The organism is Pseudomonas sp. LjRoot277, assembly GCF_964253845.1.
Lineage (GTDB): Bacteria > Pseudomonadota > Gammaproteobacteria > Pseudomonadales > Pseudomonadaceae > Aquipseudomonas.
Genome location: NZ_CAXURI020000001.1, coordinates 772501 through 828750, shown reverse-complemented (window position 1 = coordinate 828750; position 56250 = coordinate 772501). Strand labels below are relative to the sequence as shown.

Annotated in this window: 62 protein-coding genes, 4 tRNA genes and 2 rRNA genes (2 of these 68 cut by a window edge); 11 read left to right on the top strand and 57 right to left on the bottom strand. The window is 55.8% G+C overall.

Annotated elements, in window-relative coordinates:
- From ACSQ87_RS03970 to ACSQ87_RS03960, 3 genes are all read right to left on the bottom strand, one after another.
- A protein-coding gene (locus ACSQ87_RS03970) for an alpha/beta hydrolase family protein (protein ID WP_436273387.1) crosses the window boundary here: on the bottom strand, positions 1 to 695 show its 5' portion. 64 nt of this gene lie to the left of the window's left edge; the window shows 695 of its 759 coding nt (coding positions 1–695); the start codon lies at positions 693 to 695; the stop codon falls past the left edge of the window.
- Positions 685 to 1794, bottom strand: coding sequence for a DUF3182 family protein (locus ACSQ87_RS03965; RefSeq protein ID WP_436273386.1), 1110 nt, complete (start codon positions 1792 to 1794; stop codon positions 685 to 687). The genes ACSQ87_RS03970 and ACSQ87_RS03965 overlap by 11 nt, the downstream gene beginning before the upstream one ends.
- Positions 1795 to 2097: 303 nt before the next feature.
- Complete coding sequence (locus tag ACSQ87_RS03960; protein WP_436273385.1) at positions 2098 to 3090, bottom strand: GlxA family transcriptional regulator; 993 nt, start codon at positions 3088 to 3090, stop codon at positions 2098 to 2100.
- Positions 3091 to 3191: 101 nt separating this feature from the next.
- On the opposite strand from ACSQ87_RS03960, the gene ACSQ87_RS03955 reads away from it, so the two are divergent.
- From ACSQ87_RS03955 to ACSQ87_RS03910, 10 genes are all read left to right on the top strand, one after another.
- Positions 3192 to 3746, top strand: a complete 555-nt coding sequence (locus ACSQ87_RS03955; RefSeq protein ID WP_436273384.1) for a cysteine hydrolase family protein — start codon at positions 3192 to 3194, stop codon at positions 3744 to 3746.
- Between the two features lie 160 nt (positions 3747 to 3906).
- A complete protein-coding gene (locus ACSQ87_RS03950; RefSeq protein WP_150658326.1) occupies positions 3907 to 4596 on the top strand; it encodes a YjfI family protein in 690 nt (229 codons plus the stop codon).
- A gap of 24 nt (positions 4597 to 4620) precedes the next feature.
- Complete coding sequence (locus ACSQ87_RS03945; protein ID WP_436273383.1) at positions 4621 to 5319, top strand: PspA/IM30 family protein; 699 nt, start codon at positions 4621 to 4623, stop codon at positions 5317 to 5319.
- A gap of 195 nt (positions 5320 to 5514) precedes the next feature.
- Positions 5515 to 6078, top strand: a complete 564-nt coding sequence (locus ACSQ87_RS03940; RefSeq protein WP_436273382.1) for a rhomboid family intramembrane serine protease — start codon at positions 5515 to 5517, stop codon at positions 6076 to 6078.
- 73 nt (positions 6079 to 6151) lie between these two features.
- Positions 6152 to 7186 carry an ion channel gene (locus tag ACSQ87_RS03935; RefSeq protein ID WP_436273381.1) on the top strand — a complete coding sequence of 345 codons (1035 nt, stop codon included), beginning with the start codon at positions 6152 to 6154 and terminating at the stop codon, positions 7184 to 7186.
- Positions 7173 to 7847, top strand: a complete 675-nt coding sequence (locus tag ACSQ87_RS03930; protein ID WP_436273380.1) for a DUF2491 family protein — start codon at positions 7173 to 7175, stop codon at positions 7845 to 7847. Before ACSQ87_RS03935 ends, ACSQ87_RS03930 begins: the two co-directional genes overlap by 14 nt.
- A 15-nt stretch (positions 7848 to 7862) precedes the next feature.
- Positions 7863 to 8291, top strand: coding sequence for a DUF350 domain-containing protein (locus ACSQ87_RS03925; protein ID WP_223432836.1), 429 nt, complete (start codon positions 7863 to 7865; stop codon positions 8289 to 8291).
- Between the two features lie 19 nt (positions 8292 to 8310).
- A complete protein-coding gene (locus ACSQ87_RS03920) occupies positions 8311 to 9036 on the top strand; it encodes a DUF1190 domain-containing protein (RefSeq protein ID WP_223432835.1) in 726 nt (241 codons plus the stop codon).
- A 12-nt stretch (positions 9037 to 9048) separates the two neighbouring features.
- A complete protein-coding gene (locus ACSQ87_RS03915; RefSeq protein WP_436273379.1) occupies positions 9049 to 10206 on the top strand; it encodes a glutathionylspermidine synthase family protein in 1158 nt (385 codons plus the stop codon).
- Positions 10207 to 10313: 107 nt separating this feature from the next.
- Complete coding sequence (locus ACSQ87_RS03910) at positions 10314 to 12518, top strand: OsmC domain/YcaO domain-containing protein (protein WP_436273378.1); 2205 nt, start codon at positions 10314 to 10316, stop codon at positions 12516 to 12518.
- Positions 12519 to 12583: 65 nt separating this feature from the next.
- Here the strand turns inward: ACSQ87_RS03910 and ACSQ87_RS03905 are convergent, their stop codons facing one another.
- Positions 12584 to 13111, bottom strand: a complete 528-nt coding sequence (locus ACSQ87_RS03905; RefSeq protein WP_056743429.1) for a single-stranded DNA-binding protein — start codon at positions 13109 to 13111, stop codon at positions 12584 to 12586.
- Positions 13112 to 13120: 9 nt separating this feature from the next.
- Positions 13121 to 14518 carry an MFS transporter gene (locus ACSQ87_RS03900; RefSeq protein WP_223432832.1) on the bottom strand — a complete coding sequence of 466 codons (1398 nt, stop codon included), beginning with the start codon at positions 14516 to 14518 and terminating at the stop codon, positions 13121 to 13123.
- A gap of 191 nt (positions 14519 to 14709) precedes the next feature.
- Here ACSQ87_RS03900 and uvrA point away from each other — a divergent pair, with 191 nt between their 5' ends.
- The gene (uvrA, locus tag ACSQ87_RS03895; protein ID WP_436273377.1) at positions 14710 to 17544 is read left to right on the top strand and encodes an excinuclease ABC subunit UvrA; all 2835 of its coding nucleotides are present in this window, start codon (positions 14710 to 14712) and stop codon (positions 17542 to 17544) included.
- A gap of 65 nt (positions 17545 to 17609) precedes the next feature.
- Here the strand turns inward: uvrA and bfr are convergent, their stop codons facing one another.
- The 52 genes from bfr to ACSQ87_RS03635 all read right to left on the bottom strand — a co-directional run.
- Positions 17610 to 18074, bottom strand: a complete 465-nt coding sequence (gene bfr, locus ACSQ87_RS03890) for a bacterioferritin (RefSeq protein WP_436273376.1) — start codon at positions 18072 to 18074, stop codon at positions 17610 to 17612.
- A gap of 149 nt (positions 18075 to 18223) precedes the next feature.
- A complete protein-coding gene (locus ACSQ87_RS03885) occupies positions 18224 to 19678 on the bottom strand; it encodes a catalase (RefSeq protein WP_436273375.1) in 1455 nt (484 codons plus the stop codon).
- A gap of 209 nt (positions 19679 to 19887) precedes the next feature.
- Positions 19888 to 20274: a 50S ribosomal protein L17 gene (rplQ, locus tag ACSQ87_RS03880; protein ID WP_008145500.1), complete on the bottom strand. Its 387-nt coding sequence runs from the start codon at positions 20272 to 20274 to the stop codon at positions 19888 to 19890.
- A gap of 42 nt (positions 20275 to 20316) precedes the next feature.
- Entirely contained in the window at positions 20317 to 21318 is a 1002-nt protein-coding gene (locus ACSQ87_RS03875) for a DNA-directed RNA polymerase subunit alpha (RefSeq protein ID WP_003186012.1), read from the bottom strand.
- 22 nt (positions 21319 to 21340) lie between these two features.
- On the bottom strand, positions 21341 to 21961 hold the full coding sequence (gene rpsD, locus ACSQ87_RS03870; protein ID WP_003210056.1) for a 30S ribosomal protein S4: 621 nt from the start codon (positions 21959 to 21961) through the stop codon (positions 21341 to 21343).
- Between the two features lie 18 nt (positions 21962 to 21979).
- Complete coding sequence (rpsK, locus tag ACSQ87_RS03865; protein ID WP_002555466.1) at positions 21980 to 22369, bottom strand: 30S ribosomal protein S11; 390 nt, start codon at positions 22367 to 22369, stop codon at positions 21980 to 21982.
- A 30-nt stretch (positions 22370 to 22399) separates the two neighbouring features.
- The gene (gene rpsM, locus ACSQ87_RS03860; RefSeq protein WP_003186020.1) at positions 22400 to 22756 is read right to left on the bottom strand and encodes a 30S ribosomal protein S13; all 357 of its coding nucleotides are present in this window, start codon (positions 22754 to 22756) and stop codon (positions 22400 to 22402) included.
- Positions 22757 to 22886: 130 nt separating this feature from the next.
- Entirely contained in the window at positions 22887 to 23003 is a 117-nt protein-coding gene (gene rpmJ, locus ACSQ87_RS03855) for a 50S ribosomal protein L36 (RefSeq protein ID WP_002555468.1), read from the bottom strand.
- Between the two features lie 27 nt (positions 23004 to 23030).
- Positions 23031 to 24359, bottom strand: coding sequence for a preprotein translocase subunit SecY (secY, locus tag ACSQ87_RS03850; RefSeq protein WP_003228718.1), 1329 nt, complete (start codon positions 24357 to 24359; stop codon positions 23031 to 23033).
- Positions 24360 to 24797 (bottom strand): 50S ribosomal protein L15, encoded by a 438-nt coding sequence (gene rplO, locus ACSQ87_RS03845; RefSeq protein WP_007896782.1) that lies wholly within the window; start codon positions 24795 to 24797, stop codon positions 24360 to 24362.
- A gap of 3 nt (positions 24798 to 24800) precedes the next feature.
- Positions 24801 to 24977: a 50S ribosomal protein L30 gene (gene rpmD, locus ACSQ87_RS03840; RefSeq protein ID WP_003186033.1), complete on the bottom strand. Its 177-nt coding sequence runs from the start codon at positions 24975 to 24977 to the stop codon at positions 24801 to 24803.
- 2 nt (positions 24978 to 24979) lie between these two features.
- On the bottom strand, positions 24980 to 25480 hold the full coding sequence (gene rpsE / locus ACSQ87_RS03835; protein WP_007943782.1) for a 30S ribosomal protein S5: 501 nt from the start codon (positions 25478 to 25480) through the stop codon (positions 24980 to 24982).
- Between the two features lie 3 nt (positions 25481 to 25483).
- Positions 25484 to 25834, bottom strand: a complete 351-nt coding sequence (rplR, locus tag ACSQ87_RS03830; RefSeq protein WP_003186037.1) for a 50S ribosomal protein L18 — start codon at positions 25832 to 25834, stop codon at positions 25484 to 25486.
- A gap of 10 nt (positions 25835 to 25844) precedes the next feature.
- On the bottom strand, positions 25845 to 26378 hold the full coding sequence (gene rplF, locus ACSQ87_RS03825; protein ID WP_003176412.1) for a 50S ribosomal protein L6: 534 nt from the start codon (positions 26376 to 26378) through the stop codon (positions 25845 to 25847).
- 12 nt (positions 26379 to 26390) lie between these two features.
- The gene (gene rpsH / locus ACSQ87_RS03820; RefSeq protein WP_003186040.1) at positions 26391 to 26783 is read right to left on the bottom strand and encodes a 30S ribosomal protein S8; all 393 of its coding nucleotides are present in this window, start codon (positions 26781 to 26783) and stop codon (positions 26391 to 26393) included.
- 209 nt (positions 26784 to 26992) lie between these two features.
- The gene (gene rpsN, locus ACSQ87_RS03815; RefSeq protein WP_003176414.1) at positions 26993 to 27298 is read right to left on the bottom strand and encodes a 30S ribosomal protein S14; all 306 of its coding nucleotides are present in this window, start codon (positions 27296 to 27298) and stop codon (positions 26993 to 26995) included.
- Between the two features lie 13 nt (positions 27299 to 27311).
- Positions 27312 to 27851, bottom strand: coding sequence for a 50S ribosomal protein L5 (gene rplE, locus ACSQ87_RS03810; protein ID WP_003176415.1), 540 nt, complete (start codon positions 27849 to 27851; stop codon positions 27312 to 27314).
- 20 nt (positions 27852 to 27871) lie between these two features.
- Positions 27872 to 28186, bottom strand: coding sequence for a 50S ribosomal protein L24 (gene rplX, locus ACSQ87_RS03805; RefSeq protein ID WP_008145498.1), 315 nt, complete (start codon positions 28184 to 28186; stop codon positions 27872 to 27874).
- An 11-nt stretch (positions 28187 to 28197) separates the two neighbouring features.
- On the bottom strand, positions 28198 to 28566 hold the full coding sequence (gene rplN / locus ACSQ87_RS03800) for a 50S ribosomal protein L14 (protein WP_002555479.1): 369 nt from the start codon (positions 28564 to 28566) through the stop codon (positions 28198 to 28200).
- A 23-nt stretch (positions 28567 to 28589) separates the two neighbouring features.
- Positions 28590 to 28856, bottom strand: coding sequence for a 30S ribosomal protein S17 (gene rpsQ, locus ACSQ87_RS03795; RefSeq protein WP_003176419.1), 267 nt, complete (start codon positions 28854 to 28856; stop codon positions 28590 to 28592).
- 2 nt (positions 28857 to 28858) lie between these two features.
- Positions 28859 to 29050, bottom strand: a complete 192-nt coding sequence (gene rpmC, locus ACSQ87_RS03790) for a 50S ribosomal protein L29 (RefSeq protein WP_008030901.1) — start codon at positions 29048 to 29050, stop codon at positions 28859 to 28861.
- Positions 29050 to 29463, bottom strand: a complete 414-nt coding sequence (rplP, locus tag ACSQ87_RS03785; RefSeq protein ID WP_008145497.1) for a 50S ribosomal protein L16 — start codon at positions 29461 to 29463, stop codon at positions 29050 to 29052. Before rplP ends, rpmC begins: the two co-directional genes overlap by 1 nt.
- A 12-nt stretch (positions 29464 to 29475) precedes the next feature.
- Positions 29476 to 30162: a 30S ribosomal protein S3 gene (gene rpsC, locus ACSQ87_RS03780; protein WP_003176422.1), complete on the bottom strand. Its 687-nt coding sequence runs from the start codon at positions 30160 to 30162 to the stop codon at positions 29476 to 29478.
- Positions 30163 to 30175: 13 nt separating this feature from the next.
- Positions 30176 to 30508 carry a 50S ribosomal protein L22 gene (rplV, locus tag ACSQ87_RS03775; protein WP_003103908.1) on the bottom strand — a complete coding sequence of 111 codons (333 nt, stop codon included), beginning with the start codon at positions 30506 to 30508 and terminating at the stop codon, positions 30176 to 30178.
- Between the two features lie 13 nt (positions 30509 to 30521).
- Positions 30522 to 30797, bottom strand: a complete 276-nt coding sequence (gene rpsS, locus ACSQ87_RS03770; protein ID WP_002555486.1) for a 30S ribosomal protein S19 — start codon at positions 30795 to 30797, stop codon at positions 30522 to 30524.
- A 16-nt stretch (positions 30798 to 30813) separates the two neighbouring features.
- Positions 30814 to 31638 (bottom strand): 50S ribosomal protein L2, encoded by an 825-nt coding sequence (rplB, locus tag ACSQ87_RS03765; RefSeq protein WP_003176423.1) that lies wholly within the window; start codon positions 31636 to 31638, stop codon positions 30814 to 30816.
- 14 nt (positions 31639 to 31652) lie between these two features.
- Positions 31653 to 31952: a 50S ribosomal protein L23 gene (gene rplW / locus ACSQ87_RS03760; RefSeq protein WP_002555488.1), complete on the bottom strand. Its 300-nt coding sequence runs from the start codon at positions 31950 to 31952 to the stop codon at positions 31653 to 31655.
- Positions 31949 to 32551, bottom strand: a complete 603-nt coding sequence (gene rplD, locus ACSQ87_RS03755; protein WP_007896707.1) for a 50S ribosomal protein L4 — start codon at positions 32549 to 32551, stop codon at positions 31949 to 31951. The genes rplW and rplD overlap by 4 nt, the downstream gene beginning before the upstream one ends.
- Before the next feature lie 12 nt (positions 32552 to 32563).
- Positions 32564 to 33199 carry a 50S ribosomal protein L3 gene (gene rplC / locus ACSQ87_RS03750; RefSeq protein ID WP_003186059.1) on the bottom strand — a complete coding sequence of 212 codons (636 nt, stop codon included), beginning with the start codon at positions 33197 to 33199 and terminating at the stop codon, positions 32564 to 32566.
- An 80-nt stretch (positions 33200 to 33279) separates the two neighbouring features.
- Positions 33280 to 33591: a 30S ribosomal protein S10 gene (gene rpsJ, locus ACSQ87_RS03745; protein ID WP_003186070.1), complete on the bottom strand. Its 312-nt coding sequence runs from the start codon at positions 33589 to 33591 to the stop codon at positions 33280 to 33282.
- A gap of 141 nt (positions 33592 to 33732) precedes the next feature.
- A complete protein-coding gene (gene tuf / locus ACSQ87_RS03740; protein WP_046047317.1) occupies positions 33733 to 34926 on the bottom strand; it encodes an elongation factor Tu in 1194 nt (397 codons plus the stop codon).
- A gap of 31 nt (positions 34927 to 34957) precedes the next feature.
- Positions 34958 to 37063, bottom strand: coding sequence for an elongation factor G (fusA, locus tag ACSQ87_RS03735; protein WP_046047316.1), 2106 nt, complete (start codon positions 37061 to 37063; stop codon positions 34958 to 34960).
- 30 nt (positions 37064 to 37093) lie between these two features.
- Positions 37094 to 37564, bottom strand: a complete 471-nt coding sequence (rpsG, locus tag ACSQ87_RS03730) for a 30S ribosomal protein S7 (RefSeq protein WP_002555493.1) — start codon at positions 37562 to 37564, stop codon at positions 37094 to 37096.
- Positions 37565 to 37682: 118 nt separating this feature from the next.
- Positions 37683 to 38054, bottom strand: a complete 372-nt coding sequence (gene rpsL / locus ACSQ87_RS03725; protein WP_002555494.1) for a 30S ribosomal protein S12 — start codon at positions 38052 to 38054, stop codon at positions 37683 to 37685.
- Between the two features lie 216 nt (positions 38055 to 38270).
- A complete protein-coding gene (gene rpoC / locus ACSQ87_RS03720) occupies positions 38271 to 42470 on the bottom strand; it encodes a DNA-directed RNA polymerase subunit beta' (RefSeq protein WP_046047315.1) in 4200 nt (1399 codons plus the stop codon).
- A gap of 64 nt (positions 42471 to 42534) precedes the next feature.
- Positions 42535 to 46608: a DNA-directed RNA polymerase subunit beta gene (gene rpoB, locus ACSQ87_RS03715; RefSeq protein ID WP_008145491.1), complete on the bottom strand. Its 4074-nt coding sequence runs from the start codon at positions 46606 to 46608 to the stop codon at positions 42535 to 42537.
- Between the two features lie 220 nt (positions 46609 to 46828).
- On the bottom strand, positions 46829 to 47194 hold the full coding sequence (gene rplL, locus ACSQ87_RS03710; protein WP_008145490.1) for a 50S ribosomal protein L7/L12: 366 nt from the start codon (positions 47192 to 47194) through the stop codon (positions 46829 to 46831).
- Positions 47195 to 47274: 80 nt separating this feature from the next.
- Positions 47275 to 47775, bottom strand: a complete 501-nt coding sequence (gene rplJ / locus ACSQ87_RS03705; RefSeq protein WP_008145489.1) for a 50S ribosomal protein L10 — start codon at positions 47773 to 47775, stop codon at positions 47275 to 47277.
- A 198-nt stretch (positions 47776 to 47973) separates the two neighbouring features.
- Positions 47974 to 48669 carry a 50S ribosomal protein L1 gene (gene rplA / locus ACSQ87_RS03700; protein ID WP_007896626.1) on the bottom strand — a complete coding sequence of 232 codons (696 nt, stop codon included), beginning with the start codon at positions 48667 to 48669 and terminating at the stop codon, positions 47974 to 47976.
- Positions 48669 to 49100, bottom strand: coding sequence for a 50S ribosomal protein L11 (rplK, locus tag ACSQ87_RS03695; RefSeq protein WP_003210097.1), 432 nt, complete (start codon positions 49098 to 49100; stop codon positions 48669 to 48671). Before rplK ends, rplA begins: the two co-directional genes overlap by 1 nt.
- 117 nt (positions 49101 to 49217) lie before the next feature.
- Positions 49218 to 49751 (bottom strand): transcription termination/antitermination protein NusG, encoded by a 534-nt coding sequence (nusG, locus tag ACSQ87_RS03690; protein ID WP_007896622.1) that lies wholly within the window; start codon positions 49749 to 49751, stop codon positions 49218 to 49220.
- Between the two features lie 9 nt (positions 49752 to 49760).
- Positions 49761 to 50129 (bottom strand): preprotein translocase subunit SecE, encoded by a 369-nt coding sequence (gene secE / locus ACSQ87_RS03685; protein WP_008145488.1) that lies wholly within the window; start codon positions 50127 to 50129, stop codon positions 49761 to 49763.
- A gap of 45 nt (positions 50130 to 50174) precedes the next feature.
- Positions 50175 to 50250, bottom strand: a tRNA-Trp gene (locus ACSQ87_RS03680).
- A gap of 53 nt (positions 50251 to 50303) precedes the next feature.
- A complete protein-coding gene (gene tuf, locus ACSQ87_RS03675; RefSeq protein ID WP_007896619.1) occupies positions 50304 to 51497 on the bottom strand; it encodes an elongation factor Tu in 1194 nt (397 codons plus the stop codon).
- A gap of 84 nt (positions 51498 to 51581) precedes the next feature.
- Positions 51582 to 51657 (bottom strand) — tRNA-Thr (locus ACSQ87_RS03670).
- A 26-nt stretch (positions 51658 to 51683) separates the two neighbouring features.
- Positions 51684 to 51757: transfer RNA gene (locus ACSQ87_RS03665), tRNA-Gly, on the bottom strand.
- A gap of 23 nt (positions 51758 to 51780) precedes the next feature.
- A tRNA-Tyr gene (locus tag ACSQ87_RS03660) sits at positions 51781 to 51865 on the bottom strand.
- 142 nt (positions 51866 to 52007) lie between these two features.
- Positions 52008 to 52448 carry a hypothetical protein gene (locus ACSQ87_RS03655; RefSeq protein ID WP_095131481.1) on the bottom strand — a complete coding sequence of 147 codons (441 nt, stop codon included), beginning with the start codon at positions 52446 to 52448 and terminating at the stop codon, positions 52008 to 52010.
- A gap of 7 nt (positions 52449 to 52455) precedes the next feature.
- Positions 52456 to 53205, bottom strand: coding sequence for a pantothenate kinase (locus ACSQ87_RS03650; protein WP_223432830.1), 750 nt, complete (start codon positions 53203 to 53205; stop codon positions 52456 to 52458).
- Complete coding sequence (gene birA / locus ACSQ87_RS03645) at positions 53195 to 54154, bottom strand: bifunctional biotin--[acetyl-CoA-carboxylase] ligase/biotin operon repressor BirA (protein ID WP_223432829.1); 960 nt, start codon at positions 54152 to 54154, stop codon at positions 53195 to 53197. The genes ACSQ87_RS03650 and birA overlap by 11 nt, the downstream gene beginning before the upstream one ends.
- Positions 54155 to 54289: 135 nt before the next feature.
- Positions 54290 to 54405, bottom strand: a 5S ribosomal RNA gene (rrf, locus tag ACSQ87_RS03640).
- Positions 54406 to 54552: 147 nt separating this feature from the next.
- A 23S ribosomal RNA gene (locus tag ACSQ87_RS03635) occupies positions 54553 to 56250 on the bottom strand (it continues 1194 nt past the right edge of the window).

Here is a 56250-nt window from a genome sequence, read left to right as displayed (position 1 = left end):
ATCGAGGTGTACGCCTGTTGCGAAACAGGCTCGCTCAAGGCGTGATCGGCGCCGTCGATAATCCGGTGGGTCAGCGAGTGAGTCTGCTGACACGCAGCGCGGTAACTCATGATGGTTGAGTGAGGCACATAGTCGTCAGTCTCTGATTCGACCAGCAGCACGTCCCCGGTAAATTGCGAACAGGCATGCAGCGCACGATTGCTGTCGGCGCGGACTAACGTGCTGCGGTAATCACGTAAATCGATCTTGTCCAGGTCACGTTTGGGCGTGTGCCATTGATCATCGCGATACAGCGCCGGCACCCGTAGCGCCAGCCAGCGCACCGGACGCAATGACGTCAGGATCGAGGCCAGATAACCGCCATAACTGGTGCCGACCACGGCAATCGCCGATGTATCTAGCGCCGGGTGCGCGAGCAAGCGGTCATACGCCGCCAGCAGGTCGCGCAGGTTGTCTTCGCGCGTCACTCGACTCAGCGCAATACCCCTGCCGCCGGTATGCCCGCGCAAGTCGAACGTCAGGCACACGCAACCCAGACCGGCGATGCCTTTGGCCCGTTCCAGGTCTCGCTCCTGACTGCCGCCCCAACCGTGCACAAAGAGCACGCCGGGAACTTTCGATTTGGGACTGAGAAAAGTCCCGATCATCTGTTCATCGTCGATGTCGATCTGAATGGTTTCGCTTCTAGCCGTCATAGGATTTAACCGTTACGTACTTGAGGAGAAAGTCACTGTTTTGCGCCGGCCCGCGATACACCTCGATGGCGTCCGCCGGCAGCGGCTGGTCGATGTAGGTCTCGACCGACGACACGCGAATCGCGCGCATCCCGGGGTCGTTGACGAAGCTCTGCAAGGCGGCGACTTCGGCGCTGCTGGCACCGCCCATCCGCCAGGATTGCTCGAGCACGCCGCTACGCTGTTTGCCATTACTGTCCACGCCTTGGGCGATGTCGTAGTTGCGCCGCGAAGCGTAGAAACCGGGATAAGCCTCATCCGCGGCACGGTCGAACACTTGTGCCTGGCGGATCGCCAGCTGAACATCGTCCGGCAGTTCCAGTTCGAGCAGATCATCGTAGTGACCCCGCACTACCAGCAGGTTGGACCCTCCATAAACCTGCTCGCCCTGACCGTCTTCGGTCAAGTATTGATCACCGCAATAACTCAGCACCGTGTCGCCGATAAAACTCTGACCGACGCTGTGGGTGATCACGTGGTCCAGGTCCTGCTCCAGCACCACACCTTCGGTGAACAACGTTTTGGCATCGGGTCTGGCGAGGATGGCATCGAACTGGTCGAGACTTTTGATCACTTCCTGACCGCGTCCGGCGCAGGCATGAATCGGCTTGATGCGGATCGGGCCGCTATAGAGCAGATGCTCCGCCGCAGGACGCGCATCATCCATGGAAAAAACACTGAGACCGTCGAGCACCACTCTGCGCACGCGTTCGAAAAACAACGGTGACCAACCTTCCGGAGCGTGAGCATCTTTGTTGCGTAATCCGTGGCTGATGGCTTTGGTGCAGATGAAATCATGATCGACATAACCGCCCCACAAATCCTCCGGCCCCTTGACGCCCAATCGCCGGGCAGCAGCGACGCCCACAAGCGTCTGGGTCGGCAACAGATACAGGTCTCGACCGTTGTGCCGTTCGGGGTCGTAACTGCCGCCGTATTTAAGCCCCAGGATCTGTGCCAGCCAACGGGCCAGCGCACGATTGGTTTCTACTTCATGCAATGGAGCCTCGGGGCGCACGGAGTGAGCGAGCACCAGTTTCTTGCGATTTGCTGGGGTCATGCGTCCCCCTTCAATCTGCGCTTGTTGAATGTAGTTGAAAGGGTGCAGAGATCAGGCCAAGGGGGGCCGAAGACAAACGTTTTTCAAATCAGCCAGTTGCGAAAAACATGATGGCACCGTGCCTGTTTGATTCTGCACGACAGCCTTCAAGATTCCGGCATTTTGCACGACCGAAGGCTTACACAGATCCAATGTGGGAGCGGGCTTGCTCGCGAATGCAATCTTTCAGTCGACATTAGTGCTGAATGACACACCGTATTCGCGAGCAAGCCCGCTCCCACATTTTGATCTGTTGCGATCTGGCTACCGAGTCACAGCTGAGGGTGTTACCCCAAACCGTGTCCGGTAATCACTTGGCGCCAATCCGGTAATCTTCTTGAACGTCGCCCGAAAGGCACTCGGATCCTGATAACCCACCGTCCAGGCAATGTGATCGATGGTGCCGTTGGTGAACTCGAGCATTTCCCGGGCCTTGCCGACCCGCAGGTGCTGGCAGTACTCGGTGGGTTTAAGCCCGGTTGCGGCGCGAAATCGACGCAGGAACGTGCGTTCTTCCAGCCCTGCCCGCTCGGCCATCGTTGCCAGCGACACATCGGTCGCTCCGGTGCTTTGCAGCCAATGCTGGACCTTGAGAATCGAGGCATCGCCATGGCTGAGTATCGGTGAAAAGTTGCTGCCGCATTCACTCGCGCTGTCGCTGTGTTCCACCACCAGAAACCGCGCGGTGCTGGTGGCGATGCTCGGCCCCAGTAGACGGTTGACCAGACGCAAGCCCAGTTCGGACCAGGCCATCAGCCCGGCAGTGGTGATCAGGTCGCCGTCGTCAACGATGGGTGTGTCGGCCTTGAGCTTGATCGCCGGGTAACGCTCGGCGAAGGTTTTGGCCGAGGTCCAGTGGGTGGTGGCGCTACGACCGTCGAGCAGGCCGCTCTCGGCCAACAGAATCGAGCCCACGCAAACCCCGCCGAGTGTCGCGCCATTGGCGTGTTGCTGACGCAGCCAGCGAAACAGCGCCTGCGGTGCCTGGCCTTCGGAAAAACCGGCAATCGACGGCGGGATCAACACCGCCACCAACGCGCCGTCCGCAGCGGGATGACTGTCATAGACCCGCCCGGGCGCCTGATCGCCATCAACCTGCCAATGGCTGACCCGCAACAACGGCAACTGCGCCGCCTGATGCTCGGCGGCAATCCGGTTCGCCACCCCGAACAAGTCCGTCAATCCATGCACCGCCGCCATCTGCGCACCGGGATAGATCAGCACGCCCAGTTCGGCGATTGCCCTTTCTGCGTCCATAGTCAGTTTTCCCCCTTCTATTGTCGGTGCGGCCAATCCTCGGACGGCCTGCCAGACCCAATACTTCATTCCACACCAACAAGCACTTCGAGGAAACAGTCATGGCCAAGCAAGCACTCATCGTAGTCGATATCCAAAACGACTACTTCCCTCAAGGCAAGTGGCCGCTGGTCGGCGCCGATGCCGCGGCGGACAATGCCGTTCGTCTGCTCAAAGCCTTCCGCGATGCGGGTGATTCGGTGGTACACATCCGCCACGAATTCACCTCCGACGAAGCGCCCTTTTTCACCCCGGGTTCGGAAGGCGCGAAGCTGCACCCCAAAGTCCTGAATCGCGCCGATGAGCCTGTGGTGCTCAAGCATTTCGTCAACTCGTTCCGTGAAACACAACTGAAATCGATCCTCGACGAGCAAGGCATCAAGGAACTGGTCGTCGTTGGCAGCATGAGCCACATGTGTGTCGACGGCATCACCCGCGCCGCCGCCGATCTTGGCTACAGCGTCACGGTGATTCATGACGCCTGCGCTACCCGTGATCTGGAGTTCAACGGCGTCACCGTTCCGGCAGCCCACGTTCATGCCGCCTTCATGTCGGCCCTGGGTTTTGCCTACGCCAGCGTGGTGTCCACCGACGAATTTCTCGCGGCCAGCCGCTAACGCCCCCTGAACAACTCGATAAACAAAAGGCCCGCCGCGCTTTCGCGTTGCGGGCCTTTGCGTTTCCGGTCGCTAAAAATCTCACGCGTGAGCTATTGAGTGGTGTAAAAAATCACTGTAGTGTTTCTCACGCGTGAGATTTCACAACGGAGTCACCAGTATGAAAAGCCGCTCTCCATCAGGTCCGCCTGCCGAGCCTGATACCGATACCGCAAGCAGCAAGGGAGAGCGCTCGAAACCGTCCGCGAAAAAACCGTCGAGCTTCTACATGAAGCAGATGCGCGCGGGTCTGGGTGCCGCCGGTTATGTGAAACACGAGACTTGGGTGCTTCCCGAAAACCGAAGCCTGCTCAAGCAGATGGAGAAACAGCTACGCCAACCGATCCTGGCTGGCTCATTCATGTCGGAGAATTACATGAGCGCAGGTAACAACTGGAACATCGATCGCCTCTACAGTGCCCTTCAGGCCCTCGACGAAGTGGTTTCGAACGACATCACCCTCTCCCTCGTTCAAGGCTCCGAGTCCAGCATCAAGCTGGAAATGAACGATTTCGGTGGCTTGCCGATTTACATCGCCGTGGTTGGCGATCAGGTCATCGTGGATACCGTTCTGGTTGATGTCGAGTCCATCAACGACGTACCGGCATTCAACGATGCCGTTCTGCGCAGCCGGGAAATGTTCCCGCTGTCCTCGATCGGTATCGAGTCCATGCCCAACGGGCAGATCGTTTACAACATGTTCGGCGCACTGAGCTCCGACTCCAGCCTGACCAACGTCGTGACCGAGGTCAAAACCCTCGTCGACAACGTCCAGCGCGCCAGCGAAGCCTTTGAACGTTTCTTCATCTAATTTTTCGGGAACAGGAAATATCCAATGACTCAGTCCATCTGGAGCAAATTGTTCACCGCGCTGCGTGGCGGTGCCAATGAAGTCGGCGAATCAATCGTCGACCAACAGGCCCTGCGCATCCTCGACCAGGAAATCCGCGACGCTGACAGCGCCCTGGCCAATGCCAAGCGTGAGTTGGTCACCATCATGGCCAAGCACAAGCTGTCGGCTGATCGTGTGGCCGAGTACAACGCCAAGATCAAGGACCTCGAATCCAAGGCCATGGCCGCGATTCAGGCCAACCGCGAAGACTTGGCGCTGGAAGTGGCCGAAGCCATTTCGACCCTGACCAATGAGCTTGATGTCGAGCAAAAGCAGGCCACCGAATTCGGCGGTTACGCGGACAACATGCGCAAAGACATCACCAAGGCCGAAAGCCGCATCAAAAGCCTGCGTCAGCAAGTGGACATGGCCAAGGCCCGCGAAAGCGTACAGAAAGCCCAGGTCAGCGCTTCGATCGCCAGTGGCGGCGCCAACGGCAAGCTGGAAACCGCCGTCGGTACACTGAACCGCCTGCAAGCCAAGCAGCAGCAACGCGCCGCGGAACTGGATGCCCAGGATCAACTGGCCGATGCATCGACCGGCACTGATCTGGAACGCAAACTCCGCGAAGCCGGCATTACGCCGAACGAAGGCAGCGCCAATGCGATTCTGGAACGCCTGAAGAAAAAATCGGCTGAGTAAGCGACACAGCAGCAGGAAGGGCATTCATTGCCCTGATGCCGAGCTGCGGAACCTGTGGGAGCGGGCTTGCTCGCGAAGAGGGAGTGTCAGTCGACATCAATGTTGCCTGACACACTGCCTTCGCGAGCAAGCCCGCTCCCACATGGGTTGCGCTTAAGTAACGGGCATTCACGGCCCTTCGAGTCGAGGTCACGGATGGATGCCCTGAAGGGTTTCAAGACAATCGCAGGCGTGGCCATCTTCATGGTTGCGCTGCAACTGCTCAATGTTGCGACCGGCTACAGCCTTACTGCCTTCGGCCTGGTTCCGAGAACACTGCAGGGACTGGTCGGCATCATCACCTCGCCTTTCTTGCACGGGTCCTTTGCGCACCTGAGCGCCAACCTGATTCCCTTTTTGATCCTCGGCACGTTGGTCATTGTCGACGGGCTCAATCGCTTCATCGCCGTGAGCGCGATCATCATTGGTCTGGGCGGCTTGCTGGTCTGGCTGTTCGGGTTTTCCGGGATGCACATCGGTGCCAGCGGATGGGTGTTCGGGCTGTGGGCGTACATTCTGTCGCGAGCCTGGTTCCAGCACAGTTGGGGTAACTTGATCACGGCCGCGGTCGTCGCCCTGCTATATGGCGGCCTGGTGTTTGGCTTCCTTCCGCGCCAGGGGGTTTCATTCGAAGGCCATATCGCCGGGGCATTCGCCGGATTTATTGCAGCCAAGGTACTTCTCTCGGCGCCCGGCAACAGGTTTAATGCCGCCCGGTAAAGGCAATTGAACCTTCAGGGGTTCAGGCCTGCGCATTGCCAGGAACGAGTCATCCCACGGAGACAGGGACGTCATGTCTATTTTTCTTTTATTACGCGTATATGCCTCGTCCTTCTTCCACCGTTTCGGCTGGGCGGGACTGGCGATTGCCTTGGGCATCCACCTGTGCACGGCCTGGCTCGGCCTGGTGCTTCTGGGCGAACAACACCTCACCGCCCCCGCCACATTTACCTATTTCTACCTCACCACCACGCTGACGGTCGGTTACGGCGATCTTGCGCCCCAAACCTCGGCGGGACGGGTTTTCGTGGCTACCTGGGTCATGCTCGGGGGCATTGCGCTGCTGACGGCAGCCATCGGCAAAACCACCAGCAGCGTCATTGATGTATGGAGAAAAAGCATGAAGGGCAAAGGTGATTTCACCGGTAAGGTCGGTCACACCGTTCTCATCGGCTGGGAAGGTGCGTCCAGCGAGCGAGTCATTGAATTACTGCTGCAGGACGAAACGTCCAATGACAACCTGATCGTCATTTGCGATTGCGACCTCGAAGAAAATCCCATGCCGGGCAAAGCGGACTTTATCAAAGGCGAAAGCCTGTCCTCTGCCGCGCTTTTGCTGCGGGCGGGCGTTCCCGGTGCCGAACGCGTCCTGGTGCGAACCCATTCAGACGATCTGACCCTGGCCACCGTGCTGGCGATCAATCAACTGAGCCCTGTCGGGCATGTGGTCGCCCACTTCAATGACAGTGAAATCGCCGCGCTCGCCAGCGCCTACGCGCCCAGCCTGGAGTGCACCTCAAGCATGGCCATCGAGATGTTGGTGCGCGCCTCTCAGGATCCGGGCTCGTCAGTAGTCATTAATGAATTGCTGTGCGTGGGTCAAGGCGCCACCCAGTACCTGATGAAACTGCCCGAGGCTTTTGAAGCAACATTCGGCGATCTGTACGCACAGATGAAAGAGCGCCACAACGCTACCCTTATCGGCTACCGCGCCAAAGGCGCCCGACAGCCTTCGATCAACCCGCCCGGCGCCACTCGTGTTGAGGGCGGCGAACTCTTCTACATCGCCTCCACTCGCCTCAAGGAAATCACCAATGGGATGGTTTAAACAGTTGATGGGGCTTAAGGCCCCGAAAGCGAATACGGAATCGAAATGGACAGCCAACGAAACCCTGCCCGCCATCGGTCCGCTGGGTCTGGCATTGGGTAAAGAGGTGATGTTCGACACCACGCTGAAGTTGTTGCTCGACGGTAACACCACAGTGGTAATCCCTGGCGCCCAACAGATCTGGAGCGCTGGCACTGTTGATCTCGGGCAGTCGACCTGGCTGTCACGCTATTACATGAACGACGAAGACTACTGGCTGCAAGTGCACACCACCGGCGACATCGCCGGACAGGTCGAGTCGGTGATCCTGTTCAATTACCTCAGTTACGTCACCATCAACAGTGAAGCGGAGTTGCGCCGACTGGCCGGCCCTCAGAGCCTGATCGGGCTGCCAACCTACAACCACAACGGTGTCGAGTACACCCGCGAATGGGGCACCGAGGCAGGCCAGACGGAACTGGTGGCGTTGAGCGAACGCCTGAGCAATCCGAATGAGTCCTACCGCATCGAGCACCGTTCGATGCTGTACGCCCGCGAAACCGGCCTGACCGATCGCCGTGAATTCCTGTTGTTTTCCGTCGAAGAAGACGCCGAAGGCACCATCAGCTTGAGCACTTCGCTGGGCATTTCGCTGTACACCACTGACCTGAACACTTTTTAAACAAGGAAGAAGTCCATGCTTGAAGCGCTCTCCATCTCCCTGAACAAAGCCGCCGTGCTCGGGTTTGTTTCGTACATCCTCGGTGCCGCCGTATTGTTCGCGCTGTTTCAATTCATCTACACCCGAATCACCCCGCACAAAGAGTTCGAACTGATCCGCTCTGGCAACGTTGCGGCCTCAATCGCACTGGGGGGCGCCATCATCGGTTTCGCCATTCCAGCCAGCAATGTGATTGCCTACTCGATCAGCATTCTGGACTTCGTCGTCTGGGCAGTGATCGCCGCTTTCGTACAACTGCTGGCTTTCCTGGTGACCAGCCTGGTGCTTAAAGGCGCCTCTGAACGCATTAAAAAGGGTGAAATCGCCGCGGGTATCTATATCGCGGCAGTGGCCATTAGCGTCGGCATGCTGAACGCCGCGTGCATGACCCCTTCCCCGAACTGATTGCGCCACGGAGATTCCGATGAAACGAAGCAAGTACGTTCAGCTCTCACTGGCCGCATCGGTCGCAATGGCGATCTCTGGCTGCGGGGCGACGGAAGAAACCTACGAGATACACAAAAAGTACAACTTTCAGTCCGTTCAGCAGTGCGCCGATGAAAAGCTCCCGGTCGATATCTGTTCTGATGCCTACATGAAGGCCATGACTCAGCATCGAAGCATTGCGCCGGTGTATGACAACAAGGCCGATTGCGACGCCGACTTCGTTGCCGACTGGTGCCAGCAGGATTCCGCCGGCAAATTCATCCCCAAGCTCGGCGGTTTCGAGCTGAGCGCCGATGGCGAGGTCACGCAAGCCGAAGTGGACGCGGCCAAGGCCAAACTGCCCGCGTCGGAAGCGAACGCCGCAGGCTCGGGCTTCTCCGGCAGTAGCCTGCTGACGGGACTCCTGATCGGCAACATGCTCAGCAACAACCGCAACAGTTACTACTCCGAACCGGTCTACCGCTATCGCGATGATCGCGGCAGCTATTCGTCCTCGACACTCAGCCAACGGGTCTCGTCAGGCTCGACCTTCAACAGGTCCAACCAGGCACGCTACGGTAGTAGCAGTTACACCGACAACATCACCCGCAGCAAGCCGGTGTCCGTTGCATCGTCCACCTCCCGTGGCGGCTTCGGCAGCCAAGCCAGCGCACGCAGTGGCTGGGGTGGATCGAGCAAGAGTTCTGGCGGTTCGAGCAGCTAAGGGAACAGAGCCATGAAGAAAATCCTCTGCGCAGAGCGTCATGACTGGAAACAGACAGCCGAAAGTCTCGGCTTTCTGTTCCATACCATCGACGACGAACCCTATTGGGACGAGAGCGCGTATTACCAATTCACGCTCAAGCAAATCGAAAACGATCTGGAAGACCCGACCACCGAGCTTCATGACATGTGCATGGACCTGGTGGCTCGCGTGGTGCAGAGCGAGGAATTGCTGGAGCGCCTGAGCATTCCCGAGCCGTTCTTCGACCTGGTTCGCACTTCATGGCTCGAAGGCCATCCGCACCTGTATGGTCGGATGGATTTCTCTTACAACGGCACCGGGCCGGCCAAGTTGCTGGAGCTCAACTACGACACGCCGACCAGCCTCTATGAGGCCGCCGCGTTCCAATGGGGCTGGCTGGAACAATGCATCGAACGTGGCCTGCTGCCCAAGCACGCCGACCAGTTCAATAGCATCGACACCAAACTGCATCAGGCCTTCGCTCAACTGCAGCTCACACAGCCGTTTTATTTCGCCTCGATGAAAGACTCGGTCGAGGACAAGGGCACCACCGATTACCTGCGCCTGATTGCCGAAAAAGTCGGAATAGAATCACGCCACATCGACATCGAAGACATCGGCCTCACCACTGACGGACGCTTCGTCGATCTGGAAGATCGCTGGATTCCTCACCTGTTCAAACTGCACGCCTGGGAGTTCATCTTCCACGAACCGTTCGGCGCAGCGATTGCCCAGAGCGATACGCAATTTTTCGAGCCGGCCTGGAAATCGATCATCTCCAACAAGGGCATCCTGTCGCTGCTGTGGGAATTCAACAAAGGTCACCCGAACCTGCTCGAAACTCATCTGGATACTGACCCGGGCAAAGCGGTGCCGAAAGGCTGGGTGCGCAAACCGTTCTTCTCGCGGGAAGGCGCCAACATCGAGTTGCAAACCGCTGAGGGCCTGATCGTAAAAGAGGACGGCCCCTACACCGACGCGCCGTTTATCCTTCAGGAATTCGCACCGTTGCCGCAGTTTGGCGACAGCTTTACGCTGGTTGGCTCTTGGGTGATCGGCGATCAGGCGGCCGGTATTGGTGTGCGGGAAGACAACAGTCTGATCACCAAGGATTCGAGCCGGTTTTTACCGCACCTGATACTCGACTGATCCATCCATCGCCGGTGTGGACATAAGTACGATGCGCGCAAGACTTATAGCTGAAATGCCGGATAATGGCGGCCAAATCGTCTAGCCCGTTATTCTGGTAATCCCCCATGGAAATCAAGGTCAACTTTCTCGACAACCTTCGACTTGAAGCCAAGTTCGACGACTTCACGGTGGTGGCCGATCAACCTATCCGCTACAAGGGCGATGGCTCGGCACCGGGTCCGTTCGACTACTTCCTGGCTTCGTCGGCGTTGTGTGCGGCTTATTTCGTGAAGCTGTACTGCGACACTCGCAGCATTCCCACCGAAAACATTCGCCTGTCGCAGAACAACATTGTTGATCCGGAAAACCGCTACAACCAGATTTTCAAGATTCAGGTCGAGCTACCAGCGGACATCTCCGACAAGGACCGCCAGGGCATCCTGCGTTCCATCGACCGTTGCACCGTGAAAAAAGTGGTGCAAGCCGGGCCTGAGTTTGTGATCGAAGAAGTGGAAAACCTCGACGCCGATGCCCAAGCGTTGCTGATGCCTGCGTCTAATTCAGAGGCGCACACCTATATCGCGGGCAAGGACCTGCCGCTGGAGCAGACCATCGCCAATATGTCGGCCATTCTGGCGGACCTGGGCATGAAGATTGAAATCGCCTCGTGGCGCAATATCGTTCCCAACGTGTGGTCGCTGCATATCCGCGATGCGCACTCGCCGATGTGTTTTACCAACGGCAAGGGCGCAACCAAGGAAGGCGCGCTGGCGTCGGCGTTGGGCGAGTTTATCGAGCGACTCAACTGCAACTTCTTCTACAACGATCAGTTCTGGGGCGAAGAGATCGCCAACGCGCCGTTTGTGCATTACCCGGACGAACGCTGGTTCAAGCCTGGCCGTAAAGATGAACTGCCGGCCGAAATCCTCGACGCGTACTGCCTGAAGATTTACAACCGCGACGGCGAGTTGCGTGGCTCCCACCTGATCGACACCAACTCGGGCAATGAAGAGCACGGCATCTGCTCGCTGCCATACGTGCGCCAGTCGGACGGCGAAGTGGTGTATTTCCCGTCCAACCTGATTGAAAACCTGTTCCTGAGCAACGGCATGAGTGCCGGCAACACGCTGGCCGAAGCCCAGGTGCAATGCCTGTCGGAGATCTTCGAGCGTGCGGTAAAACGCGAAATCATCGAAGGTGAATTTGCACTGCCGGATGTGCCCGCCGATGTGCTGGCGAAGTACCCCGGGATCCTGGCCGGTATTCAGGCGCTGGAAGAGCAAGGGTTCCCCGTATTGGTGAAGGATGCATCCCTGGGCGGTGAATTCCCGGTGATGTGCGTCACGTTGATGAACCCGCGTACCGGCGGTGTGTTCGCCTCGTTCGGCGCGCACCCGAGCCTGGAAGTGGCGCTGGAGCGCAGCCTGACCGAACTGCTCCAGGGCCGCAGCTTCGAAGGCCTCAACGACTTGCCCCAGCCGACGTTTGAAGGCCATGCGGTGACCGAGCCGAATAACTTCGTCGAGCACTTCATCGATTCCAGCGGCGTGGTGTCGTGGCGCTTCTTCAGCTCCAAGTCCGATTACGAATTCGTGGAGTGGGACTTCTCCGGCCAGGGTGAAAACTCGAATGCCGAAGAAGCCGCGACCTTGTTCGGCATTCTGGAAGGCATGGGCAAGGAAGTGTACATGGCGGTCTACGAGCATATCGGCGCGACGGCATGCCGCATCCTGGTGCCGGACTATTCGGAAATCTATCCCGTAGACGACCTGATCTGGGATAACACCAACAAAGCGCTTTTCTTCCGCGCCGATATCCTGAACCTGCATCGCCTGGACGACGACGAACTGCAAGCGCTGGTTGAGCGCCTGGTGGAAAGTGAGCTGGATGACTACACCGACATCACCTCCCTGATCGGCATCGAATTTGACGACAATACGGCCTGGGGCCAGCTGACGATCCTGGAGTTGAAGCTGCTGATTTATCTCGCCTTGCAGCAATTTGAAGAGGCGAAAGAGGCAGTGGAGATGTTCCTGCAGTACAACGACAACACGGTTGAGCGCGGCTTGTTCTACCAGGCCGTCAACGCGGTGCTGGAGATGAAGCTGGACGAAGACCTGGAACTGGAAGACTACGAGGCCAATTTCCGCCGGATGTTTGGCAACGAACGAATGGATGCAGTGATCGGCTCGGTCGATGGCAGCGTGCGCTTCCATGGTTTGACGCCGACCAGCATCAAACTGGAAGGGCTCGATAGGCACCTGCGGTTGATCGATAGCTACAAGAAACTGCACTCGGCACGGGCCAATGTGACCGCGTTATCCAGTTAATAGCGCCAACAAAAAAGCGAAGCCAGATGGCTTCGCTTTTTTGTTACTGACTCGATAGCTGCTTTTTAGAACGGGATATCGTCATCAAAGCTGTCGAAATCCGGAGCCGGTTGCGGAGCGGCCTGCTGCTGTGGAGCCGGACGCGACTGTTGCGGTGCTGCCGACTGCTGTGGACGCGGAGCCTGTTGGCGTGGGGCCGGGGCGGACTGCTGGTAGTTATTGCCCCCGCCTTGTTGGTCGCCCTGCTGTGGACGGCCGCCCAGCAGTTGCATGGTGCCTTGCATGTCGACCACGATTTCAGTGGTGTAACGCTTGATACCGTCTTTTTCCCACTCGCGGGTCTGCAGCTTGCCTTCGATGTAGACCTGCGAACCTTTACGCAGGTACTCGCCGGCGATCTCGGCAACTTTGCCGAACATCGACACACGGTGCCACTCGGTCTTCTCGACCTTCTGACCGGTTTGCTTGTCGGTCCACTGTTCGCTGGTCGCCAGACTCAGGTTGGTCACGGCGTTACCGTTAGGCAAGTAGCGAACTTCGGGATCCTGGCCGCAAGTGCCGACCAATATGACTTTGTTAACCCCACGGGCCATAACGTTCTCCTAGGCTACGCACGCTGCCCCGGCCGGGTTGTTCACCAGGCGCTCAAGGGTGGTGCGATCCAATAGTTCTGTGTCCAATTTGATGTAAATCGCCGCTTCATCAGCAACGATCACCGCATCTGTTACCCCTACGACGGCCTTCAGGCGCTCGACCAGACCCGCTTCGCGGATCGCCTCGGGCGACAACGGCAAGCGCAGGCTCGTCACGTAGGGTGGTTCGCGCATGGTAACAGCAAAGGCCAGCCAGAGGGCAGCCAGACCGGCGCATCCAAGGAACACAACCGACAGACCGCCATGCTGGAACAACCAGCCGCCGAGGATGCCGCCCAGTGCCGAACCGAGGAACTGGCTGGTGGAATAAACCCCCATCGCCGTGCCTTTGCCGCCTGCTGGTGAAACCTTGCTGATCAACGATGGCAACGAAGCTTCCAGCAGATTGAACGCAGTGAAGAACACCACCGTCCCGATCACCAGAGCCCGCAAGCTATCGCCGAACTGCCAGAAGAATAGCTCAGTGAGCATCAGCGTCGCGACGGCGCCGAGTAAAACTCGTTTCATTTTGCGTTTCTTCTCGCCGTAGATAATGAACGGGATCATGGCGAAGAAGGAAATCAGCAGCGCAGTGAGGTAGACCCACCAGTGCTGCTCTTTAGGCAACCCGGCTTTTTCGACCAGCGCCAGCGGCAATGCAACGAAGCTCGACATCAACATCGCGTGCAACACAAAAATGCCCAGGTCCAGACGCAGCAGGTCTGGATGCTTGAGCGTCGGGATCAGCGCCTGGCGCGCAACGCCGGATTCGCGGTGCTGCAACGGTCCGGTTGAGCGAGGCACCATGAACATCACGATCACGATGCCGAACAGCGCCATGCCACCCGTGGCGAGGAACAACCCGGACAGGCCAAAGGCGCGGGTCAGCAACGGTCCTACAACCATCGCGACAGCGAACGACAGACCGATCGTCATACCGATCATGGCCATGGCTTTGGTCCGATGCTGTTCGCGGGTCAGGTCTGACAGCAACGCCATCACCGCCGCGGAAATTGCCCCGGCGCCTTGCAGGATTCGTCCGGCGATCACGCCCCAGATCGAGTCGGCATTGGCCGCCAGCACGCTACCGAGGGCGAAGACGATCAGCCCCAGGTAAATCACCGGACGACGACCGATCCGGTCGGAAATAAAGCCGAAGGGAATTTGAAAGATCGCCTGGGTCAGGCCGTAAGCGCCAATCGCCAGCCCGATGAGGGCCGGGGTCGCTCCTGCCAGATCCATCCCATAGGTCGCCAGTACCGGCAACACCATGAACATGCCAAGCATACGGAAGGCGAACACCAGGGCCAGACCGCTTGCTGCGCGGGTCTCACTGCCACTCATGCGTTCGCTGTGGGGATCGTGCATGGAAAAACCTCATGTGAACCGGCGGCGATTCTACCAGTCCCATCGATTGACGGGGTATATCGCGACGCTTTGACGCGCTCTGCTGACAGACTCTTCATGTAAGGCTGCAACCCGCTCATTCGATAGTGTGCATCCATCCAGTATTTGGCCGTATACTCCTACGTTTTCGACGCCCGCCGAGCGAGGCCACTTTGGACAAGATCCTGATTCGTGGGGCCCGAACCCACAACCTGAAGAACATCGACCTGACCCTGCCCAGGGACAAACTGATTGTCATCACCGGCCTGTCCGGCTCCGGAAAATCATCCCTGGCATTCGACACGCTGTACGCCGAAGGCCAGCGCCGCTACGTCGAATCGCTGTCGGCCTACGCGCGGCAATTTTTGTCGATGATGGAAAAGCCTGACGTCGACACCATCGAAGGTTTGTCGCCAGCCATTTCCATCGAGCAGAAATCGACCTCGCACAACCCGCGTTCGACGGTCGGCACCATCACCGAAATCTACGACTATCTGCGCCTGCTTTACGCTCGCGTGGGTATTCCGCGTTGCCCGGATCACGATATTCCGCTGGAAGCCCAGACCGTCAGCCAGATGGTCGACCTGGTCCTCGCCCAACCGGAGGGCAGCAAGCTTATGCTGCTGGCCCCGGTCATCCGCGAGCGTAAAGGCGAACACCTTTCAGTCTTCGAAGAACTGCGCGCCCAAGGCTTTGTGCGGGCCCGGGTCAACGGCCGGCTCTGCGAGCTGGACGAGTTGCCGAAGCTGGACAAGCAGAAGAAGCACTCGATCGATGTGGTGGTCGATCGCTTCAAGGTGCGCGCCGACCTGCAGCAGCGCCTGGCCGAGTCGTTCGAGACCGCGCTGAAGCTCGCGGACGGCATCGCCCTGGTCGCGCCTATGGACGACGAGCCCGGCGAAGAAATCATCTTCTCCGCGCGCTTCGCCTGCCCGATCTGCGGCCATGCCATCAGCGAGCTGGAACCCAAGCTGTTCTCCTTCAACAACCCGGCCGGCGCTTGCCCGACGTGCGATGGCCTGGGTGTTAAGCAGTTCTTCGACATCAAGCGGTTGGTCAATGGCGAACTGACGCTCGCGGAAGGCGCGATTCGTGGCTGGGACCGGCGAAATGTCTATTACTTCCAGATGCTCGGCTCGTTGGCTTCACACTACAAGTTCAGCCTGGAAGTGCCATTCAACGAACTGACGGCCGATCAGCAGAAGTTCATCCTGCACGGCAGCGGGTCGCAAAACGTCGACTTCAAATACCTGAACGACCGCGGCGACATCGTCAAACGTTCGCACCCGTTCGAAGGCATCGTGCCGAATCTGGAACGTCGCTACCGTGAAACCGAGTCGGCTTCTGTGCGTGAAGAGCTGGCCAAGTTCCTCAGCACCCAGCCTTGCCCGGATTGTCGTGGTACTCGCCTGCGTCGTGAGGCTCGACATGTGTGGGTGGGCGAGAAGACGCTGCCGGCGGTGACCAATCTGCCGATTGGCGATGCCTGTGAGTATTTCGGCGTGCTGAAACTCACTGGCCGCCGTGGCGAAATTGCCGACAAGATTCTCAAGGAAATTCGCGAGCGACTGCAGTTCCTGGTCAACGTTGGCCTGGACTATTTGTCGCTGGATCGCAGTGCGGACACGTTGTCCGGTGGTGAAGCGCAGCGTATCCGTCTGGCCAGCCAGATCGGCGCTGGACTGGTGGGCGTTCTGTACATCCTCGACGAACCGTCGATTGGTTTGCACCAACGGGACAACGATCGGTTGCTCGGTACGCTCAAGCATTTGCGGGATATCGGCAACACGGTGATCGTGGTCGAGCACGATGAAGATGCGATTCGCCTGGCTGACTACGTGGTGGATATCGGTCCTGGCGCGGGTGTACACGGCGGGCATATCGTCGCCGAAGGTACGCCGGCTGAGGTCATGGCTCACCCTGATTCGTTGACCGGCAAGTACTTGTCGGGCCGGGTGAAGATTGCCGTTCCGGCCAAACGCACGCCGCGCAACAAGAAGTTGTCGCTGTCCCTCAAGGGCGCTCGTGGCAACAACTTGCGCGATGTCGATCTGGACATTCCGATCGGCCTGCTGACCTGCGTGACCGGCGTGTCCGGCTCGGGCAAGTCGACGCTGATCAACAACACCTTGTTCCCGCTTAGCGCTACGGCATTGAACGGTGCGACGACGCTCGAAGCGGCCGCTCACGACAGCATCAAAGGTCTGGAGCATCTGGATAAGGTTGTCGACATCGACCAGAGCCCGATCGGTCGAACGCCGCGCTCCAACCCGGCGACCTACACCGGGTTGTTCACACCGATTCGCGAACTGTTCGCCGGTGTGCCGGAGTCCCGCTCCCGCGGTTATGGTCCTGGACGCTTCTCCTTCAACGTGAAGGGCGGACGTTGCGAAGCGTGTCAGGGCGACGGCCTGATCAAGGTGGAAATGCACTTCCTGCCGGACATCTATGTCCCATGCGACGTCTGCAAGAGCAAGCGCTACAACCGCGAGACTCTGGAGATCAAGTACAAGGGCAAGAGCATCCACGAAACCCTCGAGATGACGATCGAGGAAGCGCGGGTGTTCTTCGACGCGGTTCCGGCCCTGGCGCGCAAGCTTCAGACGCTGATGGATGTCGGGCTGTCGTACATCAAGCTCGGGCAGTCAGCGACCACGCTGTCGGGTGGTGAAGCCCAACGGGTGAAGCTGTCCCGTGAACTGTCCAAGCGCGACACCGGCAAGACGCTGTATATCCTCGATGAGCCGACGACCGGCTTGCACTTCGCGGACATTCAGCAGCTGCTCGACGTACTGCATCGATTGCGCGACCACGGCAACACCGTGGTGGTGATCGAACACAACCTTGATGTAATCAAAACAGCCGACTGGCTGGTGGACCTCGGGCCGGAAGGCGGTTCCAAGGGCGGCCAGATCATCGCCGTCGGTACGCCGGAAGAAGTGTCAGAGATGAAGCAATCTCACACCGGCTTCTACCTCAAGCCGCTGCTGGCTCGCGACAGAGCCTGAATCAGGCCCACGAAAAAGCCCCTGTCACTTCATCGGTGACAGGGGCTTTTTTGTAGCCGGCGGAATCAGAACTGCGATTGCAGGTAATTTTCCAAACCGATCAACTTGATCAGACCCAGCTGCTTCTCAAGCCAGTAGGTGTGATCCTCTTCGGTATCAGCCAGCTGAATACGCAGCATCTCGCGGCTGACGTAATCCTTGTGCAGCTCGCAGAGCTCGATGCCCTTGCAGAGTGCGGCGCGGACTTTGTATTCCAGACGCAGGTCCGCGGCGAGCATGTCAGGCACTGTGGTGCCGACATCCAGGTCGTCCGGACGCATGCGCGGCGTGCCTTCGAGCATGAGGATCCGGCGCATCAGCGCGTCAGCGTGCTGCGCCTCTTCTTCCATCTCGTGGTTGATACGTTCGTAGAGCTCGGTGAAACCCCAGTCCTCGTACATCCGCGAATGGATGAAATATTGATCACGCGCCGCCAATTCGCCGGTCAGCAACGTGTTGAGGTAATCGATTACGTCTGGGTGGCCTTGCATCGCCCTACATCTCCCTGCTTGAAAGTCCGTAGTTTGAACCAAGCAGACTGTTTGGTCACTCTGCTTGCGCGATAAAAGCGAAGATATTCTGAGAAAAGTGGTTTAAATAACGCAAAAACCGCCCAAATGAGGGCGGTTCTGCTTCTCGTTTAGACTTCGTTAAGCTGTACGTTGAGCAGCTTTGCGATTGCTTCCCCATACGCCGGATCGGCTTTGTAGAAATGCTGCAATTGGCGGTCAACTACATCGCTGGAAACTCCGGTCATTGCGCCGGCAATGTTGCCGACCAACAGCGCTTTCTGCTCATCGCTCATCAAACGGAACAACGCACCAGCATGGCTGTAGTAGTCGGTATCCTCGCGGTGATCGTAGCGATCAGCCGAACCACTTAGCGCCAATGGCGGCTCTGCATAACGAGGCGCTTGCTTCGGCGATTCGACGTAGCTGTTCGGCTCGTAGTTAGGTGTCGCTCCGCCATTGCTGCCAAACGCCATCGAACCGTCGCGCTGATAGCTGTTTACCGGGCTGCGAGGCGCGTTCACCGGCAATTGCTGGTGGTTGGTGCCAATGCGGTAGCGGTGCGCATCGGCGTAAGCGAACACTCGACCCTGCAGCATGCGATCAGGCGACAAACCGACACCCGGGACCATGTTGCTCGGCCCGAACGCCGCTTGCTCGACTTCAGCGAAATAGTTCTGCGGGTTGCGGTTAAGCTCCAGCTCGCCCACTTCGATCAGCGGAAACTCTTTCTGCGACCAGGTTTTGGTCACATCAAACGGGTTCTCGTAATGCGCTGCGGCCTGAGCCTCAGTCATGATCTGGATGCACACGCGCCATTTCGGGAAATCACCGCGCTCAATCGCGCCGAACAGATCACGCTGCGCGTAATCCGGATCGGTACCGGCAAGGCGTGCCGCTTCTGCTGGCGCCAGGTTTCTAATCCCTTGCTTGGTCTTGTAGTGCCATTTCACCCAGTGACGCTCGCCATTGGTGTTGATCAGGCTGTAGGTGTGACTGCCGAAGCCGTGCATGTGACGGTAGCCATCGGGGATGCCACGGTCCGAGAACAGAATGGTGACCTGGTGCAACGCCTCAGGTGAGTGCGACCAGAAGTCCCACATCATTTGCGCGCTTTTCAGGTTGCTTTGTGGCAGACGTTTCTGGGTGTGAATAAAGTCCGGGAATTTCAAAGGATCGCGGATAAAGAACACTGGCGTGTTGTTGCCGACGATGTCCCAGTTACCTTCTTCGGTGTAGAACTTCAGGGCGAAACCACGTGGATCGCGCTCGGTGTCGGCCGAACCACGCTCACCGCCAACGGTGGAAAACCGCAGGAAGGTTGGGGTTTGCTTGCCGATAGACTCAAACAGTTTGGCGCTTGTGTACTCGGTGATGTCCCGAGTTACGGTGAACGTACCGTAAGCACCCGAACCTTTGGCGTGTACGCGGCGCTCAGGGATGTTTTCACGGTTGAAATGGGCAAGCTTCTCGATCAGGTGAAAGTCGTCGAGCAGCAGCGGGCCACGAGGGCCGGCGGAACGGGAATTCTGGTTATCAGCGACAGGAGCGCCACTGGCGGTGGTAAGTGTTTTATTTTGGCTCATGCGATGTCTTCCTCTGTCAGTCTTTCCTACTGCCGGCTAATCGGCTGAGAGGGAGTATTGACCATCAACATGACACCATCAAATTCATTAAATTGTGAGAATCGATAGATAAATACTAATGAGGCTTTATCGCTTAGGCTTTTCGATACTTTTCGAGCGTGCACAAAAAACCGGGCACTAGGCCCGGTTCTTCGTTTCAGACTGACGTCTTACTCAGCGGATACAGCTTCACCACCGGCAGGACGATCAACCAACTCGACGTACGCCATAGGCGCGTTGTCGCCAGTGCGGAAACCGCACTTGAGGATGCGCAAGTAGCCACCCTCACGGGTAGCGTAACGCTTGCCCAGGTCGTTGAAGAGCTTACCAACGATAGCTTTCGAACGAGTACGGTCGAAAGCCAGACGGCGGTTAGCCAGGCTGTCTGTCTTGGCCAAAGTGATCAGCGGCTCAGCAACGCGACGCAGTTCTTTAGCTTTCGGCAGTGTAGTTTTGATCAGCTCGTGCTCGAACAGCGACACTGCCATGTTTTGAAACATGGCCTTGCGGTGCGAGCTAGTGCGGCTCAGGTGACGACCACTTTTACGATGACGCATGGTTCATTCCTTACCAAACACAACGTTCGGTGATTACGACGATCAGGCAGTCGCCTTGTCGTCCTTCTTAAGACTTGCAGGCGGCCAGTTGTCGAGGCGCATGCCGAGGGACAGACCGCGGGAGGCCAGAACGTCCTTGATTTCAGTCAAGGATTTCTTGCCAAGGTTCGGAGTCTTCAACAGCTCTACTTCGGTACGCTGAATCAGGTCACCGATGTAGTAGATGTTTTCCGCCTTAAGGCAGTTAGCCGAACGTACAGTCAGTTCCAGATCGTCAACCGGGCGAAGCAGGATCGGATCGATCTCGTCTTCCTGCTCGACAACCACTGGCTCACTGTCACCTTTGAGGTCGACGAACGCAGCCAACTGCTGTTGCAGAATGGTTGCAGCGCGGCGAATTGCCTCTTCAGGATCCAGAGTACCGTTGGTTTCCAGATCAATAACCAGCTTGTCCAGGTTAGTACGCTGTTCGACACGGGCGTTTTCCACCACGTATGCGATACGGCGAACCGGGCTGAACGAAGAGTCAAGCTGCAAGCGACCAATGCTGCGGCTTTCGTCTTCATCGCTCTGACGCGAGTCTGCCGGTTCATAACCACGACCACGAGCTACGGTGAGCTTCATGTTCAGGGCGCCGTTAGACGCCAGGTTAGCGATTACGTGATCGGGGTTAACGATCTCGACATCATGATCCAGCTGAATATCGGCAGCGGTAACCACCCCCGAACCCTTCTTCGACAAGGTCAGCGTAACTTCGTCACGGCCATGCAGCTTGATAGCCAGACCTTTAAGGTTCAACAGGATTTCAATTACGTCTTCCTGTACACCTTCGATGGCGCTGTACTCATGGAGCACACCGTCAATCTCGGCCTCGACTACTGCGCAGCCGGGCATTGAGGACAACAGGATGCGGCGCAGCGCGTTGCCCAGGGTGTGGCCAAAACCACGCTCGAGAGGCTCGAGAGTGATCTTGGCGCGGGTTGGACTGACAACCTGCACATCAATATGGCGGGGTGTCAGGAACTCATTTACCGAAATCTGCATGGATGCACCTATTTTCTAGCCCTTACTTGGAGTAGAGCTCGACAATCAGGCTTTCGTTGATGTCGGCGGACAGATCACTGCGAGCTGGAACGTTCTTGAAAACGCCCGACTTCTTCTCAGTGTCTACTTCTACCCATTCTACGCGGCCACGTTGGGCACACAGATCGAGAGCTTGGACAATGCGAAGTTGGTTCTTTGCTTTCTCGCGAATCGCGACCACGTCACCAGCACGAACCTGGTACGACGGCACGTTTACGGTCTGACCGTTAACGCTGACGGATTTGTGCGATACCAGCTGACGGGATTCGGCACGAGTAGAGCCAAAACCCATACGGTATACAACGTTGTCCAGACGGCATTCGAGCAGTTGCAACAGGTTTTCGCCAGTTGCACCTTTCTTGCCAGCAGCTTCTTTGTAGTAGCCGCTGAATTGACGCTCGAGAACGCCGTAGATACGACGGACCTTCTGCTTTTCACGCAGTTGGGTGCCGTAATCGGACTGGCGACCGCGGCGTTGGCCGTGGATACCAGGTGCTGCTTCAATGTTGCACTTCGATTCGATCGCGCGCACGCCGCTCTTCAAGAAGAGATCGGTGCCTTCGCGACGAGCGAGTTTGCATTTTGGACCAATGTAACGAGCCATTCTTTACAATCTCCTGGATTACACGCGGCGCTTCTTCGGCGGACGGCACCCGTTGTGCGGGATTGGCGTCACGTCGGTGATGCTGGCGATCTTGTAGCCACAGCCGTTCAAAGCGCGGACTGCAGATTCACGACCTGGACCTGGACCTTTGACGTTAACGTCGAGGTTTTTCAGGCCGTATTCCAGCGCAGCTTGACCAGCACGTTCAGCAGCTACTTGAGCAGCAAACGGGGTGGACTTGCGGGAACCGCGGAAACCCGAACCACCGGAGGTAGCCCAGGAAAGAGCGTTGCCTTGACGGTCGGTGATGGTCACGATTGTGTTGTTAAAAGATGCATGGATGTGGGCGATGCCATCAACCACTGTCTTTTTAACTTTTTTACGAGGACGAGCAGCAGGTTTAGCCATGATTAATTTCCTGTCGATTCGCTGGGGCGATTACTTGCGGATCGGCTTACGCGGACCTTTACGGGTACGCGCGTTAGTCTTGGTACGCTGACCGCGCACTGGAAGACCACGACGATGACGCAGACCGCGATAGCAACCGAGGTCCATCAAACGCTTGATTTTCATGTTGATTTCGCGACGCAGGTCACCTTCAGTGGTGAACTTCGCCACTTCGCCACGCAGCTGTTCAATCTGCTCGTCGCTCAGATCTTTGATCTTTGCGGCTGGGTTTACCCCAGTCACTGCACAGATCTTCTGTGCAGTAGTGCGACCAACACCATAGATGTAGGTCAGCGAGATAACAGTATGCTTGTTATCTGGAATGTTAACGCCTGCAATACGGGCCATTCAGTGGGACTCCAATTGACAGCTACCTACGCCCCGGAAGCCAAGAAATAGGGCGCGAGATAATATCGCTGTAATAACAAATAATCAACCCGGCAGCGCACTAGCTGCCGGGCTTGAAGCACAATCACACTCAGCCTTGGCGCTGTTTGTGACGCGGTTCCGCGCTGCAAATTACTCGAACAACACCTTCGCGGCGAATAATCTTGCAGTTACGGCACAGCTTTTTCACCGATGCACGAACTTTCATCACCAACTCCTCGAACCTTATGGGTACTCAGCGCAACATGCCGCTGCCGTAACCCTTCAGGTTGGCTTTCTTCATCAGGGATTCGTACTGGTGCGAAACGAGGTGCGATTGTACTTGGGACATGAAGTCCATCACAACCACGACGACGATCAGCAACGAGGTCCCGCCAAGGTAGAACGGTACGTTTGCTGCAACCACCAGGAACTGGGGCAACAAGCACACGGCCGTCATGTAAAGAGCACCGAACATGGTCAAGCGAGTCAGAACGCCATCAATGTAGCGCGCAGACTGCTCACCTGGACGGATGCCCGGAATAAAGGCACCGGACTTCTTCAGGTTTTCCGCTACGTCTTTCGGATTGAACATCAACGCCGTATAGAAGAAGCAGAAGAAAATAATCCCTGCACTAAACAGCAGAATATTCAACGGCTGACCAGGAGCGATCGACTGCGAGATGTCCTGCAACCAGCCCATACCTTCAGACTGGCCGAACCAGGCACCCAACGAAGCCGGGAACAGCAAAATGCTGCTCGCGAAAATGGCCGGAATAACACCGGCCATGTTCACCTTCAGCGGCAAGTGGCTAGTCTGCGCAGCGAAGACCTTGCGGCCCTGCTGACGCTTGGCGTAGTGAACAGCAATACGACGCTGACCACGCTCAATGAACACCACGAAACCGATAATCGCTACTGCCAGCAAACCGATGGCAACCAGGGCGAAGATGTTGATATCACCCTGACGTGCAGACTCGAAAGACTGCCCGATCGCTCTCGGAAGACCGGCGACGATACCCGAAAAAATCAACATCGAGATACCGTTGCCAACACCACGCTCAGTAATCTGCTCACCCAGCCACATCATGAACATCGCACCAGCCACAAATGTGGATACCGCGACGAAATGGAAGCCAAAGTCACCAGTGAACGCAACGCCCTGCCCTGCCAGACCAATGGACATGCCAATTGCCTGAACGAGAGCGAGGACGACAGTGCCGTAGCGGGTGTACTGGCTGATCTTGCGACGGCCAGCTTCACCTTCCTTCTTCAACTGTTCCAGCTGCGGGCTAACGGCGGTCATCAGTTGCATGATGATCGATGCCGAAATGTACGGCATGATCCCCAGTGCAAAGATGCTCATCCGTTCCAGCGCGCCGCCGGAAAACATGTTGAACAAGCTAAGAATGGTCCCCTCATTCTGTCGAAACAGGTCCGCGAGTCGGTCCGGGTTGATACCTGGAACCGGGATGTGTGCGCCTATTCGGTAGACGATAATCGCCAGGAACAGAAAACGCAGACGAGCCCAGAGTTCAGACATACCGCCTTTGCCGAGCGCAGAGAGAGCACCTTGCTTAGCCATTTATTCCTCGAACTTGCCGCCAGCTGCTTCGATAGCCGCACGCGCACCTTTGGTGGCGCCGATTCCCTTTCCGATGGTGACAGCGCGAGTAACTTCGCCGGACAGCATGATTTTCACACGCTGAACGTTGACGTTGATCACGTTGGCATCTTTCAGGGACTGCACGGTGACGATGTCGCCTTCCACTTTAGCCAGCTCGGACAGACGCACTTCTGCGCGGTCCATGGCTTTCAGGGAAACGAAACCGAACTTCGGCAGGCGACGATGCAGCGGCTGTTGACCGCCTTCAAAGCCTGGAGCAATGGTGCCACCGGAGCGGGAGGACTGACCTTTGTGGCCACGGCCACCGGTCTTGCCCAAACCACTACCGATACCACGGCCCGGACGATGCTTTTCGCGACGGGAACCCGGCGCTGGACTCAGATCATTGAGTTTCATCGATTAACCCTCGACACGCAGCATGTAGTAAGCCTTGTTGATCATCCCGCGATTCTCGGGAGTATCAAGTACTTCTACAGTGTGACCGATGCGACGCAGACCCAGACCCTTAACGCACAATTTGTGGTTAGGGATGCGGCCGGTCATGCTTTTGATCAGCGTAACTTTTACGGTAGCCATGATCAGAAGATCTCCTTGACGCTTTTGCCACGCTTGGCGGCAATGGATTCAGGAGACTGCATAGCTTTCAAACCTTTGAAAGTGGCGTGAACCACGTTTACCGGGTTAGTCGAGCCGTAGCACTTGGCCAGAACGTTCTGAACGCCAGCAACTTCGAGGACAGCACGCATAGCGCCGCCAGCGATGATACCGGTACCTTCAGAAGCAGGCTGCATGTACACCTTCGAAGCGCCGTGACCGGACTTCATTGCGTACTGCAGAGTGGTGCCGTTCAGATCAACTTGGATCATGTTGCGGCGAGCAGCTTCCATTGCCTTCTGGATCGCAGCAGGCACTTCACGCGACTTGCCACGGCCGAAGCCAACACGCCCTTTACCATCACCAACCACGGTCAACGCGGTGAAAGTGAAGATACGGCCGCCTTTAACGGTTTTGGCTACACGGTTAACTTGAACCAGCTTCTCGATGTAGCCTTCGTCGCGCTTTTGGTCGTTATTTGACATAACTTAGAACTCCAGCCCAGCTTCACGAGCAGCATCAGCCAGCGCCTTGACGCGGCCGTGGTACTTGAAGCCAGAGCGGTCGAAAGCCACCTGCGAGACGCCAGCGGCTTTAGCACGCGTAGCGACCAGCTGGCCAACCTTAGTGGCCGCGTCGATGTTGCCAGTGGCGCCATCACGCAGTTCTTTATCCAAAGTCGAGGCAGATGCCAGGACTTTGTTGCCGTCGGCCGAAATGACCTGGGCGTAGATGTGCTGCGACGAGCGGAACACGCAGAGACGCACGACTTCGAGTTCGTGCATTTTCAGGCGTGCTTTGCGAGCGCGACGCAGTCGAGTAACTTTTTTGTCGGTCATTTGCTATGCCCTACTTCTTCTTGGCTTCTTTACGACGGACGACTTCGTCCGCGTAGCGCACACCTTTGCCTTTGTACGGCTCTGGTGGACGGAAGTCGCGGATCTCGGCGGCCACTTGACCTACCAGCTGCTTATCGATGCCCTTGATCAGGATATCGGTCTGGCTAGGAGTCTCAGCGGTGATGCCTTCCGGCAGTTCATAATCCACTGGGTGCGAGAAGCCAAGAGCCAGGTTCAGCACTGTGCCTTTTGCTTGCGCTTTGTAACCAACACCGACCAGCTGGAGCTTGCGCTCGAAGCCTTGGCTTACGCCTTGGACCATGTTGTTTACCAACGCACGAGTGGTACCAGCCATTGCGCGAGTTTGTTGATCGCCATTGCGAGCAGCGAAACGCAGCTCACCAGCTTCTTCAACGATCTCAACGGACGAATGGATGTTCAGTTCGAGAGTGCCCTTGGCACCCTTCACCGAAAGCTGTTGGCCTGCGAATTTGACTTCGACACCGGCTGGCAGCTTAACGGGGTTCTTAGCGACGCGTGACATGCTTATCCCCCCTTAGAACACAGTGCAAAGAACTTCGCCGCCGACACCGGCAGCGCGCGCAGCACGATCCGTCATCACACCTTTGTTGGTGGAGACGATAGACACACCGAGACCGCCACGAACTTTTGGCAGATCATCGACGGACTTGTACTGACGCAGGCCTGGACGGCTAACGCGCTTCACTTCTTCGATGACCGGACGGCCTTCGAAGTACTTCAGCTCGATGGACAGCAGTGGTTTGATTTCGCTGCTGATCTGATAACCCGCAATGTAACCTTCGTCCTTCAGGACTTTGGCAACAGCTACCTTCAAAGTAGAAGATGGCATGCTTACGACGGACTTTTCAGCCATCTGGGCATTACGGATTCGAGTTAGCATGTCCGCTAACGGGTCCTGCATACTCATGGGCTAGACGCTCCTAATACAAAAAAATTAGCCTTGCGGCTACTACTTGTCGCCGAGCTCATCCATGCGGAAAAAGCACGGGCTCAGGCGAGCCGGGTATTCTAGACACACCCCACAAATGAATCAAGCCCCAAAAGGGGCTTGATTCAAGTTCAAGGTCACCGGTGGTCAGGATCTTGCGACCCCGAACACCGAGACTTTGATAGTGCTTACCAGCTGGCTTTAACCAGACCAGGTACGTCACCACGCATTGCAGCTTCACGCAGTTTGTTACGGCCAAGGCCGAACTTGCGGTAAACGCCGTGTGGACGACCGGTCAGGCGGCAGCGGTTACGCATGCGCGAGGCGCTTGCATCACGCGGCTGCTTCTGCAGAGCTACTGTAGCTTCCCAACGTGCTTCTGGACTTGCGTTCAGATCAACGATGATAGCTTTCAGTGCTGCACGCTTTTTGGCGTACTTGGCAACCGTGAGCTGACGCTTCAGCTCGCGGTTTTTCATGCTCATCTTGGCCATTTTCCTACTCCAATCAGTTGCGGAACGGGAATTTGAAAGCACGCAACAGGGCGCGACCTTCATCATCGTTCTTGGCAGTGGTGGTCAGGGTAATGTCCAGACCGCGGAGAGCATCGATCTTGTCGTAGTCGATTTCCGGGAAGATGATCTGCTCTTTAACGCCCATGCTGTAGTTACCACGACCATCGAAGGACTTGGCATTCAGGCCGCGGAAGTCGCGAACCCGAGGCAGGGAGATCGACAGCAGACGATCCAGGAACTCGTACATACGCTCACGGCGCAGGGTCACTTTGACGCCGATCGGCCAACCTTCACGGACTTTAAAGCCAGCGATGGATTTCCGAGCGTAGGTCACAACGACTTTCTGGCCGGTGATCTTTTCCAGGTCGGCAACAGCGTGCTCGATGACTTTTTTGTCACCGACCGCTTCGCCCAGACCCATGTTCAGGGTGATTTTTGTAACGCGTGGAACTTCCATCACGTTCGAAAGCTTAAGTTCTTCCTTAAGCTTCGGTGCGATTTCCTTCCAGTAAATCTCTTTTAGTCGTGCCATGGTCTTCTACCTAGCAGTGTTCAAGCATCAACCGCTTTTTGGGTCGACTTGAAGACACGAATTTTCTTGCCGTCTTCTACTTTGAAACCAACGCGGTCAGCCTTGTTGGTTTCGCCGTTGAAAATGGCGACGTTAGAAGCGTCCAGTGGAGCTTCTTTTTCGACGATACCGCCTTGTACGCCCGACGCCGGGTTAGGCTTGGTATGACGCTTAACCAGGTTCAGACCACCAATAACCAGACGGTTATTAGCGAGAACCTTAAGCACCTTACCGCGCTTACCTTTGTCTTTGCCGGCGATCACGATGATCTCGTCGTCACGACGAATCTTTTGCATGTCGGATCTCCTTACAGCACTTCTGGGGCGAGCGAGACGATCTTCATGAACTTCTCAGTACGAAGTTCACGGGTCACTGGCCCAAAGATACGGGTGCCGATCGGCTCTTGCTTGTTGTTCAGAAGAACAGCAGCGTTGCCATCAAAGCGGATAATGGAGCCATCAGCACGGCGTACGCCGTGACGAGTGCGGACTACAACAGCAGTCATCACTTGGCCTTTTTTCACTTTACCGCGAGGAATTGCTTCCTTCACAGTAACTTTGATGATGTCACCGATACCAGCGTAACGACGATGGGAGCCACCCAGCACCTTGATGCACATAACACGGCGAGCGCCGCTGTTATCGGCCACATCGAGCATGGATTGAGTCTGAATCATATAATTTCTCCGACCCCTAGTCCTTAGACTTCCACAGCGCGTTCGAGAACATCAACCAGCGCCCAAGACTTGGTCTTGGCCAAAGGACGAGTTTCACGAATAGTGACTTTGTCGCCGATGTGGCACTGATTGGTTTCGTCGTGCGCGTGCAGCTTAGTCGAACGCTTAACGTATTTACCGTAGATCGGGTGCTTAACGCGACGCTCGATCAGAACGGTGATGGTCTTGTCCATTTTGTCGCTGACAACACGGCCAGTCAGCGTACGGACGGTTTTTTCGGCTTCAGCCATGATTACTTACCTGCCTGCTGTTTGAGCACAGTCTTCACGCGAGCGATGTCACGCTTAACTTGCCGGAGCAGGTGAGACTGCCCCAACTGGCCAGTTGCTTTCTGCATGCGCAGATTGAACTGGTCGCGCAGCAGGCCGAGCAGTTGCTCGTTAAGCTGCGGCGCGTCTTTTTCACGAAGTTCGTTCGCTTTCATCACATCACCGTCCGTTTAACGAAGGCAGTGGCGAGCGGCAGCTTTGCAGCAGCCAAGGCAAAAGCCTCACGCGCCAGCTCTTCAGTAACACCCTCGATTTCATACAGGACTTTGCCTGGCTGAATCTGGGCAACCCAGTACTCCACACTACCCTTACCTTTACCCATCCGAACTTCGAGTGGCTTTTTGGAAATAGGCTTGTCCGGGAATACACGGATCCAGATCTTGCCGCCACGTTTAACGTGACGGGTCAGAGCACGACGCGCTGACTCGATCTGACGAGCGGTGAGACGACCACGAGCTACAGACTTCAGCGCGAACTCGCCGAAGCTGACTTTGCTACCGCGCTGTGCCAGACCACGGTTGTGGCCTGTCATCTGCTTGCGGAACTTCGTACGCTTTGGTTGCAACATTTGGCGTACCCCTTACTTAGCAGCTTTTTTACGAGGCGCTGGTGCTTGTGGTTTCAGTTCTTCTTGGCGACCACCAATTACTTCGCCTTTGAAGATCCAAACCTTTACACCGATCACACCGTAAGTGGTGTGAGCTTCGTAGTTGGCATAGTCGATGTCGGCACGCAGGGTGTGCAATGGCACACGACCTTCGCGATACCATTCAGTACGTGCGATTTCAGCACCGCCGAGACGACCGCTCACTTGGATTTTGATGCCTTTGGCACCAATGCGCATGGCGTTCTGAACAGCGCGCTTCATAGCGCGACGGAACATTACGCGACGCTCCAGCTGCTGAGCTACGCTCTGCGCAACCAGCATACCGTCGAGTTCCGGCTTGCGGATCTCTTCGATATTGATGTGCACAGGCACACCCATTTGCTTGGTCAGGTCCTGACGCAGTTTCTCAACATCTTCACCTTTCTTCCCGATAACGATACCTGGACGAGCGGTGTGGATGGTGATACGTGCAGTCTGAGCCGGACGATGGATATCGATACGGCTTACGGACGCGCTTTTTAGTTTGTCTTGGAGATACTCACGCACCTTCAGATCAGCGAACAAATAGTCCGCATAAGTCCGACCGTCTGCGTACCAGACGGAGGTGTGCTCCTTGACGATTCCCAGGCGAATGCCAATGGGATGTACTTTCTGACCCATCTCTTCGACTCCGTTACTTGTCAGCAACCTTGACAGTGATATGGCAAGACCGCTTGACGATGCGATCAGCACGGCCTTTGGCACGTGGCATGATTCGCTTCAGCGAACGCCCTTCGTTGACGAAAACGGTGCTGACTTTAAGGTCATCAACGTCTGCGCCTTCGTTATGCTCGGCGTTGGCTACGGCCGACTCCAGCACTTTCTTCATGATCTCGGCGGCTTTCTTACTGCTGAAAGCCAACAGGTTGAGCGCTTCGCCCACCTTCTTCCCGCGGATCTGGTCGGCGACCAAGCGGGCTTTCTGGGCGGAGATTCGAGCGCCCGACAACTTAGCGGCTACTTCCATCGTTCCTTACCCCTTAACGCTTGGCTTTCTTGTCTGCCACGTGCCCACGATATGTGCGGGTACCGGCAAACTCGCCCAGTTTGTGGCCGACCATGTCTTCGTTCACGAGAACTGGAACATGTTGACGACCGTTATGCACTGCAATGGTCAAACCGACCATTTGTGGCAGGATCATCGAACGACGCGACCAGGTTTTAACTGGTTTGCGATCGTTCTTTTCCGCCGCCACTTCGATCTTCTTCAGTAGGTGAAGATCAATAAAAGGACCTTTTTTCAGAGAACGTGGCACTGTCGTATCCCTCTATTTACTTGCGACGACGGACGATCATTTTGTCGGTACGCTTATTACCACGAGTCTTCGCGCCCTTAGTCGGGAAGCCCCATGGCGATACCGGATGACGACCACCAGAGGTACGACCTTCACCACCACCATGCGGGTGGTCAACCGGGTTCATGGCAACACCACGAACGGTTGGGCGAACGCCACGCCAGCGTTTGGCACCAGCTTTACCCAGCGAACGCAGGCTGTGCTCGGAGTTCGAGACTTCACCCAGGGTCGCGCGGCATTCAGCCAGCACTTTACGCATCTCACCAGAACGCAGACGCAGGGTCACGTAGACACCTTCACGAGCGATCAGCTGAGCCGAAGCACCAGCGGAACGAGCGATTTGCGCGCCTTTACCTGGCTTCAATTCGATGCCGTGTACGGTGCTACCAACTGGAATGTTACGCAGTTGCAGAGCGTTGCCCGGCTTGATCGGTGCCAGAGCACCTGCGATCAGCTGGTCGCCAGCACTCACGCCTTTAGGGGCGATGATGTAGCGACGCTCGCCATCTGCGTACAGCAGCAGAGCGATGTGAGCAGTACGGTTTGGATCGTATTCAATACGCTCGACAGTGGCAGAGATGCCATCTTTGTCGTTGCGACGGAAATCGACCAGACGATAATGCTGCTTATGGCCACCACCGATGTGACGAGTGGTAATACGACCATTGTTGTTACGACCACCAGTCTTCGATTTTTTCTCGAGCAGCGGTGCGTGAGGAGCGCCTTTATGCAGCTCCTGATTGACCACCTTGACCACAAAACGGCGGCCAGGGGAAGTCGGTTTGCATTTAACGATTGCCATGATGCACCCCTTCCTTACTCAGCACTGCTGCTGAAATCGAGATCTTGGCCTGGCTGAAGGGAGATAACTGCCTTCTTCCAGTCATTACGCTTGCCCAGACCGCGAGCAGTGCGTTTGCTCTTACCCAGAACATTCAGGGTAGTAACACGCTCTACTTTCACGCTGAACAGGCTTTCGACGGCCTTCTTGATTTCCAGCTTGGTTGCATCAGTTGCAACCTTGAAAACGAACTGGCCTTTCTTGTCAGCCAGAACCGTAGCCTTCTCGGAAACGTGCGGGCCAAGCAGAACTTTAAATACGCGTTCCTGGTTCATCCCAGCAGCTCCTCGAATTTCTTCACGGCCGACACGGTGATCAACACCTTGTCGTATGCGATCAGACTAACTGGATCGGAACCCTGCACGTCACGTACATCAACGTGTGGCAGGTTACGAGCAGCCAGGTACAGGTTCTGATCAACCACTTCAGACACGATCAAGACGTCAGTCAGGCCCATGCCGGTCAGTTTGTTCAGCAGATCTTTGGTCTTCGGTGCATCAACAGCGAAGTCCTGAACCACAACCAGACGATCAGTACGCACCAGCTCAGCAAGGATGGAACGCATTGCTGCGCGATACATCTTCTTGTTCAGCTTCTGGGTGTGATCCTGAGGACGAGCTGCGAAAGTGGTACCGCCGCCACGCCAGATTGGGCTACGGATAGTACCGGCACGAGCACGGCCAGTACCTTTCTGACGCCATGGGCGCTTACCGCCACCACGAACGTCGGAACGGGTCTTTTGCTGCTTGCTACCTTGACGGCCGCCGGCCATGTAGGCCACGACTGCTTGGTGAACCAGCGTCTCGTTGAATTCGCCGCCAAATGTCAGTTCGGAAACTTCGATCGCTTGAGCGTCATTTACATTTAATTGCATGTCAGCTTCCCCTTAACCGCGAGCCTTGGCTGCTGGACGTACAACCAAGTTGCCGCCAGTAGCGCCAGGAACAGCGCCCTTGACCAACAACAGATTGCGTTCAGCGTCCACGCGCACTACTTCGAGGGACTGCACGGTCACGCGCTCAGCGCCCATATGACCGGACATTTTTTTGCCCTTGAATACACGACCAGGAGTCTGGCACTGGCCGATAGAGCCTGGAACGCGGTGGGATACGGAGTTACCGTGGGTATTATCTTGCCCGCGGAAATTCCAACGCTTGATCGTACCCTGGAAGCCTTTACCTTTGGACTGACCGGTTACATCAACCAGTTGACCAGCGGCGAAGATTTCAGCGTTGATCAGATCGCCGGCCTGGTACTCGCCTTCTTCAAGACGGAATTCCATTACGGTACGACCAGCGGCAACGTTCGCTTTAGCGAAGTGGCCAGCTTGAGCAGCTGTAACACGCGAAGCACGACGCTCGCCTACAGTGACTTGCACTGCACGATAGCCATCGGTCTCTTCAGTTTTGAACTGGGTGACGCGATTCGGTTCGATCTCAATGACCGTGACCGGAATGGAGACACCTTCTTCGGTGAAAATACGGGTCATACCGCATTTACGACCGACTACACCAATAGTCATGTTGTAAACCTCATGAGTGTACGGGGCTTTCACCCGCTATGGCCGCCCATTTCAGAGCGTTACACGACTAAGACCGAGTCTTAGCCGAGGCTGATCTGCACTTCCACACCGGCCGCAAGATCAAGCTTCATAAGAGCATCAACGGTTTTATCCGTTGGCTGGACGATGTCCAGAACGCGCTTATGAGTACGGATCTCATACTGGTCACGCGCGTCTTTGTTGACGTGCGGGGAGACCAGAACGGTGAACCGCTCTTTACGGGTAGGCAGTGGAATTGGACCACGCACTTGAGCACCAGTACGTTTCGCGGTTTCCACGATTTCCTGGGTGGATTGGTCGATCAGGCGATGGTCAAAAGCCTTCAACCTGATACGGATTTGCTGATTTTGCATTGGATTTCAGACTCCGGCTGCTATTCCCAGCGAGCGCAATACGCCCGTTAAAAGGAGGCGCAATTCTATAGACGGGCTACTACAGTGTCAACCCAATAAAAAAGCCCCCGCTAGGCGGGGGCTTTTTCAAGTCATCACTTATTAAGCGATGATTTTGGCTACGACGCCAGCGCCGACGGTACGACCGCCTTCACGAATAGCGAAACGCAGACCATCTTCCATTGCGATGGTTTTGATCAGGGTGACAACCATTTTGATGTTGTCGCCTGGCATTACCATTTCAACGCCTTCCGGCAGTTCGCAGTTACCGGTCACGTCAGTGGTCCGGAAGTAGAACTGTGGACGGTAGCCTTTGAAGAACGGAGTGTGGCGACCGCCTTCTTCTTTGCTCAACACGTACACTTCAGCTTCGAAGGTAGTGTGCGGCTTAACCGAACCTGGCTTGACCAGAACCTGGCCACGCTCAACGTCGTCACGCTTGGTGCCGCGCAGCAGCACGCCGCAGTTCTCGCCAGCACGACCTTCGTCGAGCAGCTTACGGAACATTTCAACACCGGTGCAGGTGGTGACGGTAGTGTCACGCAGACCAACGATTTCCAGTGGATCCTGAACCTTGACGATACCGCGCTCGATACGGCCAGTCACAACAGTACCGCGACCGGAGATCGAGAATACGTCTTCGATTGGCATCAGGAACGGCTTGTCGATAACACGAACTGGATCCGGGATGTAGCTGTCCAGAGTTTCTACCAGGCGCTTAACAGCGGTGGTACCCATTTCGTTGTCGTCTTGGCCGTTCAGAGCCATCAGAGCCGAACCGATGATGATCGGAGTGTCGTCACCTGGGAAGTCGTAAGTGCTCAGCAGATCGCGCACCTCCATCTCAACCAGTTCCAGCAACTCAGCGTCGTCAACCATGTCAGCCTTGTTCAGGAAGACAACGATGTACGGAACGCCAACCTGACGGGACAGCAGGATGTGCTCACGGGTTTGTGGCATCGGACCATCAGCGGCCGAACAAACCAGGATAGCGCCGTCCATTTGAGCAGCACCGGTGATCATGTTCTTCACATAGTCAGCGTGACCTGGGCAGTCAACGTGAGCGTAGTGACGGATCAGCGAGTTGTATTCAACGTGTGCGGTGTTGATGGTGATACCACGAGCCTTTTCTTCCGGAGCGCTGTCGATTTTGTCGAAAGCAACAACGGCCGAACCGAAAATTTCGGAGCAGACGCGAGTCAGAGCAGCGGTCAGCGTGGTTTTACCGTGGTCGACGTGACCGATGGTGCCAACGTTGACGTGCGGGAGGGTACGGTCAAATTTTTCTTTAGCCACGACAATTAACTCCTAGCCTAAAGGGGCTGAATCAGCCTTGTTTTTTGGTAACAGTTTCGACGATATGCGACGGAGCTGTATTGTATTTTTTGAATTCCATAGAGTAGCTTGCGCGACCTTGGGACATGGAACGAACGTCGGTTGCGTAACCGAACATCTCACCCAACGGAACCTCGGCGCGAATCACTTTGCCGGAAACCGTGTCTTCCATACCCAGGATCATGCCGCGACGACGGTTAAGGTCGCCCATCACGTCACCCATATAGTCTTCAGGCGTAACAACCTCTACCGCCATGATCGGCTCAAGCAACTCACCACCGCCCTTCTGGGCCAGTTGCTTGGTAGCCATGGAAGCAGCCACCTTAAACGCCATCTCGTTGGAGTCGACGTCGTGGTAGGAACCATCGAACACGGTAGCCTTCAGGCCGATTAGCGGATAGCCGGCAACAACGCCGTTCTTCATCTGCTCTTCGATACCCTTCTGGATAGCCGGGATGTATTCCTTAGGAACCACACCACCCACTACTTCGTTCAGGAATTGCAGACCTTCCTGACCTTCGTCAGCAGGAGCAAAACGAATCCAGCAATGACCGAACTGGCCACGACCGCCGGACTGGCGAACGAACTTGCCTTCAATTTCGCAGCTCTTCGTGATGCGCTCACGGTACGAAACTTGAGGCTTACCGATGTTGGCTTCGACGTTGAACTCACGGCGCATCCGGTCAACCAGGATGTCCAGGTGCAACTCGCCCATGCCGGAGATGATCGTTTGACCAGTCTCTTCATCAGTCTTGACGCGGAAAGATGGATCTTCCTGAGCGAGCTTGCCCAGAGCGATACCCATTTTTTCCTGGTCGTCCTTGGTCTTAGGCTCTACGGCAACCGAAATAACCGGCTCCGGGAAGTCCATACGAACCAGGATGATTGGCTTGTCAGCGTTGCACAAAGTCTCACCAGTGGTGACGTCCTTCATGCCGATCAAGGCCGCGATGTCACCAGCGCGCACTTCCTTGATTTCTTCACGGGCGTTTGCGTGCATTTGCACCATACGACCCACGCGCTCTTTCTTGCCTTTAACCGAGTTGATCACGCCGTCGCCGGAGGCCAACACGCCCGAGTAAACTCGAACGAAGGTCAAGGTACCCACGAATGGGTCGGTAGCGATTTTGAACGCCAGAGCCGAGAACGGCTCGCTGTCGTCTGCGTGACGCTCCATTTCCTGGGTCTCGTCATCCGGGTCAGTACCCTTGATGGCAGGAATGTCGCTTGGAGCAGGCAGGTAGTCGATAACGGCGTCGAGAACCAGGGGAACACCCTTGTTCTTGAAGGAAGAACCGCAAACAGCCAGAACGATCTCACCAGCGATAGTACGCTGACGCAGAGCGGCCTTGATTTCCTCGTTGGTGAGTTCTTCACCTTCGAGGTACTTGTTCATCAGCTCTTCGCTGGCTTCAGCCGCAGCTTCAACCATGTTGCCGCGCCATTCGTCAGCCAATTCCTGCAGTTCAGCAGGGATAGGCTTGCGAACTGGAACCATGCCTTTGTCAGAGTCGTTCCAGTAAACAGCTTCCATAGCCATCAGATCGATCTGACCCTGGAAGTTGTCTTCGGAACCGATAGCCAACTGAATTGGCACCGGAGTGTGACCCAGACGCTGCTTGATCTGACCGATCACGCGCAGGAAGTTCGCACCAGCACGGTCCATCTTGTTTACGTAAACAAGACGTGGAACGCCGTATTTGTTGGCCTGACGCCATACGGTTTCCGACTGAGGCTCAACGCCCGAGGTGCCGCAGAACACAACGACCGCGCCATCGAGTACACGCAGGGAACGTTCAACTTCAATAGTGAAGTCAACGTGACCCGGGGTATCAATAACGTTGAAGCGGTATTGGTCTTTGTGCTGCTTCTCGGAACCCTGCCAGAAGGCGGTAATAGCAGCAGAAGTAATGGTAATACCACGCTCCTGCTCCTGCACCATCCAGTCTGTGGTCGCGGCGCCGTCATGCACCTCGCCCATCTTGTGACTTTTGCCAGTGTAAAAAAGGACGCGCTCGGTGGTGGTGGTTTTACCAGCATCCACGTGAGCAACGATACCAATGTTACGGTAGCGATTAATCGGTGTAGTACGAGCCATAAAGCCCTCGCAAAATTAGTGACGCTAAAATTAGAAGCGGTAGTGCGAGAAAGCCTTGTTGGCTTCAGCCATACGGTGCACGTCTTCACGCTTCTTAACTGCAGCACCTTTACCTTCGGCAGCGTCCAACAGTTCGCCAGCCAAACGCAGAGCCATAGACTTCTCGCCGCGCTTGCGGGCGAAGTCTACCAACCAGCGCATTGCCAGAGCGTTACGACGGGACGGACGAACTTCGACCGGAACCTGGTAAGTAGCACCGCCTACACGGCGCGACTTCACTTCGACCAGCGGAGCGATGGCGTCGAGAGCTTTCTCGAAGATTTCCAGGGGATCGCTGTTCTTGCGTTCTTTAACCTTTTCCAGCGCGCCATAAACGATACGCTCGGCAACGGCTTTCTTGCCGCTTTCCATTACGTGGTTCATGAACTTGGCCAGGATCTGGCTGCCGTATTTTGGATCGTCAAGCACTTCGCGCTTGGCTGCTACGCGTCTTCTTGGCATGGATAAGCCCTCAAACGGTCTTCAGGTTCGCTCGGAATCGGTGCCCTTTCGGGACGCCTCCGACCTTACTCTTATCGACTCAGAAAAATAGAAAATCAGTTTTTACAAAAAGCCACTACTACTTAGGCTTCTTGGTACCGTACTTCGAACGACCCTGGTTACGACCTTTGACGCCGGAAGTATCCAAAGAACCGCGTACGGTGTGGTAACGAACACCTGGCAAGTCTTTTACACGACCGCCGCGGATCAGTACCACGCTGTGCTCTTGCAGGTTGTGGCCTTCACCGCCGATGTACGAGGAAACCTCGAAACCGTTGGTCAGACGCACACGGCATACTTTACGCAGTGCCGAGTTAGGTTTTTTCGGCGTGGTGGTATACACACGGGTGCATACGCCACGACGTTGCGGGCAGTTCTGCAGCGCAGGCACGTCGGATTTCTCGACGATACGCTTACGCGGCTGACGTACCAGCTGGTTGATAGTTGCCATCTACTAGCTCCACTGTTGTCTTGCGACGCTATTGTCTTGCAAGAAAAGCAAAATGGCAGGAACGAATTCCCGCCAAATTTAGGGGTACAAGAGTCTAAAGAGGATCTTGCCCCCAGTCAAGGCAAGGCCCCGACCTCCCCGCTCATCGAACCTCGACAAATTGTCTCGATTCGATGAACGGAACGGCCAGGGCCTTACGCTCATTTATCGCAGAACTCAGTTACCGCTCGAGTTCAGCGCTTCGGTCAGTGCAGCTTCCACTTCACTGGCGCTTACGCGCAACGGTTTGTCAGCATCACGGCGGCGCTTGCGCTCGCTGTGATAAGCCAGACCGGTACCAGCCGGGATCAGACGACCCACGACTACGTTTTCTTTCAGGCCGCGCAGGTAATCGCGCTTGCCGGTTACCGCCGCTTCGGTCAGTACGCGAGTGGTTTCCTGGAAGGAAGCCGCCGAGATGAACGATTCGGTGGACAACGACGCCTTGGTGATACCCAGCAGCACGCGAGTGAACTTGGAAACGAATTTCTCGTCGCCAGCCAGACGCTCGTTCTCTACCAGAACGTGAGTCAACTCCATCTGGTCGCCCTTGATGAAAGTCGAGTCGCCGGATTCAGCGATTTCAACTTTACGCAGCATCTGACGCAGGATGGTCTCGATGTGCTTATCGTTGATCTTCACGCCTTGCAGACGATAAACGTCCTGGATCTCGTTCACGATGTACTTGGCCAGCGCACTCACACCCAGCAGACGCAGGATGTCGTGTGGATCGCTCGGGCCGTCGGAGATAACTTCGCCGCGGTTTACCTGTTCGCCTTCGAAGACGTTCAGGTGACGCCACTTAGGAATCAGCTCTTCGTACGGATCGGTACCGTCGTTCGGGGTGATAACCAGACGGCGCTTGCCTTTGGTCTCTTTACCGAACGCGATGGTGCCGCTGACTTCAGCCAGAATCGAGGCTTCTTTCGGACGACGTGCTTCGAACAAGTCGGCAACACGTGGCAGACCACCGGTGATGTCACGGGTCTTCGAAGTCTCTTGCGGGATACGAGCGATAACATCACCGATCGCAATCTTCGCACCGTCCGCTACACCAACCAGGGCGTTAGCAGGCAGGAAGTACTGAGCAATTACGTCGGTACCCGGCAGCAAGAGATCCTTGCCGTTGTCATCAACCATCTTCACAGCAGGACGGATATCTTTACCGGCAGCTGGACGGTCTTTGGCGTCGAGTACTTCAATGTTGGTCATACCGGTCAATTCGTCAGTCTGACGCTTGATCGTGATGCCTTCTTCCATGCCCACGTAGGTCACGGTACCTTTCATTTCGGTAACGATTGGGTGAGTGTGCGGATCCCACTTGGCCACGATTGCGCCAGCGTCGACCTTGTCACCTTCTTTAACCGAAATCACAGCACCGTACGGCAGCTTGTAACGCTCGCGCTCACGACCGAAGTCATCAGCGATTGCCAGCTCACCGGAACGGGACACAGCAACCAGACAACCATCCACTCGCTCAACGTGCTTCAGGTTGTGCAGACGGACGGTACCGCCATTCTTCACCTGAACGCTGTCGGCTGCGGAGGTCCGGCTTGCCGCACCACCGATGTGGAACGTACGCATGGTCAGCTGGGTACCCGGCTCACCGATGGACTGGGCAGCGATAACGCCGACCGCTTCACCGATGTTCACCTGGTGACCACGAGCCAAATCACGGCCGTAGCACTTGGCGCAAATGCCATAGCGGGTTTCGCAGCTGATCGGCGAACGCACGATCACTTCATCGATGCTGTTCAGCTCGATGAACTCAACCCACTTCTCGTCTACCAGCGTGCCGGCAGGAACGATGATTTCTTCGGTACCTGGCTTGAACACGTCACGGGCAATAACACGACCCAATACGCGCTCACCCAGCGGCTCAACAACGTCACCGCCTTCAATGTGCGGAGTCATTACCAGGCCATGCTCGGTGCCGCAATCGATCTCGGTCACAACCAGATCCTGCGCCACGTCTACCAGACGACGAGTCAGGTAACCGGAGTTCGCAGTTTTCAACGCGGTATCCGCCAAACCTTTACGAGCACCGTGAGTGGAGATGAAGTACTGAAGTACGCTCAAACCTTCACGGAAGTTCGCAGTAATCGGCGTTTCGATGATGGAACCGTCCGGTTTGGCCATCAGGCCACGCATACCGGCGAGCTGACGGATCTGCGCAGCAGAACCCCGTGCGCCCGAGTCGGCCATCATGTACATCGAGTTGAAGGATTCCTGGTCGACTTCGACGCCATGACGGTCGATGACTTTCTCTTTCGAGAGGTTGGCCATCATCGCCTTGGAAACTTCGTCGTTCGCCTTGGACCAAAGGTCGATCACTTTGTTGTACTTCTCGCCCTGGGTTACCAGGCCGGAGGCGTACTGACTTTCGATCTCTTTCACTTCATCAGTAGCAGCATTGATGATGCGGGCTTTTTCATCCGGGATAACGAAGTCGTTAACACCGATGGAAACGCCGGAAATGGTCGAATAGGCAAAACCGGTGTACATCAACTGGTCAGCGAAGATCACGGTCTCTTTCAAACCAACCACGCGGTAGCACTGGTTGATCAGCTTGGAGATCGCCTTTTTCTTCATCGGCTGGTTGACGACGTCGTACGACAGGCCAGGTGGAACAACCTGGAACAACAGCGCACGGCCGACAGTGGTGTCGACGATACGAGTGCCGCTCACGCTGCCGCCATCACGGTCGTTAACGGTTTCGTTGATCCGCACTTTGACTTTAGCGTGCAGTGCGGCTTCGCCGGCACGGAACACACGGTCAACTTCTTGCAGATCCGCGAACACACGACCTTCGCCCTTGGCGTTGATCGCTTCACGAGTCATGTAGTACAGACCCAATACAACGTCCTGCGACGGAACGATGATTGGCTCACCGTTGGCTGGCGACAGAATGTTGTTGGTCGACATCATCAACGCACGCGCTTCCAACTGGGCTTCCAGTGTCAGCGGTACGTGCACGGCCATTTGGTCGCCGTCGAAGTCGGCGTTGTACGCAGCACAGACCAACGGGTGCAGCTGGATAGCCTTACCTTCGATCAGTACCGGTTCAAACGCCTGGATACCCAGACGGTGAAGGGTCGGTGCACGGTTGAGGAGAACCGGGTGTTCACGGATCACTTCAGCGAGAACGTCCCAAACCTCAGGCAGCTCACGCTCGACCATCTTCTTGGCAGCTTTGATGGTGGTCGCGAGACCACGCATTTCCAGCTTGCCGAAAATGAACGGCTTGAACAGCTCGAGAGCCATTTTCTTCGGCAGACCGCACTGATGCAGACGCAGGGTCGGGCCTACGGTAATTACCGAACGACCGGAGTAGTCAACACGCTTACCGAGCAAGTTCTGACGGAAACGACCTTGCTTACCCTTGATCATGTCAGCCAGGGATTTCAGAGGACGCTTGTTGGAACCGGTGATAGCGCGGCCACGACGACCGTTATCGAGCAGTGCGTCGACAGCTTCCTGCAACATACGCTTTTCGTTACGCACGATGATGTCCGGAGCGGACAGATCAAGCAGGCGCTTCAAGCGGTTGTTACGGTTGATCACTCGACGATACAGATCGTTGAGGTCGGAAGTCGCGAAGCGACCGCCATCCAGCGGGACCAGTGGACGCAGATCTGGCGGCAGAACCGGCAGAACGGTCAGCACCATCCATTCTGGAAGGTTGCCGGAACCCTGGAAGGCTTCCATCAACTTCAGACGCTTGGACAGCTTCTTGATTTTGGTTTCGGAGTTGGTTTGCGGAATTTCTTCACGCAGACGGCCAATCTCGTGTTCCAGGTCGATAGCGTGCAGCAGTTCACGGACAGCTTCGGCACCCATGCGGGCATCGAAATCGTCGCCGAACTCTTCCAGCGCTTCGAAGTACTGCTCGTCGTTGAGCAGCTGACCTTTCTCAAGGGTGGTCATGCCTGGATCGATAACGACATAGCTCTCGAAGTAGAGAACGCGTTCGATATCACGCAGGGTCATGTCCATCAGCAAACCGATACGCGACGGCAGCGATTTCAGGAACCAGATGTGGGCAACCGGGGAAGCCAGTTCGATGTGCGCCATGCGCTCACGACGAACTTTGGCCAGCGCGACTTCAACGCCGCACTTCTCGCAGATCACACCACGGTGCTTCAAGCGCTTGTACTTACCGCACAGGCACTCGTAATCCTTTACCGGGCCAAAGATCTTGGCGCAGAACAGGCCGTCACGCTCAGGTTTGAACGTACGGTAGTTGATGGTTTCCGGCTTTTTAACTTCACCGAACGACCACGAACGGATCATCTCAGGCGATGCCAATCCAATACGGATGGCGTCGAACTCTTCGACTTGACCCTGGTTTTTCAGCAAATTCAGTAGGTCTTTCAAGGCCTTTCCTCCTGGCGGAGCAGAGAGCGGGCAATCCTGCCCCGCTCTCGATTCGCGTCACGTGTTATTCGGTTTCCAGATCGATATCGATGCCGAGGGAACGAATTTCCTTGATCAACACGTTGAAGGACTCGGGCATGCCCGGCTCCATACGGTGATCGCCATCCACGATGTTTTTGTACATCTTGGTACGGCCGTTCACATCGTCCGACTTCACTGTGAGCATTTCTTGCAGAGTGTAAGCAGCACCGTATGCTTCCAGTGCCCAGACCTCCATCTCCCCGAAACGCTGACCACCGAACTGCGCCTTACCACCCAGCGGCTGCTGAGTAACCAGGCTGTACGAACCGGTAGAACGAGCGTGCATCTTGTCGTCTACCAAGTGGTTCAGCTTCAGCATGTACATGTAGCCAACAGTAACCGGGCGCTCGAACTTGTTGCCGGTACGGCCGTCGGTCAGCTGCATCTGGCCGCTTTCTGGCAGGTCTGCCAGTTTCAGCATCGCCTTGATTTCGCTTTCCTTGGCGCCGTCGAACACTGGAGTGGCCATTGGAACGCCGCCACGCAGGTTCTTCGCCAGATCCAGGATTTCCTGGTCGGAGAAGCTATCCAGATCTTCGTTACGACCGCCGATCTGGTTGTAGATCTCGTCCAGGAATTTACGAAGCTCAGCGACTTTGCGCTGTTCTTCGATCATCCGGTTGATCTTCTCGCCCAAGCCTTTAGCCGCGAGGCCCAGGTGGGTTTCAAGGATCTGACCAACGTTCATACGCGAAGGTACGCCCAACGGGTTGAGGACCACATCGACCGGGGTGCCATTGGCATCGTGCGGCATGTCTTCAACCGGCATGATCACAGAGACCACACCTTTGTTACCGTGACGACCGGCCATCTTGTCGCCCGGCTGGATGCGGCGACGGATTGCCAGGTAAACCTTGACGATTTTCAGCACGCCTGGAGCCAGGTCATCGCCCTGCTGCAGTTTGCGCTTCTTGTCTTCGAACTTGTCGTCCAGCAGACGGCGGCGATCAACGATGTAGGCCTGAGCCTTCTCGAGTTGCTCGTTCAGAGCATCTTCAGCCATGCGCAGTTTGAACCACTGACCATGCTCAAGACCGTCGAGAACTTCGTCGGTGATGTCCTGACCTTTCTTCAGACCGGCGCCGCCTTCGGCTTTGTGGCCGACCAGAGCGGAACGCAGACGTTCGAAAGTGGCGCCTTCAACGATACGGAACTCTTCGTTCAGGTCCTTGCGGATCTCGTCGAGTTGAGTTTTCTCGATCGACAGTGCACGAGCATCACGCTCAACGCCGTCGCGGGTGAAGACCTGTACGTCGATGACGGTACCCTTGGTGCCGGTAGGCACGCGCAGGGAGGTGTCTTTAACGTCGCTGGCTTTTTCACCGAAGATGGCACGCAGCAGTTTCTCTTCCGGAGTCAGCTGGGTCTCGCCTTTCGGAGTGACCTTACCAACCAGGATGTCGCCTGCGCCAACTTCAGCACCTACGTAAACGATACCGGCTTCGTCCAGCTTGTTCAGTGCAGCTTCACCCACGTTCGGGATGTCTGCAGTGATTTCCTCTGGCCCAAGCTTGGTGTCACGTGCCACACAGGTCAGTTCCTGAATGTGGATCGTGGTAAAGCGGTCTTCTTGAACAACTCGTTCCGACAGGCAGATGGAGTCTTCGAAGTTGTAACCGTTCCAGGCCATGAACGCGATGCGCATGTTCTGACCCAGAGCCAGTTCACCCATGTCGGTGGACGGGCCGTCAGCCATGATGTCGCTACGCTGAACCCGATCACCTTTACGCACCAGCGGACGCTGGTTGATGCAGGTGTTCTGGTTGGAGCGGGTGTATTTGGTCAGGTTGTAGATGTCGACACCAGCTTCACCGGTTTCAACTTCATCATCAGCAACACGAACCACGATACGGCTGGCGTCGACGGAATCGATAACGCCACCACGACGAGCCACGACGCAAACGCCGGAGTCACGGGCTACGTTACGCTCCATGCCAGTACCGACCAGCGGCTTGTCAGCGCGCAGGGTTGGTACAGCTTGACGCTGCATGTTCGAACCCATCAACGCACGGTTGGCGTCATCGTGCTCGAGGAACGGGATCAGCGAAGCTGCAACCGAAACTACCTGCTTCGGAGAAACGTCCATCAAGGTGACGTCTTCCGGCGCCTTGACGGTGAACTCGTTCAAGTGACGAACAGCTACCAGCTCGTCGATCAGCATTTTCTTGTCGTTCATCGTGGCCGAAGCCTGAGCGATCACGTGATCAGCTTCTTCGATGGCGGACAGGAACACGATCTCGTCGGTGACCAGAGCGTCTTTCACCACGCGGTACGGGCTTTCGAGGAAGCCGTACTGGTTGGTGCGCGCATAAGCGGCCAGGGAGTTGATCAGACCGATGTTCGGACCTTCCGGCGTTTCAATCGGGCATACACGACCGTAGTGAGTCGGGTGTACGTCACGAACTTCAAAGCCAGCGCGCTCACGAGTCAAACCGCCAGGGCCGAGTGCAGAAACACGACGCTTGTGGGTGATCTCGGAAAGCGGGTTGTTCTGGTCCATGAACTGGGAAAGCTGGCTGGAACCGAAGAACTCTTTCACCGCCGCAGCCACTGGCTTGGCGTTGATCAGGTCTTGCGGCATCAGGCCTTCGCTTTCAGCCATCGACAGACGCTCTTTGACCGCACGCTCAACACGTACCAGGCCAACGCGGAACTGGTTCTCGGCCATTTCGCCTACGCAGCGAACACGACGGTTACCCAGGTGGTCGATGTCATCGACGATGCCTTTACCGTTACGGATGTCGACCAGAGTCTTCAGTACCGCGACGATGTCTTCCTTGCACAACACGCCCGAACCTTCGATTTCGGTACGACCGATACGACGGTTGAACTTCATCCGGCCGACCGCAGACAGGTCATAGCGCTCAGGACTGAAGAACAGGTTGTTGAACAGAGTCTCGGCAGCGTCTTTGGTTGGCGGCTCGCCTGGACGCATCATGCGATAGATCTCGACCAGCGCTTCCAATTGGTTGCTGGTGGAGTCGATCTTCAGAGTGTCGGAGACGAACGGACCGCAGTCGATATCGTTGGTGTACAGAGTTTCGATGCGAACAACCTGGGACTTGGCGATTTTTGCCAGGATCTCGGTGTTCAGCTCGGTGTTGCACTCTGCCAGGATTTCGCCGGTTGCCGGATGCACGATGACCTTGGCGGTAGTGCGACCCAGGACGTAGTCCAGAGGCACTTGCAGCTCTTTGATCCCGGCTTTTTCCAGCTGGTTGATGTGGCGAGCAGTGATACGACGACCTTGCTCGACAATAACCTTGCCTTTGTCATCCAGGATATCCAGGACAGCAATTTCACCACGCAGGCGGTGAGGCACCAGTTCCAGGCTGAGGTTTTCACCTTGCACGTGGAAGACGTTGGTGGTGTAGAACGCGTCGAGCACTTCTTCAGTGGTATAGCCGAGCGCGCGCAGCAGTACCGATGCAGGCAGCTTGCGACGACGGTCGATACGCACGAATACGCAGTCTTTCGGGTCGAACTCGAAGTCCAGCCACGAACCGCGGTAAGGAATGATACGCGCCGAGTACAACAGTTTGCCGGAGCTGTGCGTCTTGCCACGGTCGTGGTCGAAGAACACGCCCGGGGAACGGTGCAGCTGGGAAACGATTACACGCTCGGTACCGTTGATTACAAAGGTACCGTTCTCAGTCATCAGGGGAATTTCACCCATGTAGACTTCTTGCTCTTTGATGTCCTTGATCGCTTTGTTCGACGATTCTTTGTCGAAAATGATCAGGCGCACTTTTACCCGCAAAGGTACGGCGTAAGTTACACCGCGCAATACGCATTCTTTGACATCAAATGCCGGTTCGCCCAGGCGATAACCGACGTACTCCAGCGCAGCATTGCCGGAGTAGCTGATGATCGGGAAAACGGATTTGAAGGCCGCATGCAGGCCCACGTCGCGGAACTGATCTTTAGTCGCTCCCGCTTGCAAGAATTCACGATACGAATCCAGCTGGATGGCCAGGAGGTACGGCACATCCATGACGTCCGGCAACTTGCTAAAGTCCTTGCGGATACGTTTTTTCTCAGTATATGAGTAAGCCATCAGCGTTCCCCAGCTTGGTCACCTGCTTGTTTGGCCCCTCCCGACGGGAGCAGCCAGAAAATCGTGCAAACCCCATGGTTTGCGCCACCGCATCGGGTGGTTACAGCTCGTTATCAGCACCGACCCAGTCGGCTGCCAATAACGGAAAAAGGCCGGTGGCAAGAGCCACCAGCCATCAGCCTTTCGCTTAACGCTCGGGCTGGAGACGCAAAGTCGATGCTTACTTCAGCTCGACTTTAGCGCCTGCTTCTTCCAGAGTGGCTTTTGCTTTGTCAGCTGCGTCTTTCGAAACAGCTTCCAGAACAACGCCAGGAGCGCCGTCAACTACAGCCTTGGCTTCTTTCAGGCCCAGACCGGTCAGTTCACGTACTGCCTTGATCACGTTAACTTTCTTCTCGCCAGCTTCCAGCAGCATGACGTTGAATTCAGTTTGTTCTTCAACAACGGCAGCGACAGCAGCTGGACCAGCGGAAGCAGCGGCAGCGGAAACGCCGAACTTCTCTTCCATGGCCTTGATCAGCTCAACGATTTCCAGAACGGATTTTTCGCCGATTGCTTCGATGATTTGGTCGTTAGTCAGAGACATGACTATAAATTCCTGTATTGGGGTGACAGCCTACGCGGCCATCGAAATAAACAATAAACGCTGAAAGGAGTCGCTCAGCCTTAGGCTGCGGCAGCTTCTTTCTGGTCGCGAAGAGCCGCCAGAGTACGAGCCAATTTGCTGGTTGCGCCTTGAATCACGCTCATCAGCTGAGAAATTGCTTCGTCACGGGTCGGCAGGCTTGCCAGTACGTCGATCTGATTAGCTGCGAGGAACTTGCCCTCGAACGCAGCTGCCTTGATCTCGAACTTATCCTGACCTTTTGCGAACTCTTTGAAGATACGAGCAGCAGCGCCCGGATGATCTTTGGAGAATGCAATCAAGGTCGGGCCGGTGAACACGTCGTTGAGCACGTCATATTGAGTGCCAGCAACGGCGCGCTTGAGCAGGGTATTACGTACAACACGTACGTAAACGCCAGCTTCACGAGCCTCTTTACGGAGTCCGGTCATAGCGCCTACTGTTACGCCACGGGCATCAGCCACGACAGCGGACAGAGCAACTTGGGCAGCCTTGTTGACTTCAGCGACGATGGCCTTCTTGTCTTCAAGTTTAATTGCCACGGGAAAAACTCCTGCTTGTTACCGTTTCATCCAACCGAGGCCAGATGTCGTTTTGGTGTCTGATTCGGTAAGGAACCGGGAGCACCATCTGCGTAGGCTTGGGGTTTAAGACTTGCGCCGCCTACGGTCTTGGATAGCCCCCGCCAGGCAGGGACCCCAATCTTTCAATTGGCGCAATCGCTTGCGCCAATCTTTGTCTTACGCGTCGAGCGAGCCTTGGTCGATGACCAGACCTGGACCCATGGTGGTGCTCAGGGTAACGCGCTTGACGTAAATACCTTTCGAAGAAGCTGGCTTGATACGCTTCAGATCAGCGATCAGGGCTTCAACGTTTTCCTTCAGCTTGACGGCGTCGAAGCCAACCTTGCCAACGGAGGTGTGGATGATGCCGTTTTTGTCGGTGCGATAACGAACCTGACCAGCCTTGGCGTTCTTAACCGCGGTAGCTACGTCTGGCGTTACGGTGCCGACTTTAGGGTTAGGCATCAGGCCACGTGGGCCCAGGATCTGACCCAACTGACCAACAACGCGCATTGCATCCGGGGATGCGATAACTACGTCATAGTTCAGGTCGCCGCCTTTCATTTCGGCAGCCAGATCGTCCATACCTACACGGTCAGCGCCGGCAGCCAAAGCGGCCTCAGCAGCTGGACCTTGGGTGAACACAGCAACGCGAACAGTCTTGCCAGTGCCGTGTGGCAGCACAGTAGCGCTACGAACGACCTGGTCGGATTTACGCGGGTCAACACCCAAGTTTACAGCAACGTCAAACGACTCGCTGAACTTGACGGTCGACAGCTCAGCCAGCAGAGCAGCAGCGTCTACAAAGTTGTAGGACTTGCCTGCTTCGATTTTGCCGGCGATAGCCTTTTGACGCTTGGTCAACTTAGCCATTACACACCCTCCACGTTAAGGCCCATGCTACGAGCAGAACCGGCGATAGTACGCACGGCCGCGTCCATATCAGCTGCAGTCAGATCCGCGTTTTTGGTTTTCGCGATTTCTTCCAGCTGAGCACGGGTAACGGTGCCAACCTTAACGGTGTTCGGACGAGCGGAACCGCTAGTCAGACCAGCAGCTTTCTTCAGCAGAACCGAAGCAGGTGTGGATTTGGTTTCGAAAGTGAAGCTACGGTCGCTGTAGACAGTGATGATCACTGGAGTCGGCAGACCTGGCTCAATACCCTGAGTACGGGCGTTGAAAGCCTTGCAGAATTCCATGATGTTCACGCCGTGCTGACCCAGAGCAGGACCAACAGGTGGGCTTGGGTTAGCCTGAGCGGCCTTCACTTGCAGCTTGATGTAAGCGGTAATCTTCTTGGCCATGAGGCACTCCAATTACGGGTTCGAACGCCTCGAAAGGCTCCCCGGTTACTTGCGCGTTTATCCCAGTGACGACAAAACCCCACAGCCTAGGGCTGCGGGGTTGGGATGCTTGCTCAGCTAGACTTTTTCGACCTGGCTGAACTCTAGCTCTACCGGAGTAGAGCGACCGAAAATGAGCACTGCCACTTGAATCCGGCTCTTCTCGTAGTTAACTTCTTCGACCGTGCCAGTAAAGTCGGCAAACGGACCGTCATTGACACGTACCGACTCACCCGGCTCGAACAACGTCTTCGGCTTCGGCTTGTCGCTACCATCAGCAACGCGACGCAGAATCGCTTCTGCCTCTTTATCTGTGATAGGTGCAGGCTTATCAGCAGTACCGCCGATAAAACCCATCACCCGAGGAGTATCCTTGACCAAGTGCCAAGTACCCTCATTCATGTCCATCTGAACCAGCACATAACCTGGGAAGAACTTGCGCTCGCTTTTGCGTTTCTGGCCATTACGCATTTCAACCACTTCTTCAGTGGGAACCAGAATTTCGCCGAAGCCATCTTCCATGCCAGCCAGCTTTACGCGCTCTACCAGCGAGCGCATGACATGCTTCTCGTAACCGGAGTAAGCATGCACAACGTACCAACGCTTAGCCACGGGACACCCTTAGCCGACAATCAAGGAAACAAGCCAGCCGAGCAGGGAATCAAGCCCCCACAACAGCAACGCCATAACCAGAACAACAGCCACAACAATCAACGTGGTCTGCGTGGTTTCTTGGCGAGTTGGCCATACGACTTTACGAATCTCGGTGCGAGCTTCCTTAACCAGTACAAAGAAAGACTTGCCCTTGACCGTCTGCAGGCCTACAAAGGCAGCTACAGCAGCAATGGCGAGCAAAGCAAGTACGCGGTACAGGATCGGCGAAGCAGAGTAATACTGATTGCCAACAACGCCAACAACCACCAAAGCAACTACTACTAGCCACTTGAGCAGATCGAAGCGAGAGCCTTGAGCTTCAGCTTTAGGAGTCATCTATGAAGATCCTGTGAAAAGAAAGCCAGACACACCAAGTGAATCTGGCAGGTCAGGAGGGAATCGAACCCCCAACCTACGGTTTTGGAGACCGTCGCTCTGCCAATTGAGCTACTGACCTAAAACAAAATCAGGCCGACCATTATGCCGGCCCGAAAAAGACATTACAACAATTTACTCGATAACCTTAGCAACGACACCAGCGCCGACGGTACGACCGCCTTCACGAATGGCGAAACGCAGACCATCTTCCATTGCGATGGTTTTGATCAGAGTGACCGTCATTTGGACGTTATCACCCGGCATCACCATTTCAACGCCTTCCGGCAGTTCGCAGTTACCGGTCACGTCGGTGGTCCGGAAGTAGAACTGTGGACGGTAGCCTTTGAAGAATGGCGTATGACGACCACCCTCCTCCTTGCTCAGAACGTAAACTTCAGCGGTGAACTTGGTATGCGGCTTAACGGTGCCCGGCTTGACCAGAACCTGGCCACGCTCAACATCATCACGCTTGGTACCACGCAGCAATACGCCGCAGTTCTCGCCAGCACGACCTTCGTCGAGCAGCTTGCGGAACATCTCAACACCAGTGCAAGTAGTTTTGACAGTGTCACGAAGACCAACAATCTCAACTTCTTCCTGAATGCGGACAATGCCACGCTCAACACGACCAGTCACAACAGTACCGCGACCGGAGATCGAGAAAACATCCTCGATCGGCATCAGGAACGGCTTATCAATAGCACGCTCAGGCTGCGGAATGTAGCTATCCAGAGTCTCGACCAACTTCTTGACGGCAGTAGTGCCCATCTCGTTGTCGTCCTGACCATTCAGCGCCATCAGCGCCGAACCAATGATGATCGGAGTGTCATCACCTGGGAAATCATAAGTACTCAGCAGGTCGCGCACCTCCATCTCAACCAGCTCCAGCAGCTCAGCATCATCGACCATGTCAGCCTTGTTCAGGAAGACAACGATGTACGGAACGCCAACCTGGCGAGACAGAAGGATGTGCTCACGAGTTTGCGGCATCGGACCATCTGCGGCCGAGCAAACCAGAATCGCGCCATCCATCTGAGCAGCACCGGTAATCATGTTTTTTACGTAGTCAGCGTGACCTGGACAGTCAACATGTGCGTAGTGACGCACAGCCGAATCGTACTCAACGTGAGCGGTGTTGATGGTAATACCACGAGCTTTTTCTTCAGGGGCGCTATCGATCTTGTCGAAGTCAACCTTTGCCGAACCGAAAACTTCGGAGCAGACGCGGGTCAAAGCAGCAGTCAGAGTAGTTTTACCGTGGTCGACGTGACCAATGGTACCAACGTTGACGTGAGGCTTATTACGTTCGAACTTTTCCTTAGCCATCAAAATCACCCCTAGGAGAAGAATTGAGCAGGTCAAACAAGCCATTAAAACAAAGGCAGATATTTTCATATCTGCCTTGTTATATGGAGCTCTTGAGCGGATTTGAACCGCTGACCTCACCCTTACCAAGGGTGTGCTCTACCAACTGAGCTACAAGAGCGTAACACTGTGCAGGATCTGCAAACTTGGAGCGGGTAGCGGGAATCGAACCCGCATCATCAGCTTGGAAGGCTGAGGTTCTACCACTAAACTATACCCGCGAGCTTGCAGCTCTCGCTAAAAATGGTGGAGGGGGAAGGATTCGAACCTTCGAAGTCGTAGACGTCAGATTTACAGTCTGATCCCTTTGGCCGCTCGGGAACCCCTCCTAAGCGAGCCGGCATTCTATATCATGCCAGCCTTCTGTCAAGCATTTTCTCATTAAAAACCTGAGGTTAGCTGCGTTGACATCACTTTGCGGCGTTAACCACTAAAGGTCTTCACTGCGAAGCGGGCGCCATTCTATGCAAACTATTCGGCGGGCGCAACCCCCTCGCACGGCATTATTTTATGTTTTAACTCATTGAATTCTCTAGAAAGGTTTTTCAGCTGCGAGTCATCCAGCCAACGCCGGCTTTCTGGTGCCACACGCACCCAGTAACCATCAGAGTCGGCAGGAGGCCTCAGCAAGGACTCAAACTTGATTTCCATGCCGCTCAATCGCCGCTCAACCGCCTGAGCCGCCTCCTGACGAGTAAAACCGCCAAGATAGAGGCATCCATCGTCTGCCTGGGCAGGCTTTCCTTTATCACGAGCCGCGTCAGTCGTTTCACTCAACAAGCGAATATCCTGCTGCGAACCCCTATATAAATTCAAAGGGGTTACATCCTTCGCACGCAGAGGAGCCTCTTGTTGGTGCCAGATGTAATAGAACACATTGAGAACAAGCAGCAGCAGAAACAACCAACGCATAAAAACCTCACGACAAGGGGCACGCCATAGCCAAACCTACAAACACCAGATCAGGAACCACCCTGGCCTCAGGCACGATCTCGGAAACCAGGTCTGCATCTCCTCCAGTGAGGAACACAGCAAAATCATCCCCCCAATAGCTACGCGCCAACTCCAGCTGAGTCAGGACAAAGCCTCTCAGCATCAACGAGCACCCCCGCTCGACCGCTTCGACAGTTGTCCGACCAGGAACAAGACTTTCCAGAGCGCGCTCAGCTGCTAGATCGCCATAACGAATTCTACGGGTATGGGTACGCAATTGGTTCCGCATTAGAGGCATACCTGGGCATATAAATCCTCCGAGGTGTTCTCCCCCCCTAGAGATGAAGTCCGCGGTAACAGCCGTACCAAAATCAAGCACAAGGCACGCACCCGAAGCCAGTTGGAATCCCCCAAGCATCGCCAGCCAACGGTCGAGCCCTAACCGCTCGAACTCCTCATAACCATTACGAACCCCGGACATTTCGCGGGACGGCGCCGCACATACCACCGACACACCAAAAGCTTCTGTCAGCAGAGAAATCAGTGCACTGGTTTCTTCGGCGGTCCTGACACTGACCAACCGACAAAACTTGAGAGCGAGCCCCTTGAGCGCTTTCAAGCTCTCCAACAAAGCGAGATCCGAATCAACGACGCCCTCGCCAACCACCCGCCGAACGTCCGCGTCGAGCACACGCCACTTGATAAAACTGTTTCCGCAGTCGAGCTCAAGAATCATCACGTAACCTCAGACTGAGCTCACCACCACTAAAGACTTTTTCCACACCACCCACCTTCAAGCGCAGAGCACCCTGACTATCAATACCCAGCACTTCGCCATCTATATGGTTAACACCTGCGATCAACGACACGGCCCGCCCCTGCCAGAGATGATTTTGCTCCCACTCTGCCTGGATAGCTGAAAATCCGTCGACTTGATGACGAGACAGATATGCCTGGAGCATCGCGCCCAACTCCCCGACCAAGAGATTTCGATCAAACACCTTGCCCGACTCTAGCCGCATGGACGTCCACTGCTGATCTACCTCATCGGTAATCTGCATGTTCACATTAATTCCCACACCCAGCACAACGTGACACACATCAGCAGGATCTCCCACCAGCTCGAGCAATATCCCGGCAATCTTCTTCTGACCAACCAGAACATCGTTGGGCCATTTCAATCCAGCCCCCGAAATACCAAGCTCACGCAGGGCCTGCATGACGGCGAGCCCAACAACAAGACTCAAACCCTCCAGCTGACGCATCCCACCTTCAATACGCAACACGAGGCTGTAATAGATGTTTTCCGCGAATGGACTCGCCCATTTACGTCCACGCCGCCCGCGCCCTGCAGTTTGCCGCTCGGCAAGCACCAGAAAGGGTGCCGTCTGCCCCCGCTCTATGGCGCGCAAAGCCTCGGCATTAGTGGAGTCAATTGAATCGAAAACCAGGATGGGCCAATCACAAGAAGGCGCCTGCTCTCTTATCTCGACAGGATCAAGCAGCGTCAATGGCGCAGCCAGTTGATAGCCGCGACCCCGCACTTTATGAATGGATAACCCCAGCTCAGCTTCTAAATGCTGAAGCTGCTTCCAAACGGCACTACGACTGACACCCAAGGCGACGCCCAAGGCCTGACCCGAATGGAATCGGCCATCTTTAAGAAGCTTTAACAATGTCAGCATGCAAGTCTCGCCTCACAATGAGGCCCGCATGATAGCCATGCCCCACACCATTGCATAGAAACCCTACAGGGCAGTTTTTCTGCGGACAAAACAAAACCCCTACCTGCATACGCAGATAGGGGTTTCGGAATTTAATCTTGACGATGACCTACTCTCACATGGGGAAACCCCACACTACCATCGGCGATGCATCGTTTCACTGCTGAGTTCGGGATGGGATCAGGTGGTTCCAATGCTCTATGGTCGTCAAGAAATTCGGGTACTGAACCGTCTTTCGACGTTTCAGCAAATTGGGTATGCAATAGATTTGTGTGTTGCGTTGCGAATTTTCGACTTGTGTCGTCTTCACACACCGCAATCTGGTGCCTCTTCAGGTCAGCAAATTGCTTGGGTGTTATATGGTCAAGCCTCACGGGCAATTAGTATTGGTTAGCTCAACGCCTCACAGCGCTTACACACCCAACCTATCAACGTCGTAGTCTTCGACGGCCCTTCAGGGGACTCAAGGTCCCAGTGAGATCTCATCTTGAGGCTAGTTTCCCGCTTAGATGCTTTCAGCGGTTATCTATTCCGAACATAGCTACCCGGCAATGCCACTGGCGTGACAACCGGAACACCAGAGGTTCGTCCACTCCGGTCCTCTCGTACTAGGAGCAGCCCCTCTCAAATCTCAAACGTCCACGGCAGATAGGGACCGAACTGTCTCACGACGTTCTAAACCCAGCTCGCGTACCACTTTAAATGGCGAACAGCCATACCCTTGGGACCGGCTTCAGCCCCAGGATGTGATGAGCCGACATCGAGGTGCCAAACACCGCCGTCGATATGAACTCTTGGGCGGTATCAGCCTGTTATCCCCGGAGTACCTTTTATCCGTTGAGCGATGGCCCTTCCATACAGAACCACCGGATCACTAAGACCTACTTTCGTACCTGCTCGACGTGTCTGTCTCGCAGTCAAGCGCGCTTTTGCCTTTATACTCTACGACCGATTTCCGACCGGTCTGAGCGCACCTTCGTACTCCTCCGTTACTCTTTAGGAGGAGACCGCCCCAGTCAAACTACCCACCATACACTGTCCTCGATCCGGATAACGGACCTGAGTTAGAACCTCAAAGTTGCCAGGGTGGTATTTCAAGGTTGGCTCCACGCGAACTGGCGTCCACGCTTCAAAGCCTCCCACCTATCCTACACAAGCAAATTCAAAGTCCAGTGCAAAGCTATAGTAAAGGTTCACGGGGTCTTTCCGTCTAGCCGCGGATACACTGCATCTTCACAGCGATTTCAATTTCACTGAGTCTCGGGTGGAGACAGCGCCGCCATCGTTACGCCATTCGTGCAGGTCGGAACTTACCCGACAAGGAATTTCGCTACCTTAGGACCGTTATAGTTACGGCCGCCGTTTACCGGGGCTTCGATCAAGAGCTTCGCGTTAGCTAACCCCATCAATTAACCTTCCGGCACCGGGCAGGCGTCACACCCTATACGTCCACTTTCGTGTTTGCAGAGTGCTGTGTTTTTAATAAACAGTCGCAGCGGCCTGGTATCTTCGACCGGCATGGGCTTACGCAGTAAATGCTTCACCCTCACCGGCGCACCTTCTCCCGAAGTTACGGTGCCATTTTGCCTAGTTCCTTCACCCGAGTTCTCTCAAGCGCCTTGGTATTCTCTACCCAACCACCTGTGTCGGTTTGGGGTACGGTTCCTGGTTACCTGAAGCTTAGAAGCTTTTCTTGGAAGCATGGCATCAACCACTTCGTCACCCAAAGGGTAACTCGTCATCAGCTCTCGGCCTTAGAATCCCGGATTTACCTAAGATTCCAGCCTACCACCTTAAACTTGGACAACCAACGCCAAGCTGGCCTAGCCTTCTCCGTCCCTCCATCGCAATAACCAGAAGTACAGGAATATTAACCTGTTTTCCATCGACTACGCTTTTCAGCCTCGCCTTAGGGACCGACTAACCCTGCGTCGATTAACGTTGCGCAGGAAACCTTGGTCTTTCGGCGTGGGTGTTTTTCACACCCATTGTCGTTACTCATGTCAGCATTCGCACTTCTGATACCTCCAGCAAGCTTCTCAACTCACCTTCACAGG

Excerpts from the sequence above, each read along its gene's own strand:
- rpoB (WP_008145491.1), bottom strand. The coding sequence starts at position 46,608 with ATGGCTTACTCATATACTGAGAAAAAACGTATCCGCAAGGACTTTAGC.
- rplV (WP_003103908.1), bottom strand. The coding sequence starts at position 30,508 with ATGGAAGTAGCCGCTAAGTTGTCGGGCGCTCGAATCTCCGCCCAGAAA.
- rpsC (WP_003176422.1), bottom strand. The coding sequence starts at position 30,162 with ATGGGTCAGAAAGTACATCCCATTGGCATTCGCCTGGGAATCGTCAAG.
- secE (WP_008145488.1), bottom strand. The coding sequence starts at position 50,129 with ATGACTCCTAAAGCTGAAGCTCAAGGCTCTCGCTTCGATCTGCTCAAG.
- rpsN (WP_003176414.1), bottom strand. The coding sequence starts at position 27,298 with ATGGCCAAGATGAGCATGAAAAACCGCGAGCTGAAGCGTCAGCTCACG.
- ACSQ87_RS03965 (WP_436273386.1), bottom strand. The coding sequence starts at position 1,794 with ATGACCCCAGCAAATCGCAAGAAACTGGTGCTCGCTCACTCCGTGCGC.
- rplO (WP_007896782.1), bottom strand. The coding sequence starts at position 24,797 with ATGAAACTCAATGATCTGAGTCCAGCGCCGGGTTCCCGTCGCGAAAAG.
- rpmD (WP_003186033.1), bottom strand. The coding sequence starts at position 24,977 with ATGGCTACCGTAAAAGTTACGCTGATCAAAAGCATGACCGGCCGCATC.
- ACSQ87_RS03885 (WP_436273375.1), bottom strand. The coding sequence starts at position 19,678 with ATGAGCCAAAATAAAACACTTACCACCGCCAGTGGCGCTCCTGTCGCT.
- ACSQ87_RS03915 (WP_436273379.1), top strand. The coding sequence starts at position 9,049 with ATGAAGAAAATCCTCTGCGCAGAGCGTCATGACTGGAAACAGACAGCC.
- rplR (WP_003186037.1), bottom strand. The coding sequence starts at position 25,834 with ATGACCGACAAAAAAGTTACTCGACTGCGTCGCGCTCGCAAAGCACGC.
- bfr (WP_436273376.1), bottom strand. The coding sequence starts at position 18,074 with ATGCAAGGCCACCCAGACGTAATCGATTACCTCAACACGTTGCTGACC.
- ACSQ87_RS03955 (WP_436273384.1), top strand. The coding sequence starts at position 3,192 with ATGGCCAAGCAAGCACTCATCGTAGTCGATATCCAAAACGACTACTTC.
- ACSQ87_RS03930 (WP_436273380.1), top strand. The coding sequence starts at position 7,173 with ATGGGATGGTTTAAACAGTTGATGGGGCTTAAGGCCCCGAAAGCGAAT.
- rpsJ (WP_003186070.1), bottom strand. The coding sequence starts at position 33,591 with ATGCAAAATCAGCAAATCCGTATCAGGTTGAAGGCTTTTGACCATCGC.
- ACSQ87_RS03940 (WP_436273382.1), top strand. The coding sequence starts at position 5,515 with ATGGATGCCCTGAAGGGTTTCAAGACAATCGCAGGCGTGGCCATCTTC.
- ACSQ87_RS03910 (WP_436273378.1), top strand. The coding sequence starts at position 10,314 with ATGGAAATCAAGGTCAACTTTCTCGACAACCTTCGACTTGAAGCCAAG.
- rpmC (WP_008030901.1), bottom strand. The coding sequence starts at position 29,050 with ATGAAAGCGAACGAACTTCGTGAAAAAGACGCGCCGCAGCTTAACGAG.
- rplP (WP_008145497.1), bottom strand. The coding sequence starts at position 29,463 with ATGTTGCAACCAAAGCGTACGAAGTTCCGCAAGCAGATGACAGGCCAC.
- rplW (WP_002555488.1), bottom strand. The coding sequence starts at position 31,952 with ATGAACCAGGAACGCGTATTTAAAGTTCTGCTTGGCCCGCACGTTTCC.
- rpsM (WP_003186020.1), bottom strand. The coding sequence starts at position 22,756 with ATGGCCCGTATTGCAGGCGTTAACATTCCAGATAACAAGCATACTGTT.
- rplF (WP_003176412.1), bottom strand. The coding sequence starts at position 26,378 with ATGTCACGCGTCGCTAAGAACCCCGTTAAGCTGCCAGCCGGTGTCGAA.
- rpsG (WP_002555493.1), bottom strand. The coding sequence starts at position 37,564 with ATGCCAAGAAGACGCGTAGCAGCCAAGCGCGAAGTGCTTGACGATCCA.
- rpsD (WP_003210056.1), bottom strand. The coding sequence starts at position 21,961 with ATGGCTCGTTACATTGGTCCAAAATGCAAACTCGCTCGTCGCGAAGGC.
- ACSQ87_RS03650 (WP_223432830.1), bottom strand. The coding sequence starts at position 53,205 with ATGATTCTTGAGCTCGACTGCGGAAACAGTTTTATCAAGTGGCGTGTG.
- ACSQ87_RS03875 (WP_003186012.1), bottom strand. The coding sequence starts at position 21,318 with ATGCAGATTTCGGTAAATGAGTTCCTGACACCCCGCCATATTGATGTG.
- rpsK (WP_002555466.1), bottom strand. The coding sequence starts at position 22,369 with ATGGCTAAACCTGCTGCTCGTCCTCGTAAAAAAGTTAAAAAGACAGTG.
- ACSQ87_RS03945 (WP_436273383.1), top strand. The coding sequence starts at position 4,621 with ATGACTCAGTCCATCTGGAGCAAATTGTTCACCGCGCTGCGTGGCGGT.
- rplQ (WP_008145500.1), bottom strand. The coding sequence starts at position 20,274 with ATGCGTCATCGTAAAAGTGGTCGTCACCTGAGCCGCACTAGCTCGCAC.
- ACSQ87_RS03655 (WP_095131481.1), bottom strand. The coding sequence starts at position 52,448 with ATGCGTTGGTTGTTTCTGCTGCTGCTTGTTCTCAATGTGTTCTATTAC.
- rpsE (WP_007943782.1), bottom strand. The coding sequence starts at position 25,480 with ATGTCAAATAACGACCAAAAGCGCGACGAAGGCTACATCGAGAAGCTG.
- ACSQ87_RS03900 (WP_223432832.1), bottom strand. The coding sequence starts at position 14,518 with ATGCACGATCCCCACAGCGAACGCATGAGTGGCAGTGAGACCCGCGCA.
- ACSQ87_RS03960 (WP_436273385.1), bottom strand. The coding sequence starts at position 3,090 with ATGGACGCAGAAAGGGCAATCGCCGAACTGGGCGTGCTGATCTATCCC.
- ACSQ87_RS03920 (WP_223432835.1), top strand. The coding sequence starts at position 8,311 with ATGAAACGAAGCAAGTACGTTCAGCTCTCACTGGCCGCATCGGTCGCA.
- rpsL (WP_002555494.1), bottom strand. The coding sequence starts at position 38,054 with ATGGCAACTATCAACCAGCTGGTACGTCAGCCGCGTAAGCGTATCGTC.
- tuf (WP_007896619.1), bottom strand. The coding sequence starts at position 51,497 with ATGGCTAAGGAAAAGTTCGAACGTAATAAGCCTCACGTCAACGTTGGT.
- ACSQ87_RS03935 (WP_436273381.1), top strand. The coding sequence starts at position 6,152 with ATGTCTATTTTTCTTTTATTACGCGTATATGCCTCGTCCTTCTTCCAC.
- ACSQ87_RS03950 (WP_150658326.1), top strand. The coding sequence starts at position 3,907 with ATGAAAAGCCGCTCTCCATCAGGTCCGCCTGCCGAGCCTGATACCGAT.
- rplB (WP_003176423.1), bottom strand. The coding sequence starts at position 31,638 with ATGGCAATCGTTAAATGCAAACCGACTTCCCCTGGCCGCCGTTTTGTG.
- rplD (WP_007896707.1), bottom strand. The coding sequence starts at position 32,551 with ATGCAATTAAATGTAAATGACGCTCAAGCGATCGAAGTTTCCGAACTG.
- rplN (WP_002555479.1), bottom strand. The coding sequence starts at position 28,566 with ATGATTCAGACTCAATCCATGCTCGATGTGGCCGATAACAGCGGCGCT.
- rplE (WP_003176415.1), bottom strand. The coding sequence starts at position 27,851 with ATGGCACGACTAAAAGAGATTTACTGGAAGGAAATCGCACCGAAGCTT.
- rpsQ (WP_003176419.1), bottom strand. The coding sequence starts at position 28,856 with ATGGCTGAAGCCGAAAAAACCGTCCGTACGCTGACTGGCCGTGTTGTC.
- ACSQ87_RS03925 (WP_223432836.1), top strand. The coding sequence starts at position 7,863 with ATGCTTGAAGCGCTCTCCATCTCCCTGAACAAAGCCGCCGTGCTCGGG.
- rplK (WP_003210097.1), bottom strand. The coding sequence starts at position 49,100 with ATGGCCAAGAAGATTACCGCTTACATCAAGCTGCAAGTGAAGGCCGCT.
- birA (WP_223432829.1), bottom strand. The coding sequence starts at position 54,154 with ATGCTGACATTGTTAAAGCTTCTTAAAGATGGCCGATTCCATTCGGGT.
- rpsH (WP_003186040.1), bottom strand. The coding sequence starts at position 26,783 with ATGAGTATGCAGGACCCGTTAGCGGACATGCTAACTCGAATCCGTAAT.
- rplX (WP_008145498.1), bottom strand. The coding sequence starts at position 28,186 with ATGCAAAAGATTCGTCGTGACGACGAGATCATCGTGATCGCCGGCAAA.
- fusA (WP_046047316.1), bottom strand. The coding sequence starts at position 37,063 with ATGGCTCGTACTACACCGATTAATCGCTACCGTAACATTGGTATCGTT.
- rplC (WP_003186059.1), bottom strand. The coding sequence starts at position 33,199 with ATGACTATTGGTGTAGTCGGTCGTAAATGCGGTATGACCCGTATTTTC.
- rpmJ (WP_002555468.1), bottom strand. The coding sequence starts at position 23,003 with ATGAAAGTTCGTGCATCGGTGAAAAAGCTGTGCCGTAACTGCAAGATT.
- secY (WP_003228718.1), bottom strand. The coding sequence starts at position 24,359 with ATGGCTAAGCAAGGTGCTCTCTCTGCGCTCGGCAAAGGCGGTATGTCT.
- rplL (WP_008145490.1), bottom strand. The coding sequence starts at position 47,194 with ATGTCTCTGACTAACGACCAAATCATCGAAGCAATCGGCGAAAAATCC.
- rplA (WP_007896626.1), bottom strand. The coding sequence starts at position 48,669 with ATGGCTAAGTTGACCAAGCGTCAAAAGGCTATCGCCGGCAAAATCGAA.
- ACSQ87_RS03905 (WP_056743429.1), bottom strand. The coding sequence starts at position 13,111 with ATGGCCCGTGGGGTTAACAAAGTCATATTGGTCGGCACTTGCGGCCAG.